This is a genomic window from Pseudomonas sp. HP_01, from assembly GCF_055284355.1.
Genome location: NZ_JBTOPV010000013.1, coordinates 57,672 through 103,009, shown reverse-complemented (window position 1 = coordinate 103,009; position 45,338 = coordinate 57,672). Strand labels below are relative to the sequence as shown.

The window sequence follows — 45,338 nt, the reverse complement described above, 5'->3', positions numbered from 1 at the left end:
CCCCTCCCGCCCCCCGGGCGCCGGGCGGTGGGTCGCCCGCGCCCCCCCCACCCCCCCCCCCCCCCCCCCCCCCCCCCCCCCCCCCCCCCCCCCCCCCCCCGCTCCTACAGGTGATCGGTGCTGAATCCGGAAGCCGCGTCAGGTCAGGACCTGTAGGAGCCGGCTTGCTGGCGAATGCGTCGGGGCAGCGCGAGCAATAGTGGATGACACTCCGCCCTCGCCAGCAAGCCGGCTCCCACAGGATGACCGCCCATTGCCAGGTCTTACGCCTGGCAGAAAGACCAACAAAAACGCCCCGAACCAGTCGGGGCGTTTCTTTTTGCTTCGCGGTTCAGCTTGCGGCTTGCGGCGTACCGCTTGCCGCTGCTTTCAACCTACTTCGGGAAGGCTGGCGGGTTGACACCGGTCATTTCTTCCATCACGCGAACCACCTGGCAGCTGTAACCGAATTCGTTGTCGTACCAGACGTACAACACAACGCGGTTGTCCATGGCGATGGTCGCTTCGGCATCCACCACGCCGGCGTAACGCGAGCCAACGAAGTCGGTGGAGACTACTTCCAGAGAGTTCACGAAGTCGATCTGTTTGTGCAGATCCGAATACAGCGCAGTGTGGCGCAGGTATTCGTTCATCTCTTCGCGGGTGGTCGCAGTACCCAGATTCAGGTTGAGGATGGCCATGGACACGTTTGGCGTTGGAACGCGGATCGCGTTACCGGTCAGCTTGCCGGCCAGCTCGGGCAATGCCTTCGCCGCTGCAGTGGCCGCGCCGGTTTCGGTGATGACCATGTTCAGCGCGGCGCTGCGGCCACGGCGATCGCCCTTGTGGAAGTTGTCGATCAGGTTCTGGTCGTTGGTGTACGAGTGAACCGTTTCAACGTGACCATTGACGATGCCGAACTTGTCATTGACCGCCTTGAGCACCGGCACGATGGCGTTGGTGGTGCAGGACGCCGCCGAGATGATCTTGTCATCAGCGGTGATCTGCTGATGGTTGATGCCGTGAACGATGTTCTTCAGTTTGCCCTTGCCCGGCGCGGTCAGAACCACGCGGTCGATGCCTGGGCATTGCAGGTGCTGGCCCAGGCCCTCGGCATCACGCCACACACCGGTGTTGTCGACCAGCAGCGCGTCCTTGATACCGTACTGGGTGTAATCCACTTCGGCCGGGTTCTTGGCGTAGATCACCTGAATCAGGTTGCCGTTGGCGCAAATGGTGTTGTTGGCTTCATCGATGGTGATGGTGCCGTCGAAAGGACCGTGGACCGAGTCACGGCGCAACAGGCTCGCGCGCTTGACCAGATCGTTTTCAGCGCCTTTGCGGACCACGATGGCGCGCAGACGCAGGCCGTCGCCGCCACCGGTTTTTTCGATCAGGATGCGCGCCAGCAGACGACCGATGCGACCGAAGCCATACAGTACGACGTCAGTGCCCTTGCGCTCGCCGGAGTTCTGCTGGCCGATGACTTCGGCCATTTCTTCGCGGACGAACTCTTCGGCGGTGCGGCCATTGCCTTCGGCCTTGAACTTAACGGCCAGCTTGCCCAGGTCCACCGAAGCGGCGCCCAGTTTGAGCTCGCTCATGGCTTTGACGAGGGGGAACGTCTCGTGTACGGACAACTCGCTGGCGTCAGCCTGGCGGTGACGCGCAAAGCGGTGTGCTTTGAGAATCGCGATGACTGAACGGTTGATCAGGCTGCGGCCATAGATCGAACTCACCACATTATTATTGCGGTAGAGCTGACCGATAAGCGGGATCATCGCCTCGGCGAGGGCTTCACGATCGATCCATTCACCAAGACACTGGTCGGGCTTCTGAGTCACGGGAACCTTCCACATGTAGGGGCTGAAAAAAGGGACTACATTATGCACAGGCCTTTGTTTATGAGCAATCCAGACTTTTCACGACCTGGAGCACTACATAATTTCCGGCGCACAAAACTGACAGCGTCTCTGCGGATTAGTTACACTCCCCGGCTTTGCCGCAACGCCTGGAGCTTTAACTTCCGTGCCCGTTCTGCGCCTTCCGATTCTGCCTGCTGCAGCAGGCAAACAACATTGGGGTAACCTCCCCGGTGCCGCCCTGAGTCTCGCCATCGCCGAGGCTGCCAGCGCCGCGAAACGCTTCACCCTGCTGCTTACCGCAGACAGCCAGAGCGCCGAGCGACTGGAACAGGAACTGAAGTTTTTTGCCCCTGATCTCCCGGTCTTGCATTTCCCCGATTGGGAAACCCTGCCCTACGATCTGTTCTCGCCCCATCAGGACATTATCTCCCAGCGCATTGCCAGCCTTTACCGGCTGCCGGAGCTGGTGCACGGCGTGCTGGTGGTGCCGATCACCACCGCCCTGCACCGTCTGGCGCCGACCAGTTTCCTGCTGGGCAGCAGCCTGGTCCTCGACGTCGGCCAGAAGCTCGACGTCGACGCCATGCGCACCCGCCTTGAAGCCAGCGGCTATCGCTATGTCGACACGGTGTATGAGCATGGCGAGTTCACCGTACGTGGCGCGCTGATCGACCTGTTCCCGATGGGCAGCAAACTGCCTTACCGCATCGACCTGTTCGATGACGAGATCGAAACCCTGCGCACCTTCGAGCCGGAAACCCAGCGCTCCATCGACAAGGTCGATTCGGTGCGTCTGTTGCCGGCGAAGGAATTCCCGCTGCAGAAGGAAGCGGTGACGCGCTTCAAGGCGCGCTTCCGCGAACGCTTCGATGTCGACTTCCGCCGCAGCCCGATTTTCCAGGACTTGAACAGCGGCATCACGCCGGCCGGGATCGAGTACTACATTCCGTTGTTCTTCGAAGAAACCTCGACGCTGTTCGACTACCTGCCCCAGGACACCCAGGTGTTCTCGATGCCAGGGATCGAAGCGGCGGCCGAGACATTCTGGAAGGACGTGCGCAATCGCTACGAAGAACGCCGTGTCGACCCGGAGCGCCCGCTGCTGCCACCGGCCGAGCTGTTCCTGCCGGTCGACGACTGTTTCGCCCGCCTGAAGAACTGGCCCCGCGTGGTTGCCAGCCAGGACGACGTCGAAAGCGGCGTTGGCCGTGAGCGGTTCCCGGCTCAGGTGCTGCCGGATCTGGCCATCGAATCCAAAGCGAGCCAGCCGCTGGCGGCGCTGTCGAAGTTCCTCGGCAAGTTTCCCGGACGCGTGCTGTTTACTGCTGAGTCGGCCGGTCGCCGCGAAGTGCTGCTGGAACTGCTCGAACGCCTGAAGCTGCGCCCGAAAACCCTGGACAGCTGGCAAGAGTTCGTCGACAGCAAGGAGCGCCTGGCGATCACCATCGCGCCGCTGGATGAAGGCCTGGTGCTGGAAGATCCGACGTTGGCGCTGGTGGCGGAAAGCCCGCTGTTCGGTCAGCGGGTCATGCAGCGTCGTCGCCGCGACAAGCGCGCCGACAGCCACGCCAGCGACGCCGTGATCAAGAACCTGGCCGAGCTGCGTGAAGGCGCGCCGGTGGTGCACATCGACCACGGGGTCGGGCGTTATCTGGGGCTGGCGACGCTGGAGGTCGAGAATCAGGTCGCCGAGTTCCTCATGCTGGCCTACGCCGAAGAGGCCAAGCTCTACGTGCCAGTGGCCAACCTGCACCTGATCGCCCGCTACACTGGCAGCGATGACGAGCTCGCGCCTCTGCACCGTCTGGGTTCCGAAGCCTGGCAGAAAGCCAAGCGCAAGGCTGCCGAACAGGTGCGCGATGTGGCCGCCGAGCTGCTCGACATCTATGCCCGCCGCGCGGCCCGCGAAGGGTATGCCTTCGCCGATCCGAAACTGGACTACGACACCTTCAGCGCCGGCTTCCCGTTCGAAGAAACCCCGGACCAGCAGACCACCATCGAAGCCGTGCGCGCCGACATGCTCGCGCCCAAGCCCATGGACCGTCTGGTCTGTGGCGACGTCGGTTTCGGCAAGACCGAAGTGGCCATGCGCGCGGCATTCATCGCTGTACACGGCGGTCGCCAAGTGGCGATTCTGGTGCCGACCACCCTCCTCGCTCAGCAGCACTACAACAGTTTCCGCGACCGCTTCGCTGACTGGCCGGTGACGGTTGAGGTGATGAGCCGCTTCAAATCGGCAAAAGAGATCAACGCCGCCGTGGCCGATCTGGCCGAGGGCAAGATCGACATCGTCATCGGCACCCACAAGTTGCTGCAGGACGACGTCAAGATCAAAAACCTGGGGCTGGTGATCATCGACGAAGAGCACCGCTTCGGTGTGCGTCAGAAGGAACAGCTCAAGGCCCTGCGCAGCGAGGTCGACATCCTGACCCTCACCGCGACGCCGATCCCGCGGACCCTGAACATGGCCGTGGCGGGCATGCGTGACTTGTCGATCATCGCCACGCCGCCAGCCCGTCGTCTGTCGGTACGCACCTTCGTCATGGAGCAGAACAAGCCGACGGTCAAAGAGGCGTTGCTGCGTGAATTGCTGCGCGGCGGTCAGGTGTACTACCTGCACAACGATGTGAAGACCATCGAGAAATGCGCGGCGGACCTGGCCGAACTGGTGCCGGAAGCGCGCATCGGCATCGGCCACGGACAGATGCACGAACGTGATCTCGAACAGGTGATGAGCGACTTCTACCACAAGCGCTTCAACGTGCTGATCGCCTCGACCATCATCGAGACCGGCATCGACGTGCCGAGCGCCAACACCATCATCATCGAGCGCGCCGACAAATTCGGTCTGGCCCAGCTGCACCAGTTGCGCGGCCGGGTCGGGCGCAGTCACCACCAGGCCTACGCCTACCTGCTGACGCCGCCACGCAAGCAGATTACCCCCGATGCCGAGAAGCGTCTGGAGGCGATCGCCAACACCCAGGACCTCGGTGCGGGCTTCGTGCTCGCCACCAATGACCTCGAAATCCGTGGCGCCGGCGAGCTGCTCGGCGATGGCCAGAGCGGGCAGATCCAGGCGGTGGGTTTCACCCTGTACATGGAAATGCTCGAACGCGCGGTGAAGTCGATCCGCAAGGGCGAGCAGCCTAACCTCGACCAGCCGCTGGGTGGGGGTCCCGAGGTCAATCTGCGGGTGCCGGGATTGATTCCGGAAGCCTATCTGCCGGACGTTCATACGCGCCTGATTCTGTACAAGCGCATCGCCAACGCCGCCGACGAAGAGGGTCTGAAGGACCTGCAGGTCGAAATGATCGATCGCTTCGGTCTGTTGCCCGAGCCCACCAAGAATCTGGTGCGCCTGACTTCGCTGAAGCTGAAGGCCGAGCAACTGGGCATCAAGAAAGTCGACGCCGGCCCCCAGGGTGGACGCATCGAATTCGCGGCGGAGACCCCGGTTGACCCACTGACGCTGATCAAGCTGATCCAGAGCCAGCCCAAACGCTACAAGTTCGAAGGCGCCACGCTGTTCAAATTCATGGTGCCGATGGAGCGCCCCGAGGAACGCTTCGCCACGCTGGAGGCGCTGTTCGAGCGCTTGACCCCACCGCCTTCCAAAAAATCGGCTTAAGGATTCACCATGGGTTTGATCCGCTCCTTCACCTTGCTGCTGGTGCTGTTCGCGCCAGCGGCCTTCGCCGATGGCGCCTATCAGGTAGAACTGATCCTTTTCCGCCAGAACGGCGAGCCGGCGGCGACCAATCAACCCGCTCCGGAAGACTGGGCCGCCGGGGCGCAACAGCTGGGCGCGGACAGCCAGACGCCGACAGCGCTGGACGGTCTGGCGAACAAGCTCGAATCAAGCGACGGCTATAAAGTGCTGCTGCACAAAGCCTGGCAACAGGACCTCAGCGCCACACCGAGCAAGGTGGCGATCAGTGACGGCCAGGAGCAGTTCGGCCACTTCCCCATCGAGGGCACGGTGAGCCTGGGGCTGGCGCGCTTTACCGACATCGACGCGAACTTCTGGGTCAACCAGCTGGACAGCCACGGCGTGCTGGTGACCAGCGAGCGCATGCGTCAGGCGACCCGGGTCAGAAACGGAGAACTTACTTACATGGACAACGGAAGCCTCGCCATGCTGATCAAGGTTTCTCCCGTCCAGCCACCCCGTTGACGCAGGCCTAGACGTGGCGTCCAACCTGGAAAAAGCCCTCGCCCTGCCGTGGGAACCGCTATTTAAAACGCAATCCGTCGAGCGCGGTCTGGAGTACGCGCGGCAGCAGCGCGTGATGCTCGAACACTTGAGCGGAGATGTCGTGCGCACGGTTTGCCGGGGCTCAAGCCTGGAGATCTACACCCAGACGCTGTTGTTCAAGGACCCGGAGCGCACGCGCAACTTCATTGTCGGCAAATGCACCTGCCCGGTCAGAAACAACTGCAAGCACTGTGCGGCGGCGCTGTTCTTTTTGCAGGACCCGGACAACAGCCCCGGCATTCTCGCCGCGGTCGACGGCGAATCGGTTGCCCGCAGGCCGAAAGTCGTCGAGCAAAAACCCAAGTTGCCCGAGCGCCTGGAAAAGAACATCAAGCCCGAGCCACGGCTGATACTCGCCAGCTTCGAATACAGCGCCTACGAGCCGCGCAACGGCAAGATGCAGCGGCACATCCAGCACCGCGCGGCCCTGGCGTTTCGCTACCGCGAATCCTACGTGTCGGGCGTGCCCGCTCCCGGCCGTGGCGGCGACATCCTCTGGCACCTGCCGGACGAAATATTGCGCACGCGCCGCCATCCGGAGCGTGAAGGCGAGTACCGCAAGCAGCTGCAGGAACTGGGTTTTCGCATCGCCACCCGGCAGAGCAAGGCGCTGCCGGACAGTGCCGGCGAGATGTTCGAACTGGCCACCGACAAGGCCTGGCTGAGCTTCATTCTCGACGAGTTGCCCCGGCTGCGCGCCGAAGGCTGGCAGATCGAAATGAGCGAAGACTTTGGCTTCGACGTCACGCCGGTGGACGACTGGTATGCCGTGGTCGACGACGAGCCGGAGCGCGACTGGTTCGATCTGGAGTTGGGGATCATCGTCAACGGCGAGCGGCTGAGCCTGCTGCCGATCCTGATCAACCTGCTGCGTACGCACCCGGAGTTGATGACCGCCAGCGGCATCGCCAAGCGTCGGGACGACGAGCAGTTGCTGGTTCAGCTCAACCATTTCACCCAGCGCGGCGGCGTGCCGATTCAGGTGGCGCTGCCTTATGGGCGGCTGAAACCGGTGCTGGCGACCCTGGGCGATTTCTACTGGCGCGAGGACGGCAACAACGCCATTCGCCTGAACACCGCCGATGCTGCACGGCTGCGGCAGCTGGATGACCTGCCGCTGGTGTGGCAGGGCGGCGACCGGCTGCGGCAGTTCTCCGAACGACTGGTGAACATCAAGGATGTGCGCGGCGAGGTGCCGGTAGGCCTGAATGCGACGTTGCGGCCTTATCAGCTGGAAGGCCTGAGCTGGATGCAAGCGTTGCGCGAGCTGGAGGTCGGCGGCGTGCTCGCCGATGACATGGGCCTGGGCAAGACCCTGCAAACCCTGGCGCACCTGCTGCTGGAGAAACAGGCCGGGCGTCTCGACCGGCCGGCGCTGGTGGTGATGCCCACCAGCCTGATCCCCAACTGGGTGGATGAGGCGAAGCACTTCACGCCGCAACTGAAGGTGCTGGCGTTGTTTGGCACCCAGCGGCATCAGGATTTCAAGCGCCTGCAGGATTACGACCTGATCCTGACCACCTACGCCCTGCTGCCCCGTGATGTCGAGGTGCTCAGCCAGCAACTGCTGCATGTGCTGGTGCTCGATGAAGCGCAATACATCAAGAACCCCAACAGCAAAGCGGCGCAGGCCGCGCGTCAGTTGAATGCCCGCCAGCGTCTGTGCCTGAGCGGCACGCCACTGGAAAACCACCTGGGCGAGCTGTGGTCGCTGTTCCATTTCCTGATGCCCGGCTGGCTGGGGGATGCCAAGCAGTTCAACAGCAATTACCGCACGCCGATCGAGAAGTTCGGCAACGAGCAGCGCCTGGAGCACCTCAACGCGCGGATCAAGCCGTTCCTGCTGCGCCGGACCAAGGAACAGGTGGCCACCGAGCTGCCGCCGAAGACCGAGATCGTCCATTGGGTCGAACTCAACGACACTCAGCGCGATGTGTACGAGACCATGCGTCTGGCGATGGACAAGAAGGTGCGCGACGAGATCACCCGCAAAGGCGTGGGGCGCAGTCAGATCATCATTCTTGAAGCGTTGCTCAAGCTGCGTCAGGTTTGCTGTGATCTGCGGCTGGTGAACAGTGCGCCGGTCAATCCGCGGCAGTCGAGTTCGGCCAAGCTCGACAGTCTGATGGAGATGCTGGAGGAGTTGTTTGCGGAGAATCGCAAAATTCTGTTGTTCTCGCAGTTCACGTCGATGCTGGAGTTGATCGAGGCGGAGTTGAAGCAGCGCGGGATCGCGTATTCGCTGCTGACCGGGAAGACCAAGGATCGGCGGGTGCCGGTGCAGGATTTTCAGAGCGGCAAGCATTCGATTTTTCTGATCAGTCTGAAGGCCGGCGGCACGGGGTTGAATCTGACGGCGGCCGATACGGTGATTCACTACGATCCGTGGTGGAACCCGGCGGCGGAGAATCAGGCGACGGATCGGGCGTATCGGATTGGTCAGGATAAGCCGGTGTTCGTTTACAAGATGATTGCGCGGGGGACGGTGGAGGAGAAGATTCAGCATTTGCAGCAGGAGAAGGCGGCGCTGGCGGCGGGTGTGCTGGATGGGCGCAAGGCCGGGGACTGGAAGTTGCAGGATGAGGATATTGCGGCGTTGTTTGCGCCGTTGCCGATGGTGGCTAAGAAGGCCAAGCGATGAGGGGACTCACGATGAGGGGACTGATTTATTTACAGCGCTTCACCGTAAATTAATCTGTCCCCGGGGTATGAAGATCAAGAGCGTCGGCCTAACGGCCTCGATTTCGCCTTCGGCGAGTTACTTGGAAAAGCACCCCAAGTAACCAAGGGTGCTTGCTCCTGGTTGGGCCCTTCCTTCGTCAGGGTACCCTCACTCCGACGACGCTCCGTGGGCCCGCTGCCATCCGCCATCCATGGCGGGGGGCAGCTCTCGCCGCATCCATGCGGCTCGGCCCACTCCGCGAGACCTGCGTTCAGCCTGCACCCAAGTCGCGATTGGCGGCGTCTGAACTTTCTCGGTGGAAGATCAACATCAACAGCACAATCCTTATCCCTCAACCTGATCTTGATCGTTCCCACGCTCTGCGTGGGAATGCATCCCCTGACGCTCCGCGTCCATTCCGGCTGACGCCGGACCCCGGGGGTATACGCGATGCTTTTAGTGGGACCGGCTTTAGCCGGGAAGAGGCCAGTGTGGGCGCTGGCAATGTTGCGGATGTACGGGTCGGGGAAACCGGTGTCACCCCGTCGCCAACAGGTCTTGTTCCGCCCATTTCACGTAGCACACCACCACCGGCATTTCGTGTTCGGCGCAGAAGTCGATCCAGCGCAGTTGGTTGTCTTGCAGGCGATCGCCGGGGCCTTTGACTTCGATCATTCGGTAGCGGCGTTGTTCGGGGTAGAACTGGATGAGGTCGGGCATGCCGGTTCGGTTGGCTTTGATGTCTTGCAGCAGGCGTCGGAACCAGCGTTTGAGATGTTGCGCCGGCAGGCAGTGGAGCGCTTGATCCAGCAGTTCCGGGGTCAGGGTGCCCCAGAAAACGAAAGGCGATTGCAGGCCGAATTTGCTGGCGTAGGTGTCGCGAATCACCGCTTCGTAGCGCTGGTCGTCGAGTTGCGCCAGGCATTCGTCGAACAGGGTTGCGCGGCGCTGGTAGAAGTCCGGGCTGTAGAGGTCGCTCGGTGCGCTGTGGAAGGGGTGGAAAAACGCCCCCGGCAGCGGCGCAAAGATCGCCCGCCAGCACAGCAGGCCGAACAGCGAATTGACCAGGGCGTTTTCGACGTAATGCACCTCGCTGCCCTCTTCCGCCAGGTGCTGCTGAATCAGCCGTTCGACGCTGTGATCGGGCAGTGGCAGCACGCTCAGGTCGAGCCGGCTGACCGTCCGTTTCATCCTCTTCTGCACGCTGCCCTCGCCCAGCTTGCGCTTGAGACGCGGCTGGATGCGCACCAGGTGTTGGTTTTCTTCATCGTTTTCCGGCGCCGATTGCGCTTCCAGCAACAACGTCATGGCTTCGAGGAATTGCTCGCTACGTTCGAGCACGCGAATCCTGCGCACACGGGCGCCGGGGTAGCTGGACTGCGCGTAGACGCTCAATGCCAGCGGCCAGTCCTGTTCGCGTTCGGCCTGCTGACCGATCTTGAACAACAACTTGGCGCGACGCATGGCCAGCCAGGGATTATCGGTCTCGACGGCCAGCGCCTGCGGCGCCAGGTCGGCCAGTGCCATGCCGTCGTCCAGCGCCTGTCGGCAGGTGTGCAGGTGCAGGCAGATGTCGATGTCGGCGCGCTGGTTGATGCCACGGGATTCGACGGAAAATTCGACTTTTTCATAGCGATAGATGCCCAGGTCCGCCAGCACGAACTCCGACCACTCCTGGTACAGGTTGCCGAAGTACAACAAGCGAAGCCGGTCGCACAACGGCATCACCTGGAGGGCGAAGATCACTTCTTCGAACCCGGCAAACCAGTGTTCCAGCCGCTGGGGCGATTCGTATATCGGCAGCAGGCGCTGCAAGAGGTCGGATTTTTTCTCCGCACTTTTGACGCCGTGGGCCTTGAAACACTGGCCCAGCTCGTCCTTGCGCAGCAACGCGAACAGCGCGTGAAGGTCCAGATGGGGCTGGCCGTCCACCCAGCCTGATTCCAGCAGCGGCGCGGCGGCCAGTCGGACATCGCCGATTTCGGCGTAATCGAGCTTGCTGGCGCGAAACAGCGTGCCCTTGCGCATGACCATGCGCACCAGTAAGGCCTGTGCAGGTTGCGGCAGTTGGGCAAAGTCGTCGATAAAACGCCGCTCGTCTTCGTCGAGCAGGTCGTCGTAGCGCTGGGCGATCCAGTTCAGCACCTGGCGGAAGTTTTCCAGGTAATAAAACGGATTGTCGAGGGGGGAAAGGCTCACGGCGAGGTCACGTAAAGGCTGACGGGAGAGCGTGAGGATACTGGTTATCCGTACAGATTCCAGCCCTGACTGCTGTAGGATGGCGGCGGCCCGATCAACGGCGCGGACCAAAGGGCGCTGCGCACCCGCTACACTCCCTCTACGCACTTTCAAGGAGATCGCCATGCCTTCCGCCGGCAAACCCCTCGTTTATCTCGCGGGCTTCGACGTGTTTCGCGCCGACGCTATCGATCACGGCCGCGCGTTGAAAGCCCTTTGCGATCAGCACGGTCTCGAGGGGTTGTACCCTTTTGACAACGAAGTGCCGGAAGGACTGATGCCTGAAGAAGCCGCCGCCGTCATTTGCAACGCCAATATCGAGATGATCAAAGCCTGCGACGCGGTGCTGGCCAATCTCAATCCGTTTCGCGGCGCCGAGCCGGATTCAGGTACGGCCTTCGAAGTGGGCATGGCCATTGCGCTGGGCAAGCCCGTGTGGGCGTATTTCGCGGCGAATGGCTCGTTGCGCGAGCAGATCGCCCATGACGCGGCGGGCTTCGACGCGCAGGGGTTTCAGGTGGAAGATTTCGGCCTGCCGCGCAATTTGATGCTGGCGTGTACCTGGGCCAGCAGCAGCGAAACGGCCGAAGAAGCGATTGAGTCGCTGGCTGCGCATCTCGCTGACTGAACCCATAACCCGGTCGCCCCTGCAGGTTATCTGACGGCAGATCCATCTGCGGTGTCGTCATCAAGGTCAGCGATCGCCAACGCCCTCGCCTATTCCAGATTCGCCGAACTGATGTCCAGCTTGTCAGCGTCGGCAAACCCGTCCAGGTCCAGGTCGCTCAGATCAAGCTCCGCCTCCGGGTCGCGGTCCTCGTCGGAATCGGCATCGTTGAGGGGCGACTGATCGCCGCCAAAATGCTCGCCCTCATGGGCAAACCAGGCCATTGCATGGGTGTCCGGCTGGCTTGTCTGTACCTGCATCAGTACCTGCATCGTTGACGCTCCGTGGGTGAATGTCGTTATGCAGGCTAACCCACCCGGCGGGGTAAAGCACAGGTCAGGACAAATTGAGGAAAGACCCGCCGTCATCGCGCAGCATCTGCACCATGGCGTGGGCGGCGGGCGACAGATAGCCCTCGCGGCGCAGCATGACGCAAAGGGTCCGCGTCATCGTGGTCTGTTCCAGTTGCACCTCGCGCAGGTCCTGCATGTTTTTGCCGAACTCCAGCGTCTCCCGGGCGATGAAACTCAGCAGGCTGGTCTGGGCGATCAGTCGCGGCAGCAGGGAAATCGAGTTGGACTCGATCTGCACGTCCGGCAGCGGCAGGTCGTGGCGGGCGAAGGCGTCGTCGACCCAGATGCGCGAAGACACCCCGGACGGCGGCAGCACCCAGCGATAGCGACACAAATCGCGCATCTGGAATGGCGCTTTGAAAATCGGATGATTGCGGCTGGCGATCACCACCGCTTCGTCGGTGAGGATCGGGTAAAAGGTGAATTCTTCTTCGGCGCCGCGCTGGGCGCAAATGATCATGTCCAGGTGCCCGGAGCGCAGCTGCTCGCGCAGCATGTCGTCCTGACCGATCACCAGCTTGAGCGTCACCTGCGGCGAGCGTTTGAGCAGCGCGCTGGTCAGCTCCGGCAGCAGGTATTCGGCCATGGTCGCCGCACAGCCCAGACGGATATCCCCTACCGCGCCACTGGCAAAATCGCGCACCTCGCGTTGGGTCTGGGCGATGCTTTGCTGCAACACCTTGCCCCGCGCCTGGAGCAGCTCGCCGACGGGCGTGAGCTTGATTCTGCGACCGTCGCGCTGGAACAGCTTGGTGCCGAAGGATTCCTCCAGCCGCTGGATGCTTTTGGTCAGCGCCGGCTGGCTGCGATTGAGCTTTTCCGCCGCGCGCCCCAGATGACCGAGCTCGGCGATGGTTTCGAAGTAGGTCAGGTCACGCAGGTCCATATATCAACCAAAGTTATCAATTCATGATTATTAGAAAATAGACTTGATCGATTGCGCTGTCGATACTGGGCGTCATTGGAAGACACCTATCAGGAAAGCCGATGCTCTGGAGATCCGTGTTGCCCCGCCCCGCCTCGTTCGCCCTCGCCCACCAGCACCCGCTCACCCAATGGTTGCTGCTCATCCTCATGGCCGGTAGCGCCGGCCAACTGTTCAAATACTTCCATATCCCCGCCGCACTGTTTCTCGGGCCCATGCTGGTGGCAATCGGCTTCGGGGTCGCCGGGGCCAGCGTCCGTTTGAACAAGCAGGTGTTCCGCCTGGGTCAGGGCACCGTCGGGGTGCTGGTGGCCCACTCCATGACCGTCGGCGTGTTGCTCGCGGCGATGCAGTCGTGGCACGTGATGGTCTTCGCCACCCTGCTCACGGTCGCGTTGAGCGCGGTGGTCGGCATCGCCATGGCGCGCTGGGGTGGCATTCAGAGCAGCACGGCGGCGTGGGGGACCTCACCGGGGGCGGCCTCGGCGATGGTTGCGATGTCCGAAGATTACGGCGCCGACTCCCGGGTGGTTGCCACCATGCAATACGTGCGAGTGGTCTGCGTGGTGATGGTTGGTGCGCTGGTCAGTCGGCTGATCGGCGCCGATGCCGGGGGTTCCGATGCCCACAGTACCGACGCTCTGCTGCACGGGATGAATCTGCTCAATCTGGGGCTGAGCCTGCTGGTGATCGGGGTCGGCGTGATGCTCGGCAGTCGCTTGCCGGCCGGGGCGTTGCTGGTGCCTTTGCTCCTCGGCGGCGCGTTGCAATTGAGCGGCGTGCTGCAGATCACCCTGCCCACCTGGGTGCTGGCGATTGCCTACGGCGCGATCGGCAGTTACATCGGTTTGCGCTTCGACCGCGTGACCATCGCCTACGTCTGGCGGCGGCTGCCCGCGATGATTGCCGGGGCGCTGGTGCTGATTCTGCTCTGCGCGCTGTCGGCCTGGGGCATCGCTGAAATCATGGGCAAGGACTTTCTCTCGGTGTACCTGGCCACCAGCCCCGGCGGCCTTGATGCGATGGCGATCATTGCCATCGATACCCATTCGGACGTTGGCTTCGTGTTGGCGATGCAGACGCTGCGATTGTTCGCTGTGATTGTGACCGGCGCGTACATCGCCCGGCAGGTGATTCGCGTCTCGCACCGGTTTGCCTGAATCGGAGAAGCCGGCTGACCGTAGCAAAAGGCAGCGGCGCGCACGCCGATGGAATCTTCAGCGATCCGGCGACCTCCAACGCTTCACACTCACTGGAGGCGGACGCCATGGCCACGCTGAAAATCGCCACGTTCAACATCAACGGCATCCGCGCACGTTTGCCCATTCTGTTGCAGTGGCTGGAAAAGGAAGCACCCGACATCGTCTGCCTGCAGGAACTGAAGGCCGCCGACACGGCCTTCCCCGCCGATGACATCCGCAATGCCGGCTACGGGGTGATCTGGCAGGGCGAGCCCTCGTGGAACGGCGTGGCGATTCTGTCCCGGGACAGTGAGCCGCTGGAGATTCGCCGGGGTCTGCCGGGTAACGAAAAAGACAGCCACAGCCGCTATCTGGAGGCGGCCGTTCAGGGCGTGATCGTCGGCTGCCTGTACCTGCCCAACGGCAACCCCCAGCCTGGACCGAAGTTCGAGTACAAGCTGGACTGGTTCGAGCATTTCATCAAACACGCCGACTCGCTGTTCAAGAGCGAGCATCCGGTGGTGCTGGCCGGGGACTACAACGTCATCCCCACCGATGACGACATCTACAACACCCGCTCATGGCTGAAGGATGCCTTGCTGCAACCGGAAAGCCGCGCGTGCTTTGAGCGCCTGCTGGACCAGGGCTGGACCGACGCCTTGCGCGCGAAATTCCCGGACGAGCGCATTTACACGTTCTGGGATTATTTCCGCAATCACTGGAAGACCAACTCCGGCCTGCGCATTGACCACTTGCTGTTGAGCAAAGACCTGGCGCACAAGCTGAAAAACGCGGGGGTGGATCGCTGGGTCAGGGACCTTCCCCACGCCAGCGATCATGCACCGACATGGATTGAGTTGAAGGTTTGATGGAACAGTCTTCACCCGCCACCGAGCTGCCATTCATCAGGCATGGCGAGATTGCCGGCCACCTGCTTGCAACGGGACGGTGGGCTGATTCGGATGTCGGCCGGTTCGATGAATCTGTGGAACGACAGCGCCGGTAAAAATTGGATAGCCGCAAGCGTCCCGCGGCAGCCCAAAAAAAAACCCACCAAAGGGTGGGCTTTTTTTCAACGTTACCGCATGCCGTTAAACGTTAAATACCGTAACCAACTTGGTATTCAGGTACGCCTCGATCGCTTCGGTGCCGCCTTCGGACCCGTAGCCGGAGTCCTTGATGCCGCCAAACGGCACTTCAACCAGACCGATGCCCTGATGGTTGATCGACAGCATGCCGGCTTCGATGCGGGTGCTGAGGATGTGGGTGGTTTTCATCGATGAGGTGAACGCGTAGGACGCCAGGCCGAACGGCACCCGGTTGGACTCCTTCACCGCATCTTCCACCGTGTCGAACGGCACCAGCAGCGCCACCGGGCCGAACGGTTCTTCGTTCATGATGCGCATCTCAGTGGTCAGACCGCTGATGACGGTGGGCTGGAAGAAGTAGCCTAGCCCTTCGATGGCTTTACCGCCGACGTGGACCTTGGCGCCCTTGTCGCTGGCGTCCTTGATCAACGCGCTCAACGCCGGAATGCGTCGCTCGTTGGCCAACGGGCCCATGGTCACGCCCTGCTCCAGCCCGTTGCCGACTTTCAGCTCGTGGGTGTGGCCGACGAACTTCTCGACGAATGCATCGAACACACCACGCTGGACCAGAATGCGCGTCGGTGACACGCAGACCTGCCCGGCGTTGCGGAACTTGGTGCCGGCCAGCGTGCGTGCGGCCAGGTCGATATCCGCGTCGTCGAATACCAGCGCCGGGGCATGGCCGCCGAGTTCCATGGTCGCGCGCTTCATGTGCTGCCCGGCCAGCGCGGCGAGCTGTTTACCGACCGGGGTCGAGCCGGTGAAGGTGACTTTCTTGATGGTCGGGTGCGCGATCAGGTAGCTGGAGATCTGCGCCGGATCGCCGAAAACGAGGCCGATGACGCCCGCCGGAACGCCGGCATCGACGAAGGCACGCACCAGTTCGGCTGGCGACGCCGGGGTCTCTTCCGGGGCCTTGACGATGATCGAGCAGCCGGCCGCCAGCGCCGAGGACAGCTTGCGCACCACTTGGTTGATCGGGAAGTTCCACGGCGTGAAGGCCGCCACCGGACCGACCGGTTCCTTGATGACTTTCTGTTCGACCGAGACGTTGCGCGATGGCACGAGGCGGCCATAGGCACGGCGGCCTTCTTCGGCCAGCCAGTCGATGATGTCGGCAGCGGACAGGGTTTCCATGCGCGCTTCGGCCAGGGGTTTGCCCTGCTCGCGGGTCATGATGTTGGCAATGTGATCGACGCGGTCGCGCAGCAGGTTGGCGGCTTTCTGCATGATTTTGTAGCGGTCGTAGGCCGGGGTGCTGCGCCAGGTTTCGAAGCCGCGCTCGGCCGCTGCCAGCGCCTGGTCCAGGTCGGTGATGTCGGCGTGGGCCACGGTGCCGAGGGTTTCGCCATTGGCCGGGTTGATGACGTTGAGGGTGCGGCCGTCTGCGCTGGCACGCCATTGACCGTCGATGAACAGTTGAACGTCTGGGTACATGGGGAACTCCGGGTGCGCCTCGCGGGGAGGCGGAGGGAAGAAAGGCGCGCCGGCCCCTCAGGGATGCGCGCGGCTCGCGATCGGAATCGGATCGGTTGCGGACATCCAGAGAGATAGGGGCGGCCAGGGTGGTTTTCAATGGCGCTGTACGAGATCAAAACAGATCAAGGGCGTCTGCCTGGGGGCAGACTGTTTCGCCTTCGGCGACTTACTTTTGAAAAGCACCAAAAGTAAGCAAAAGTGCCTGCTCCTGGTTTGGCCCTTCCTTCGTCAGGGTTCCTTCACTCCGGTCTCGCTCCGTGGGCCCGCGCCGAACGGACATCCATGTCCTGACGGCGCTCTCGCCGCATCCATGCGGCTCGGCCCACTCCACGAGACCTTCGTTCAGCCTGCACCCAAGTCGCGATTGGCGGTGACTGAGCTTTCTGCGCATGAAGATCAAAAGCAGATCAGAAGCGAAGCAAAAGCTTCCCGGCTGAAGCCGGTCCCACTGACGGCATGCGGTGCTGTTAGTGGGACCGGCTTTAGCCGGGAAGGGGCCGGTTTGGTTACCCCAGATGTTGATTGTTCCCACGCTCCGCGCAGTAACACGGACCCGGGTGCTTTGTTGATTGTTCCCACGCTCCGCGTGGTAACAGCGCCCCGGACGCTCCGCGTCCTTCAGGCCACGCGGAGCGCGCTAGATCTGCATCAACTGCCGGGCGTAGGCGTGGAGCACCTCGCGCTGGATCATGAAGCTGGCGTATTTGCCTTCGCGCAGGGTGGCAATCAGGCCAGCGCGTTCGAGCTCTTTGGTGTGGTGGGAAACGGTGGCGGCGCTGACCGGATGGACCTTCAGCACCTCGGCGCAGGGCAGCGCCTTTTCGCTTTCGCCGATCTGAACCAGAATCCGGAAGCGGCGGCTGTCCGCCAGCGCCCGGGCTATCAATGCGATTTGTGACTCACTCAACGGAAACTGCTGTGCCGTGCTCATGATCATCGTGAAGCCTCAGTAAAAACCTCCTTGTCCAGAGATACTGCAGAACCAACTCGACAGGCTAATGACGGTCACTGCGTGTGGCGGCCATCACTATGGAGGCTCTTCGCAGAGGATGGTTCAGCGCCGGCAGAATTTGCCTGCGAACCACCCGAGGTTGCCCGCTGACCTGAGTAGTGTTTTCTGGCATCCTGCGCGCACTTTTTCCCAAGACCGACTGCCATGCCAGCACCCACTGACCTCATTTACGGGCTCGATGACCGGCCGCATTTCACCGCCGCGATCTTCGCGGCGTTGCAGCACGTTCTGGCCAGTTTCGTCGGCATCATCACCCCTACCCTCATCGTCGGCAGCGTGCTCGGGCTCGACAGTGAAGTGCCGTACCTGATCAGCATGGCGCTGTTCGTCTCCGGACTGGGCACCTTCGTTCAGGCCAAACGCTTCGGCCCGATCGGCTCGGGCCTGCTGTGTCTGCAGGGCACCAGTTTCTCGTTTCTCAGCGTGATTCTCAGCGCGGGGTTTCTGGTGAAGAGTCGCGGCGGCGGCACGGACGAAATCCTTTCGACGATCTTCGGCGTGTGCTTCTGCGCAGCGTTCGTCGAGGTCGTCCTCAGCCAGTTCATCGGCAGATTGCGCAAGCTGATCACCCCGGTGGTTACCGGCACGATCATTACCCTGATGGGCCTGTCGCTGTTGAAAGTGGCGATGACCGACATGGCCGGCGGCTTCGGCGCCAGCGACCTGGGTTCGGCGGCGAACATGGGCCTGGCGGGTCTGGTGCTGATCACCATCGTGGTGCTCAACCGATTCAATATTCCGCTATTGCGCCTGAGCGCGATCATCATCGGCCTGACCCTGGGCTTCGCCGTCGCCTGGTTCATGGGGCGGGTGGATTTCGCGCAGATGCCCCAAGTGCCAATGATGAGCCTGCCGGTGCCCTTCAAATACGGCTTTTCCTTCGATCTGCTGGCATTCATCCCGATCGCGGTGATCTTTCTCGTGTCGCCGCTGGAGGCCGCCGGGGACCTTACCGCCAACTCGATGATCTCCCAGCAGCCGGTAAGCGGGCCGGTGTACATCCGCCGGATCAAGTCGGGGCTGCTGGCCGATGGGCTGAACTCGGCACTGGCCGCGACGTTCAACAGCCTGCCCATGGTGACGTTCGCGCAGAACAACGGGGTCATTCAGCTGACCGGTGTGGCCAGCCGCTACGTAGCGTTTTTCATCGCCGGGATTCTGGTCCTGCTGGGCCTGTTCCCGATCATCGGCGCCGTGCTGCAACTGATGCCCAAGCCAGTGCTGGGCGGCGCGACGCTGATCATGTTCGGCACCGTCGCGGTGGCCGGCATCAAGATCCTCTCGGAGGCCGGCCTGCATCGCCGCAACATGCTGATCGTGGCGATTTCCCTGGGCATGGGCCTGGGCGTCGCGGCCGTGCCGGAGGTCCTGCGCGAGCTGCCCAAGGCGCTGCACAACATTTTCGAATCGCCCATCACCGTCGGCGCGTTCTGCGCGATCATCCTCAATATCTTCCTGCCGGAGGAATATCAGGAGCCCGAGCTCACCGAATTCGACCCGGAAGCCGCGACGTTGAAGGTGCTGCAAGACCCGCCCCTCCAGCCCTGAAGCAGAACCTCTTCGGGCGCGCGAGGTCGCACACTTGAATCGTCAGGACGTTTGAAGGGGCGTGTTGCGCCCCAGCCGCCTGCCACGGGAGTCACCGATGCCGCTACGCCTGATCCGCACCCTCCTCGCCGGCCTGACCATGGTGCTCGCACTGAGCGCCTGCGCGCTGTTCCCCAACCGCGATCCGCTGAACATCAACGTGGTCGGCATCGATCCTCTGCCCGGTCAGGATCTGGAAATCCGCTTCGCCGTGAAGCTGCGCTTGCAGAATCCCAACGACACCGACATCCAGTACGACGGCGTGGCGCTGAACCTGGACGTCAACGGCCGGTTGCTGGCCGCAGGCGTCAGTGATCAGAAAGGCACGATCGGACGGTTTTCCGAGGGCGTACTGACGGTGCCGGTCACCGTTTCTGCCTTTGCCGCCCTGCGCCAGGCGGTGGGCCTCGCTGATCAGCAGCGCTTGGACAACCTACCCTACGAACTGCACGGCAAGCTGGCCGGCGGACTGTTCGGCACCATGCGCTTTGAGGACAGCGGCACACTGAGCCTGCCAAAACCGGCTAGCGGCACTTGGTGATGGCGGCTCAGCACAACGTCGCTAGGTGCTTTCCCGGCCGATCAACCGGCACTCCAGCAAATTGAGACGCTGAAATACTTCGTTGGCATCGATCACGCCCAGGCGTTGTAGCACCCGCTCGGCAGCAAGCACGCCAATCTGCAACGCGGGCGGCTTGATTGTGCTGAGGCTGGGCATGAGCATTTCGGCGAAGGGGTAATCGCCGAAACCCAGCATTGCGCAATCACCCGAAATGCTCACCCCTGCACGCTGCGCCGCGAGCAACCCGCCGGCGGCCAGGTTGTCGTTGGCGAAGAAGATCGCATCGGGAGGCGTGGCGTGCTGCATCAGCTCAGTGAACGCCTGCTTGCCGGCTTCGAACGGCGCAAGATCGCCCGCCGGCGTGAAAATCTGCGGGCTGACCCCGGCCGCTTCCAGCGCCTGCACATACCCGGCGCAGCGTTCTTGAGCGCTGAAGTCCCCCGCCGCGCTGTTGAGCACGAACGCCACGCGCCGATAACCGCGCTCCAGCAGATAACGCGCACCGGTAACGCCCACTTCATGGTGGGAAAAGCCGATCTGGATCGGCGCGCGATCGGGCTGGTAGTCCCAGGTTTCGATCAGCGGGATGTGCGCCGCCGCGAGCATCTTCTCCGTGGCCTCGCTGTGAAAGTGGCTGGTGACCACCAGCGCAGCGGGTGACCAACCGAGAAACGCGCGGATCGCCCGCTCTTCCTGCTCGGTGGAGAAATAGCTCGACGCCAGCAGCAGCTGATAACCGTGCTGCGCCAGGGTGTCGCTGAAGCCCTGAATAGTGTCGGCGAAGATCGGCCCGGAGATGTTCGGCACCACCATCGCCACAATCCTGCCCTTCGCCGACGCCAGCCCTCCGGCCACCAGATTGGGCACGTAACCCAGTTCGGCAACGGCCGCTGCGATGCGCTGACGATGCTCGTCGGACACCTGATCGGGCTGATTGAAGTAACGCGACACCGTCATCGTCGACACGCCGACATGGCGGGCCACGGTGTCCTGGGTCACGCGCCCGGCCCCGCGTCGCTTGCGTGGGGGATCTGCTGTGTCGGTCAAAGCGCTCGCTCCCGCCGAAAGACTGGTTATAACCTGAGATTATTTAAAGCTGATTTTTCAGTATTGGACGGTCTATTCAACGATTACAGATACTGGCGATGTTAGCGCTAACCGACAGTATCAGCTACTCGCTTGAGCGAATGCCCACTTCTCTGCCGCGCAGCACACTCAGTGGCCGCAGAGCCACCTTCCGACAGGCATTCATCAGCGAGCAACGATCATGCGACACACAGGGGCGTTCCCTTCACCGAGTTACCTCAGTCACGCCATTGCAGCAGCACTGACGCTGTGCGCACTGCCGGCCTTCGCGGCGGACCTGTCGACCCCGCCCTCAGGCGCGGAGCAGTCACCGGAAACCGCCACCCTGCAGGCCGTCACAGTCACCGCCACCCGCCGGGAAGAACCGCTACAGCAGGTGCCGGTCGCCGTCACGGTGCTGGATGGCGAACAGCTGGAGCGCGACAACCGCAACGGCGTCGCCAGCATCGCGCAACAGGTGCCTGCGCTGAATTTCCGCACCGGTGCCTCGAACAAGGACACCTCATTGTTCATGCGCGGCGTTGGCACGATTTCCACATCCCCGGGCGTCGAGCCCACGGTTGCGACGGTGGTGGACGGGGTGGTCTACGCGCGGCCCGGTCAAGCGACCCTGGACCTGCTGGACCTTGAGCGCATCGAAGTCCTGCGCGGCCCCCAAGGCACGCTGTTTGGGAAGAACGCCTCGGCCGGTGTGCTGAACATCGTCAGCAAGGCGCCCACCGCCGAGACCCACGGTTACATCGATCAGTCCTACTACAGCGGCAACGAAAGCCGCACCCGTTTCGGCATTGGCGGCAGCCTGATGCCCGACACCCTGAAGGCCTCGGTCACGACGTTGTTCGGCACCTACGACGGCAACGTGCACAACAAGGCCAACGGCCAGGAGGTCAACGGCTACAACCACAAAGGCGCGCGCGGCAAGCTGGAATTCACCCCCAACGAGGACGTCAAACTGACCGTCATCGGCGACTACATGCAGTCTCACGACGACACCCCCAACGGCGTCATCAGCCAGTCGCTGACACCGGCCTTTGCCAACGCACTGTCGCCGGTGCGCGCCAGCCACGACAACCGCGATCTGGTCAGCGATGACCGCAGCCATGTCGATGACATCAACAAAGGCCTGTCGGCGCAACTGGACTGGAACCTGGGCGATTACACGCTGACCTCGATCACCGCGTGGCGCGGCTGGAACAATACGCAGTGGCAGGATGGTGACCGACTGGCCAACGTCAGCGCCGCCTTCCCCGCCACCGCAGACAAGGGCGATCTGAATTTCAATCAATACTCCCAGGAGCTGCGACTGGCCTCACCCAAAGGGCAGTTTCTTGAGTACGTCGGCGGCCTGTATTACATGCACGGCAAGGATGACGAAACCTACCGCCGTGGGCTGATCACGCCCACCGCGACCAACACCGGCGTCGCCGACTACAGCACCACCAGTGACAGCTACGCGGTGTTCGGCGAAAGCACGCTGAATTTCACATCGGCGTTTCGAGGCATCGCCGGTCTGCGCTGGACCCACGACGACCTCGAATACGATCACCGCCGCGTCTCGACTTCCGCCACCACGGTCAGTGGCATTCAACCCGGCACCAGCAGCTCCGGGTCAGTGGACGAAGACGGCTGGTCCGGACGACTGGGCGTGCAATATGACCTGAGCGATTCAGTCATGGCCTATCTGACCTACTCGCGCGGCTACAAAGGCCCGGCCTACAACGTGTTTTTCAACATGCAGCCCCGGGACACCGGCGCCCTCAAGCCCGAGACCTCGAACAACTGGGAACTGGGCATCAAGGCCACGAGCTGGAACCACCGCCTGACCACCAACGTCGCGGTATTTCATAGCGAGTACAGCAACTATCAGGCGAACTTCTTCGACAGCGTGGCCGGCCAAGTGGTGACCCGGCTGATTAACGCCGGCAGCGTCAGCACCGAAGGGGTCGAGGCCGATTACGCCTTGCAGGCCACACGCAATCTGAAATTCTCCGGCGCCATTGCCTACACCAAAGCGCGCATCGACCAGTTCAGCTGCCCGGCGGGCGCGGCGGCGTCCTGTGACGTGAACGGCAAGACGCTGCCCTACGCGCCAGACTGGAAAAGCTACGTGCGCGCCGACTACACCATCCCGCTGGACAACGGTCTGGACATCGAACTGGGCACTGACTACAGCTGGCAGAGCGAAGTGCAGTACGACATCAGCCAGAACCCGGACACCCGACAGGGCGCCTACGGCCTGTGGAACGCCAGCGCAGCCGTGGCCGATTACAGCAATGGCTGGCGCGTCGCGGTGCTGGCGAAAAACCTCGCCGACACATCCTACTCCCCCCTGCTTGCCAGCGGCTCGGGCTACATCTACCGCGCCGTGCCACGGGACGACGAGCGCTACTTCGGCGTGCAAGTGCGCAAGGATTTCTGAGCATGGGCGAACCTTCACAAGGACACTTCATGAAAGGCAGCGGCAATGAGCACTGAACCCCCGCAGACAAGCGCTGACTCGCGGCAAACACGCACTGAGCCCCGGCAGATGAAACTGGGCGCGTTCCTGATGGCCACCGGGCACCACGTCGCGGCGTGGCGCCACCCGGACGTACCAGCCGACGCGGGCCTGGACTTCACGCATTACAAACACCTGGCGCAGGTGGCCGAGGCGGCGAAGTTCGACACGCTGTTCATCGCTGACAGCGTGGCCGCCGCGACCGGGGACGCTGCTCGCCACATGGCCCGCTCGGACCACTTCGAACCCCTGACGCTGGTCTCGGCGCTGAGCGCGGTGACCGAGCGCATCGGCCTGATTGTCACCGCCACCACCAGTTACAACGAGCCCTTCCACATCGCCCGTAAATTCGCCTCCCTGGATCACCTGTCCGGAGGACGTGCGGGCTGGAACCTGGTGACATCGGATGCCGCCGCCGAAGCCCTGAATTTCGGCCGCGACGAGCACATCGACCATGCCGAGCGCTACAGCCGCGCCCGGGAGTTTCATCAGGTCGTGACCGGATTGTGGGACAGCTGGGACGACGACGCTTTCGTGCGGGACAAGGCCAGTGGCGCGTATTACCGCCCGGACGGCCTGCACGTGCTGGATCACCAGGGTGAGCACTTCAGAGTCAAAGGCCCGCTCAATGTGGCCCGCTCGCCCCAGGGTCAGCCGGTGGTGGTGCAGGCCGGCTCGTCGGAGGCCGGTCGCACGCTGGCGGCGCAGACTGCCGAAGTTGTATTCACCGCTCAGCCTTCGCTGGCCGCTGCCCAGGCGTTCTATCAGGACCTGAAGTCTCGCGCCGTCGGCTTCGGCCGAGACCCCGACACGCTCAAGATCATGCCCGGCATGTTCGTGGTGGTCGGCGACAGCGAGGCTCAGGCCCGGGACAAGTTCGAAGCGTTCCAGGCGTTGGTGGAGCCCCGCGTCGGCGTCGCGTTACTGGGGAGAATGCTGGGCAACTTCGACCTGTCGGGTTACCCGCTGGATGAACCCTTGCCCGCGCTGCCATTGACCCGGAGCGGCCAGCAAAGCCGCCAGGTCCTGCTCTCGCAGCTGGCGCAGGACGAACACCTGACCCTGGCGCAGCTCGGACGACGAATCGCTGGCGGCCGAGGCCATTTCAGCGTGATCGGCACCGCCAGCGAGATTGCCGATCACTGGCAGGCCTGGTTCGAGCAAGGCGCCGCGGACGGTTTCAATGTGCTCGTGCCGCACTTGCCGGGCGGGCTGGAAGACGTGGCGCACAAGGTGATTCCCGAGCTGCAGCGGCGCGGTTTGTTCCGCCGGGAATACGCCGGCAGCACCTTGCGCGAGCACTTGGGTTTGCCGCGTCCGGCCAACCGGTTCAGCGCCACACCAGGGCATCGCCCTGCACACAGAAACGAAGAGGGTTTGAACGTATGAAAATAGTGCGCACATTGGGCAGCGCATTGCTGGCGGTGATCGGGATCAACCTGGCCTGCGGGAACGTCGCCGCCGCGGCCGATTCATCCGATCCGGCCGAGCTGCGCATCGGTTATCAGAAGGGCTCGATTGCGTTGGTGTTGGCCAAGGAACAGGGCCTGCTGGAGAAGCGCTTTCCCGGCACCCATGTGCAGTGGATTGAATTCCCGGCGGGGCCGCAGATGCTGGAGGCCTTGAACATCGGCGCGCTGGATGTGGGCTCCACCGGCGACATTCCGCCGCTGTTCGCACAGGCCGCCGGTGCCGACCTGCTCTACATCGGCGCCGAGCCCGCCAAGCCGCAGGCGGAAACCCTGGTGGTCGCGGCCGACAGCCCGCTGCAGCAACTGGCGGACTTGAAGGGCAAGAAGGTGGCGTTCCAGAAAGGCTCCAGCTCCCACAACCTGATCCTCCGCGCCCTGAACCATGCCGGGCTGCAGTACACCGACATCCAGCCGGTTTACCTCAGCCCGGCCGATGCCCGCGCGGCGTTCGAACAAGGCAGCGTCGATGCCTGGGCGATCTGGGAACCGTTCTCGTCGCTGGCACTGAGCAGCGGTGGAGCTCGGTTGCTGGCGGATGGCTCAGGCCTGGGACTGTCCGGGCCGATCTACACCGCCAGACGTTCGTACGCCGCTGGGCACGGGGCCTTGATCAACGCATTGCTCGAACAGCTGACACAAGCCGAAGCGCTGACCCGCAGCCAGCGGCAGCTGAGCCTGGACGTGCTGACCCGTTCAATGGGCCTGCCCCAGGTGGTGATTGCCCGCTACATGGACAACCGCCCTGCCTCGCCGATTCTGCCGATCACCCCGCAGATCATTGCGGCGCAGCAGCAGACGGCCGATCTGTTTTTTGAAAACCATTTGCTGCCCAAACGCATCGACATCAGCGCAGTGGCCAAGCCGTTGTAGGAAGCTTTTAGTGGGGCTGGCCGGAGCTGGACCTGTGGGGCTGGCTTTACGTTTTTGGCGGGACCGGCTTTAGCCGGGAAGGCGGCTGCCGCCACACCACAAAAATCCGCACAAATGATGTCGCAAGGGCTGGCCTCTTCCCGGCTGAAGCCGGTCCCACTAAAACGTGCGCGGTGGGACCGGTCTAGCCGGGAAGGCATCAAAAGCGCCGTATTGAATCCCTCAGCCCCGCGCAGCCGCCACCAGACGATTGACTTCGGCGCGGACCATGTTGGCGTACTCCGGCGGCGACATGGCGTCGAGTTCGCCGCGCACCCACTCCGACCATTTGCCCTTGCGCTTGGCCCGTTCGCCCATCAGCCGGGCGGCGTCAGCCTTGGCCTTGCCCAGATTGCTCTGCCACAGATCGAACAGGCGAGACTTTTCGTCCTCGATGGCAGCGCGTTCCGGAAGGGTTTTATTGGCCAGGTTGTAGCTCATGATATGTACCTCGATGTGCAAAACGAAACGCATAAACGGAGCCGGTGACTGGCTCGAAAAGCGTCAGCATCTTACACCTGCCGACGATGAATCCCGACCCCATTCGTTGTACTTTTTGGCCCCCGGCGCAATTGGGCTGCAACTTTTCAGGCGCTCAAAACTCCATTGCACACTGCCATAACCACTGAAAGGAAATTAGCCATGGCTCGTAAAACTGCTGCCCAAAACGCCGCTGTAGAACAGATCAAGGATCAAGCGTTCAGCGAACTGGCCGCCCTCATCGAAGAGTCCGACAAGCTGCTCAAGGACAGCGCCTCACTGGTAGGCGAAGAAGCCGACACCATGCGTGCTCAACTGAGCCAGAAGCTCAAGCAGGCACTGGAATCCGTGGGCAGCGTGCGCGAACGCGCCAAGCCAGCCGTTGATGCCACCGAAAACTACATCGGCGGCCACCCATGGCAGACCGTAGCGGTCTCTGCGGGCTTCGGTCTAGTGGTAGGTTTGTTGCTGGGCCGTCGTTGATTAAACGTTTGACGCCGTAGCAAGATTGGATTTGGCCGGGAGATTTCGCGCGTTAGACCCTGACATTGTGAGTCGACGCGCTGGCCTCTTCCCGGCTGAAGCCGGTCCTACTTGAACGGTGGAACCGCCTTCAGCGCGGATCACCTTGGAAATTATTGTGACCGCGGCGCGATCACTTCCAACTGCGACAAGCGATGCCCCTTGACCATCGCGGCGTCGATATCCGTTTTGGCCTTCTCGGCGTCTGCCCGGGATTCGAACGGCCCGATCATCACCACTTCCCTGCCATCGACCTTCACCACGTAAGACGGGTAATGGTGCTCGACCAGCCAATAGGTCATGTCGCTCAGCGCTTCTTTCAAATGGACACGAATGGTCCATTTCTGCGAAGCGGGCGTCGGCGCTTCTGCGGTCGAATCAGTGCTCGGAACCTGGGCGGGCGTTGCGGGCTTGCCGCCATCACAACCCGCCAGCATCAACACCGCCACCATCATTGCCATCTTGCGCACGTCTGTCGCTCCTCGTTTGAAGTGGCGGGAGTCTACCACCGCAGGCGAGTGCGAGTTGAGCGTCCAGCCGGTACACTGCTCGGCGACAGCCATGAACGCGTTTTCACCCCTCGCCAGTGACAGAGCCCCTCGAAGATTGCTGCCGGGCCTGAAAAATAACCGAACGCGATGATGGCACTGTGGTCAATCTCTCAAGTCTTTTCGCAGGCGCACCGTCATGACGTTCACTTCAGCCAATGCCGCCCTGCGCTTCACTGACAGGGTATCGCTACCCGCCCGCCACACGGGCGCGCAGTCGAACACACCCGATCAATCCCGACCACGCCCATGAATTCCGCGACGCCCACGCCGATGACTGACATTCCTCACCGCCAGGCTCATGCAAGCGAGCAGCCGCCAGCGGTCGCCGAAACGCAGAGCCGCGCTGATCAATGGATCATCTGCGAGCATTGCGACTCGGTCTATGAGTCCATCCCTCTGAATAAAGGCGAAGCTGCCTACTGCCTGCGCTGCGCCGCGATCCTCCGTCGCAGCCATCGGCTCACCGTCGAACAGTTGCTCGCCCTGAGTATCGCGGCTTGCATCTTGTTCATTTTCGCCAACGTGTTCCCGGTCATCAGCATCAGCATGCAGGGCCTGCACAACGAGGTGACGCTGTGGGGGTCGGTTCAAGCGCTGGCCCAGGGTCAGATCACGCTGATCGCCCTGGTCGCAGGGCTGGCCATCATTCTTGCGCCGGCGCTCCAGATTGCCCTGCTGTTCTGGGTGCTGGCCCACGCCCATCGCGGCCAGATCGCCCCCGGTTTCAAAATGTGCATGCGCACCCTCGAACACCTGCGCCCCTGGAGCATGCTGGAGGTGTGCCTGCTGGGCATTCTGGTGGCGATCGTCAAGCTGGCAGGCATGCTGGACGTACACCCGGGCGCAGGCCTGTGGGCCATGGCAATGCTGATGGTGCTGATCCTGTTGATCGCCGGCAAAGACATCCGCCGCCTGTGGGACGAACTGGGAGTCAGACCCGAATGAACGGCATTCCGTACGCCCGCGAGTACAAAGTCACCCTGTGCCACGTCTGCAGTTACGTCTGCCCGGAAGACGCCCATGAATGCCCGCGCTGCGATTCGCCCGTGCATCGGCGCAAGCCCAACAGTCTGACGCGCACCTGGGCCTTTCTGATCGCCGGGCTGATCTTCTACATTCCAGCCAACCTGTTGCCGGTGATGTACACGACGATGCTCGGCAGCAGCAGCGAGAACACCATCATGAGCGGGGTGATCGAGTTTGCCGAAGGCGGCTCGTGGGACATCGCCATTCTGATTTTCATCGCCAGCGTGGTTGTGCCCTGCATAAAGTTTCTGGTGCTGGGCCTGATGCTGGTGACATGCCAGCGCCGCAGCACCTGGGCGATGCGCGAACGTTCGCGGCTGTATCGCTTCATCGAATTGATCGGCTACTGGTCCATGCTCGATGTGCTGGTGGTCGCGCTGGTCGCAGCGCTGGTGCAGTTTCGCGGGCTCAGCACCATCGAGCCGCGCCTTGGCATTCTGTTTTTTGGTTTGGTGGTGGTGATGACCATGCTTGCCGCCATGACGTTCGATCCCCGGCTAATCTGGGACGCAGAGGTTGAAGATGTCCGATAACACCCTACCCCCCTCCCCGCCGACCCGCCCCCAGGTCAAGGCCCGCAAGGTGCGCGTTTCACTGGTCTGGCTGGTGCCGATCGTCGCGGCCCTGATCGGCCTGTCGATGGTGGTTCATGACTTCCTCAACGTCGGCCCCAAGGTGGTGGTGAGCTTCCTGACGGCCGAAGGTCTGGAGGCCAAGAAAACCCAGGTCAAGTACAAGAACGTGGTCATCGGCATCGTCACCGACATCGAATTAAGCGATGACCGCACCCACGTGCTGGCGAGCATCGACCTGAACCAGTCGGCCGTGCCCTTCACCCGTGCGGACACGCAGTACTGGGTGGTGCGTCCGCGCATCGGCGCCCACGGCGTCACCGGCGTCGACACCCTCTTGTCGGGCGCCTTCATTGGCGCCGATGCCGGCAGCTCTGAAGAAACCAAAAAAGACTTCACCGGTCTGGAAACCCCGCCAGCCGTCACGTTCGGGGAGAAAGGCAAGCGTTTCATCCTGCACACCGACGACCTCGGCTCGCTGGACATCGGATCGCCGGTGTACTTCCGCCGTATTCAGGTGGGTCAGGTCGTGGCCTACGAACTGGCCAAGGACGGCAAGGGCGTCGATGTCGAGATTTTCGTTGGCGCGCCCAATGATCAATATGTGCTTACTGACTCGCGCTTCTGGAACGCCAGCGGCGTGGACGTGACCCTTGGCGCCTCGGGCCTGAAAGTGTCGACCCAGTCCATGGCGTCGATCCTGTCCGGCGGTATCGCCTTCCGCGAACCCAAATACAGCCCGGACGCCAAGATCGCCGACGGCAATGCTGAATTCAAACTGTTCGAAGACCAGGCCACGGCACTGGCGCCGCCCGATGGCGAGCCCAAATACATCCGCATGCGCTTCAACCAGTCGCTGCGGGGCCTGGTGGTCAATGCCCCGGTGGACTTCCTCGGCGTGAATATAGGCCGAGTGGTCTCGGTGGATCTCGACTACGACGCCGCCACGGGCACGTTCCCCGGCATCGTCGGTGCAGTCATTTATCCGCAGCGACTGGGTGCGGCCAATGACAAGCTGCAGCAGCAGGCAGGCGCAGGCGACGATGAAGAAAAAACATCGAGGGTTCTCGGGCAATTCATTGAACGTGGCCTGCGTGCTCAAGTGCGTACCGGCAACCTGCTGACAGGGCAACTTTACGTTGCCATGGATTTCGACCCCAAGGCGGCAAAAGTCTCATACAACGCCAAAGCCCGGCCGCTGGAGATTCCGACGGTGCCCGGCAGCTTCGACAAACTGCAAGAGCAGTTGCAGGCGTTCGTCGACAAGCTCGGTAAAATCCCCCTCGACGACCTGGCGAAGAACCTCAACGGCAGCCTGATCGAACTTCAGAAAACCATGAAGCAGGTCAACAGCGACGTGTTGCCTCAGATGCGCGGCGCGTTGCAACAAGCGCAGAAAACCCTGGGCACGGCCAACGAAACGTTGTCGGATGACTCCCCGGCGCGTCAGCAATTGGGTCAGGCCATGGAAGAAGTGCAGCGCACGGCACGCTCGGTGCGGGTATTGACCGACTTCCTCAGTCGTCATCCTGAGTCGCTGATTCGTGGCCGGTCGGGTGATGCTGCGCCAGGCTCTTACAAAGGATCGTCCTCTTCCCGCGAAATCGCTCCGGAGCCTGCTCAATGACCTTACGTAGCTCTACTTTCCGAAACTCTTTCCTCGCGCTGGCCTGTGTGCTCGGTGTAACGGCCTGCGCCTCTACGCCGACCCACTATTACACATTGATCGCGCCGGCCACTCCGGCGCCGGCCAGTGTGAGCCAGGCGCCGTTCCAGTTTGAAATGCAGGCGGTGCTCATGCCGGTGCAGGTCGATCAGCCGCCGCTGGTCATCCGCCAGGGCAACGGCAGCCTGGCGATTCTGGAGAACGAGCGCTGGGGCGCGCCATTGGGCGATGAGTTCCACGACGCACTGACCGGGCAGCTGGAGCGGCGCTTTGGCTCCCGGGATCTCGCGGGCTTGCCCAAACAAAGTGACCAGCCGGCGCTCTCGGTGCGCGCTGACGTCCGTCGCTTTGAATCGGTACTGGATCAATACGCGCTGATCGACGTGGTCTGGAATTTGAGCCTGCGTGGTGGCGGTGCCGGGCCCGGCAGCAAACGGCAGACCCTCACCTGCAGCAGCGTCATTCGCCAACCGGCCGGTATCGGTATGGAAAATCTCGTAGTCGCGCACCAGAAAGCCGTTTCGACGCTGGCCGATACAATCGCCCGCACCGCCACGCAATGGGCGCGTCAACCTGATGCCCGCTGCCCTTCCTGATCGCATCGACACCGGGCACCTCCCGTGCCCGGTTGCCCACCTGCTTCGCCCCCGCCATTCAAAGCGCTGCACCATCCCTTAAAAACCCTTCATACGAATAGTTGTCATACAACTGCTTGAGAAAACTCCTACAACACGCTAAGTTCGGATCCACAATCGAAACAGATAACGTTATTGTTTCGCCGGTTCTGAATAGTTGAAGCCTCAGAAACTGCATCCGTTTGCGTTGATCTGCTCATTCGCGAAGCCGAGTCGATCCATGGGTACGCAATCAGCTGCTAACGTCAGGGATGGTCAAATGGAGTTGAATATATGAAAGGCATTGGCCTGCGACTCAGGCAGGAACGCAACAGGTTGAAGCTGTCGCAGAGTGCATTGGGCGCAATTGGCGGCGTCGAAACCAACGCACAGGGCAATTACGAAAACGGCACCCGGTCACCGAAAGCCGATTATCTGCTTCGCATCGCGGAAGCCGGCGTTGACCTGAACTATGTCATGAGCGGCAACAGGTCCTCTGCCGACGCGGTGAATACGGCACTGGTGATTGATCCTGAAGATAACCCGGACGTATACCCCCACCTGACTAAGGTCACCCATCAGCTGCACCGCAATCTTTACGGCCTCATCGACGCTTCGCTGCAGTTGACGCAGCTTATTGAAGTCCGTAACCACGACCCCCGGTTCACCGAGGCCACAGTGCAGCTGGAGACGATACGCATTGAAGCTCAGTCGCTGGCTCAGGCGACGATGCGGCTGATCTTCGAGACCTCGAAACTCGTGTAATGCGGGTTGTTGCCAGAGCGAAGGGTGCCAGAGCGAAGGGTGTCCAGGGATTGGGATCTGTGGGGTTGAACGTGCTCGGACAAATGAGCGGGGACTGACGAGGGGGGTCACCCTAACGCAGCGCTGCGTGGGGAAGTACCAGCCCCACGCAGCGGACGTTCATCGACGCTTGATCAGCGACGCTTCAACCGGTCGATGATCACCGCCAGCAGCAGGATCGTGCCGCGAATCACATATTGGTAGAACGTGTCGATGTTCTTCAGGTTCATGGCATTTTCGATGATCGCCAGAATCAACACCCCGGCGATGACATGGCGAATCATGCCGATGCCGCCGCTCAGGGAAACGCCGCCCAGCACGCATGCAGAAATCACCGTCAGCTCGAAACCCTGGCCGATCATTGGCTGACCCGAGGTCATGCGCGAGGCCAGCACCACACCGGCCAGCGCGCCAATCAGGCCGTGCACGGCGAAGATGATGATCTTGGTACGGTCGACGTGGACACCTGCCAGCAACGCCGCTTCCTGGTTGCCGCCGATGGCCAGCGTGTTGCGCCCATAAGTGGTGTAGTTCAGCAGCCAGCCGAAGAATATAAAGCAGACGATGGTGATCAGAATCGGCACCGGCACGCCAAACAGCTGACCGTTACCGAACACGAAGAAGGCCTCGTCGCCGACGCCCACGGCTTTACCGTTGGAGAATATGTAAGCCAGCCCCCGGACAATCTGCATGGTCGCCAGGGTGGTGATCAGCGCGTTGATGCGCAGCTTGGCGATGACGATGCCGTTGATCAGCCCGACCAGCAAGCCCATGGCCAGCGCCGCCGATACGCCCAGAAACACGCTGTCGGTGTCGCGAATCACGATCCCGGCAATCACGCCTGAACACGCCAGCACCGAACCGACCGACAGGTCGAAATGCCCGGATGCCAGGCAGTAGAGCATGGTGCAGGCGGCAATGCCGACCGTGGAAATGGCCAGGCCCAGGCCACGCATGTTCAGCGGCGACATGAAGTTGTCGATCAGCAGCGCACAGAGCACAAAAATGCCCAGTGCAGCCATGAGCATCGCCCAGTCGTCGACGAATCGACGCAGGTTCATGCCTTGGCGGGGAGCCGTCAGGCTGGATTCGGTAGACATACGCACCTCGTTCTTATTTTTCATAGCCGTTTTCATAACCAGGTTCTTGGTCGGGTTCAGCCACGGGTACGCGGCAATGCCAGTTGCAATAACCGCTGCTCATTGGCTTCTTCCCGGGACAGCTCGCCGGTGATAGCGCCTTCACTCATGACCAGAATGCGATCGGAAATGCCCATGACCTCCATCAGGTCGCTGGACACTACGATGACCGCGATGCCGTCAGCGGCGAGGTTATGGATGATCTGATATATCTCGGATTTCGCGCCGATGTCGATGCCACGGGTGGGCTCGTCCAGCAGCAGTACTTTCATCGGCATCGACAGCCAGCGGCCGAGAATGGCCTTCTGCTGATTGCCGCCCGACAGGAACAGCATCTGCTGCTCGGGCGAAGGCGTCTTGACGTTCATCGATTTGATCTGGTGCCTGGCGTTGTCACGCTCCCAGCGTCCCTGAATCAGGCAACCCAGGCTGACGTGCCGAGGCCGCGCGCCGATGTTGATGTTCTCGGCGACGCTGGACAGCGGCACGATGCCTTCTTTCTTGCGGTCCTCCGGGCACAGGAGAATGCCGGCGTCGATGGCGTCGCGCGGTGAACGCAGGTTCAGCGGCTTGCCCTCCAGTTGCAAAGTACCGGCCTGACTGCGCGTCAGCCCCGAGAGCATGCGAAACATCTCGGTCCGGCCGGCGCCGACCAGGCCGAAGAAGCCGAGGATCTCGCCCTTCTCCACCGCAAACGTCGCGGGCTCCTGCAAACCGGGGCCCATCAGCCCGGTCACGCGCAGGCTTGGCCCCTGGTGCTGACGCGGCCGATAGTTATAAATGTCCTGGATGTCGCGCCCGACCATGCAGGTCACCAGGCGATCATGGTCCAGATCGGCCATGTCCTCGAAGGTGCGCACGAAGCGTCCGTCCTTGAACACGGTCACGGCGTCACACACGCGGAAGATTTCTTCCATGCGGTGGGAAACGTAGAGAATGACCCGGCCCTCGTCACGCAGCCGGGTGATGATTGCCATCAAACGATCGATCTCGCGCGCCGACAGACTGCTGGTGGGTTCGTCGAACGCGATGACGTGGGCATTGCGCGACATGGCCTTGGCAATTTCCACCAGCTGCCGCTGCCCCAGGGAAAGATCACCCAGACGCGTATTCGGGTCGATCTCGTCGGCCAAGCCTTTGAGCAGCTCCCGCGCGCGCCGGACCATGGCCCGGCGGTTGATCATGCCCCAGCGATTGGGCATGTGACCGAGCAGCAGGTTTTCCGCCACCGACATTTCCGGGACCAGGTGCAGTTCCTGGTGAATCACGGCCACGCCGGCCGCGATGCTGTCGGCGGTGGATTTGAACGCCAGATGCTGGTCGCCGATCTGCAGATCACCACCGTTGGGCTGGTACGAACCGCCGAGAATCTTCAGCAGCGTCGATTTACCCGCGCCGTTCTCGCCCATCAGCGCGTGAACGCTGCCTGGCCGAGCTTCAAAATTGATGTCCGACAGCGCCTTCACCCCGGGAAAAGTCTTGCCGATCCCGTTGAAGCGCAGGCTGCCGCCAGGCTGAACCTGTTGTTGAACCGATGCCTGTTGCATGAACCACCTCCACCCCGCCCCACCCTTTGCGGATGGAACGGGGCCTTGCAGATATCCGCCTGAGAGCCAGGCGTCCCGACTCGACTGCCGCGCTTACTTGTACAGACCGATCTTGGTCAGCACTTCCTTGAAGTTGGCACGGGTGATCAGCGTCACGTCGTCCATCGCGGTGTATTTCGCAGGCTCTTTGCCGGTGGTGACCCACTCGTACATCTGCAGGGCGGTGTTGTAGCCCTCTTTGTCAGGGCTGGGCAGCATCGACCCGAAGAAGCCGCTTTCCTTCTTCTTCAGCTCGTCGATGGCGTCAGTACCATTGATGCCGATGCCGATCACGTTGGCCGCTGTGAAGCCGGCGCCAGCCGTCGCACGTACGCCGCCCAGCACCGTGTTGTCGTTCATGCCGCCGATGATGAGATTCTTGGCGCCGCTTGGCAGTTTGGGCAGGGCCGCACCGGTGGAGTCCATGCTGCCAGGCACGTCGAGGGTTTTCTGCGGAGCGAAGAGGATATGGTCTTCAGGCATACCGGCTTTCTTCAACGCATCCACCGAACCGTCGGTGCGCTTCTTGCCAGTGTCCAGTTCGTTGTAGGTGTTGATGATCGCGTAGGTTTCTTTCCAGTCCCACTTGCGATTCTTCGCTTCGTCGGCCATGGCCGCGCCCTGTTTCTGGCCGACTTCGAACGCCGCCATGCCCAGATACGGTACGTCCTCCATGAACTTGCCTTTGGCGTCGACAAAGCGGTCATCGACAGCCATGACTTTCAAACCATTCGCTTTGGCTTTGGCGACGATGGACGGGCCGAGGGATACATCAGGCGGGCAGATGACAAACCCTTTGGCGCCGTTGGCGGCAAGGCTGTCGATGGCGGAGAGGGTTTTTTCACCGTCGGGAACGGCGATTTTGATCACTTCGAAACCGTGGTCTTTACCGGCTTTCTCGGCAAACTGCCACTCGGTCTGGAACCAGGGCTCTTCAGCCTGCTTGACCAGAAAGCCGATCTTGACCTTCTCAGCGTCGGCGGCGGATACACCGGCGCTCATGCCCAGAATGGCGGTGGCAACAGCAGCACAGCACAGGGAACGAATCCCGTGGCGACTCAACATAGCTAACTCCTTATTTTTATTGACTAGCTACAGCGTTCAGCAGTGAGTGTCGGGGCGGTATGCAGGTGAAAACAGCGCAGGCCGCTCGACTGAAAACAGTCATATCATATTATCAATGAAGCCTATGTAACCGAGTGTCACACCTCATTGGCGGAGGGTTTGGGTCACCCCGCAAAGCGGTGCGAGGCCATTCCCTTGATGCCGATTTCCATCTGAATCACAGACCCGTCCAGCTCCAGCGCATCCTCTGCAGGTCGCGCGCTGGTCACAAATAAAGTGGTCATCTCAGGCCCGCCAAACACACAACTGGTGGGGTGACTGACCGGCAATTCGACGACCCGATCAACGCTGCCATCAGGGGCAAAGCGGATCAGGCAACCGCCTCCCCAGCGGGCGTTCCAGACGAAACCGTCTTCGTCCATCGCCGAGCCATCAGGTGCGCCGCGGGCATGCTCATGGGCCCAGACTTCGCGATCGCCCAGGGAGTCATCATCGTTGATCGGGTAACGATAGATCACACCGTCCAGGGTGTCGGCGGTCAGCACAGCGGAACCGTTTGCCGGCCAGACCAGGGTGTTGACGATGCCCTGCCCATCCAGCAAGGGCGCAACTGAGGCATCGCTGTCAACGAGGAAAAGTCCGCCCGACCGGCGCTCGATCGGCAAGTCGCCGCCCTGCTCGTCCAGATTGTTCTGCATCGTCCCCAGCCACAGCCGACCCTGCCGGTCGCAACGGGCTTCATTGGCACGGTTGCCCGGCACGGGGTCGGCGGCAATCAGCAGAGAAAGGACAGGTTGACTGGTCGGGGAATCGAGGTCGAGACGATGGACGCCACTGGCGAGGGTGACCAGTGCGTCGCCCTGGGTGGTGGGTATGAAGGCAGAAACAGGTTCGCGGAACTGCCAGTGGGACAGCTGGCCTTCGCGCAAGCGCAACGCGCGGAAGCTGGCGATATCGACCCAGTACAGCGCCTGGTGGGTAGGGTCCCAGAATGGCCCTTCGGCCAGTTTGAAACGCTGGTCGCAGACCGGCAGCCATTTCATGGAAAATTTCCTGCTTATTATTATAGGTCCGTGAGCCACTCAAAAAGCTCACCTGTAAAACGTCTCACTCGGCCGGTCATGAGCTGCGCGACAGGGGTTGTTCCCGACAACGCGCAATCACTTCACCGGCGTTTTCAATCAGGCTCATGCAGGCCCACACACCCCTCGCCGAATCCCGGTTGGCGATGGCATCTGCCAGATTCTTGTGCAACGGCAAGGTTCTGCCCAGTTCTCCAGGCACCGCCGATGACACTTCGAACGAGATCGCCAGCAAAGCGCCCAGTGCCGGCAACATCTGCTCGATGAACTGGTTATGGCTCGCCGCTAACACCGCTTCATGGAAGTGTTGATCCGCAGCGTTGTAATCACTCGAGTCCGCCACACTGGCCGCAAGCCGCATATAAGCTGCCTGAATCCCGGCAATCTGCTCCGGTGTCGCCCTTTCACATGCCCAACGCACGGCCATCGGTTCTATGGCGCGCCTCAAATCCAGCAGGTCCAGCACAAAACTTTCCGGCAGCCCCTTCGCCGCCAGCCACCCCACCACTTGCGGGTCAAACAGATTCCAGCTGCGCACCGGCAATACCCGCGTGCCCACCTTGGGTCCGACTTCCAGCAATCCTTTAGCCACCAGTGTTTTGATGGCCTCGCGAATCACGGTACGACTGACACCGAATTCTTCACCCAACGCCGCCTCAACCTTTAGCGACTGCCCCGGCATCACATGGCCTTGAGCAATCCAGGCCCCCAGGCGGTCTACCGTAGACGCGTGAAAACTGCTGCTCATTGATCCGCCCCTGTCTGCGGTGTGTTCCGCAAATCGAGGCTAATGATCATACGATTAGGAGTCAAACGCCTGTACAGGCGAGCAATCCTGGGCTAGACCTTCCCGGGTCAGTACGGACACCGCCTTTCGCCAAATAGTATTACAATTTATTTTTAAAGCGAGTGCTTTTGATCTATAACTCGAAATATCAGCGCCAGACGGCTCAAATAGTATGACCAATCACCGGATACTGCGCCGCCGAGCCGTCGCGACAGACGCCGCGATCAGAGCAACAAGGGTGCTGCCCTCGGGCAACGCCCGTGACAACGCCGATAGCAACACGCTGGTAAAACATGCCCATAAAAACAAAAGGATCGACGCAATGAGAAAGACGCTTATACCTGCCATAGGCTTGTCGCTGATGGCCGCCGCCCTGCAAGTGCACGCCGCCGGACTGTCCACCGAACACGGCGCTTTTGGCAAACTTGCCGATGGCACCCCGGTCGAGAAATACACCCTGCGCAACAGCCAGGGCATGCAGGCTACCGTGATCACTTACGGCGGCACGCTCCAGTCACTGCTGGTACCGGATAAGCACGGCAAGGCCGAGGACGTGGTCCTGGGCTTCGATGATGTGGATGGCTATGTCAATGGCACCGCGTTTTTCGGCGCTACCATCGGCCGCTTCGGCAATCGCCTGGCCGGCGGCAAGTTCACTCTGGATGGCAAGAGCTATCAAGTTCCGCTGAACGACAAGACCAACTCACTGCATGGCGGCCCGAAAGGCTTCGACAAGCAGATCTGGAAGGCTCAAGAGGTCAAGGACAAAGGCTCGGTCGGGGTCAAGCTGACGTACGTTTCGGTGGATGGCGAGATGGGTTTCCCCGGGACGCTGAAAACCGAAGTCACCTACAGCCTGAACGACAAGAACGAGTTGCGCATTCAGTACCACGCGACGACAGACAAACCGACCGTGCTCAACCTCACCAACCACAGCTACTTCAACCTGGCCGGCGCGGGTAACGGCGACATCCTTGATCAGGTGGCGGTGGTGCATGCTGGGCATTACACGCCGGTCAACGAGACGCTGATCCCGACCGGCGAGCTCCCGTCAGTGGCCGGCACACCGTTTGACTTCCTCAAGCCTGTCGCCTTCGGCAAGCGCATTCGTGAAGACAACCAGCAGCTCAAGTTTGCTGAAGCGACCCAAGGCGGCTACGACCACAACTGGGTGCTCGACACCAAGGGCAAACTGTCGAATCTGGCAGCGGACGTAGTCGATCCGAAGTCCGGGCGCCGCCTGCAGCTGTTCACCACCGAGCCTGGGGTCCAGCTGTACACGGGCAATTTCCTCGACGGCACCGTCAAAGGCAAGGGCGGCAAGATCTACCCGCACTGGGGCGCATTCACGCTGGAAACCCAGCACTACCCGGACTCGCCGAACCAACCTGCCTTTCCTTCCACCCGCCTGGACCCGGGCAAGGCCTACACCCAGACCACTGTGTTCAAATTCCTGAACAAGTAACCGTTTGAGTGTAAAAAACGGCGCGGCAGGATGACAAAAACGTCGTCGCTGCCGCATCGGACAACGCTGCATGCAGCCAAGCCACCACTAAACCCCATTGAAACCGGGGCTATGCCATTCATTTGTAAGGGTGGACCACTGTTTGCCAATCGTTCTGTACTAAAGCTAACCGTTTGGCTTAGAAGGGAGATTTCGAGTGAATTTTCCCGGCGGTGACGACTCAGTTACAAAGTGAGTGACTGATAGGGAGGTTTGCAAGCGTGGGACAGTACAAGCATTTCAGAATCGATTATCTGCTGCACGGCAGCTACAAAAGCTTCTACATCAGCGCAGAAGGCATGGACAACGCATCAGCCTGGCACTGGGCTTCGGTGGATGCCGGGTTCGGTCAGATTCCCAAATACCGGTCGGACAGGGTCCCGAAAGTGACCAAGCCGAAAGCCGAGCAACTGGGTCTGACCGACGTTGAGTGGGCAGAGTCCTGATCATCCGATCAGGGCTTTTCACCCACGGACCCCTTCGCTGAACCGCATGAGTTATACCTTCGGAAACTTGCCTTGTCAGCGCGTCGAGATCGACGCGCTGACTGGCATCTGAAAGCCTGATCCCTCCCTCGATTGCTCCCCGCCCATTCCTGGCCTGTTCTGAATAGAATTCTGACGATTAACCTGCTGCGTCGGCGCCAGTGGCAAACCTGATCATTAAACGACCATTGCAGCTAAAGCCTTGCAACTACAGGCTTACAGAAACTTATCCACAGAGATATTCACCCTTTCCGTGGACAACTTTTTCAACGAAATGACGTTGACTTTATCGCCCTCCCCGGCCTAGCCAGCGCTCCAGAAAAGCCCCGGCCAGCCCGACGATTTCCTGCTTCAAGCAGCACTGAGCACCCTTGCCAGGGTTGCCTTGACCTTGCCGATTCCGTCGTGCAAAGCCTGCTCGATTTCCGCCATCGTGATGAGCGCTGCCGACTTGCCCGCGGCCGGATTCACCACCAGCGCCAGGCAGGCATATTCCAGTTCAAGCTCACGTGCCAGGGCCGCTTCAGGCATGCCGGTCATGCCGACGATGTCGCAACCGTCGCGCTCCAGCCGTGCAATCTCGGCCACGGATTCCAGGCGCGGGCCTTGGGTGCAGGCGTACACGCCGAAGTCGCTGTGGGCGCACCCTTCAGCCGCCAGCGCGGCGATCAGTCGAGCCCGCAATGGCGCGCTGTAGGGAAAGCTGAAATCGATGTGGGTCACGTGCTCAAGATCATCGGCAAAGTAGGTGTGCTCGCGGCCACTGGTGTAATCCACCAGATCATGGGGCACGCAGAAATGGCCGGTGCCCATGTCGGGATGAATTCCGCCGACGGCGTTGACCGCCAGAATCGCTTCGGCCCCGGCCTGCTTCAGAGCCCAGATGTTGGCGCGGTAGTTGACCTTATGCGGCGGAAAGCGGTGCGGGTGCCCGTGACGGGCCAGAAACATCACCTCGCGGCCGGCGTATTCGCCGAGCTGAATATCGCCGGACGGCGCGCCGAAAGGGGTATTCACGGCCAGAGACTGACGGATCGTCAGGCCTTCCAGTTGGGTCAGGCCGGTGCCGCCGATAATCGCGTAAACAGTCATGGGGAATCCTTATTCGATCAATTGAGCAGCGCGCAAGGCGGTCAGCGCCGCCAGCCAGCGGGGGTGCTGCCGGTATTCGGTTGACACCATGCCCTGGCCACGCATTCTGTGAAGTCGCGCCGCAGGAGGCGAAACCTGCAAGCGCTGCGCCGCGCTCAATGCCAACTCGGCCGCAGCGCGGTCGTTGCAGACCAATCCCATGTCGCAACCTGCGGTGAGGGCCGCCTCGATGCGGCTGGCGGCATCACCCACCACATGGGCGCCGGCCATCGACAGGTCATCGCTGAAGATCACGCCATCGAAGCCCAGCTCGCCGCGCAGGATGTCCTGCAGCCAGCGACGGGAGAAGCCCGCCGGCTGTGAGTCGATCTGGGGATAGATGACGTGGGCAGGCATGACCGCTGCCAGGTGTTTGCTCAAGCGCTGAAAAGGCACCAGGTCGTTGGCCCGGATTGTTTCCAGACTGCGCTCGTCATGGGGGATCGCCACATGGGAGTCAGCCTCGGCCCAGCCATGCCCGGGAAAGTGCTTGCCCGTGGCGGCCATGCCGGCCGCATTCATGCCCCGGATAAAAGCGCCCGCCAGTACCGCCGCCCGCTCGGGGTCGCCTTCGAACGACCGGGTGCCAACGACTGCACTGCGTTGATAGTCCAGATCCAGCACCGGCGCAAAGCTGAGGTCCAGCCCTACCGCCAGCACTTCGATTGCCATCAGCCAGCCGCAATGCTCGGCGAGACTTTCTGCGTTTGGATGACCGGCAATGGCGCGCATCGGCGGCAGCCGCACAAAACCCTGGCGCAGGCGCTGTACCCGGCCGCCCTCTTGATCGACAGCGAGCAGCAGCTCGGGACGAATGGCGCGAATGGACGCGCAGAGCTCACGAACTTGCCGCGGGCTCTCGATGTTACGCGCGAAAATGATCAAGCCGCCCACTTCGGGCTGACGCAGAAACTGACGGTCTTCGGAGGTCAGCCAGGTACCGGCGACATCCACCATCAGGGAGCCTTGCAGGCCAGAACTCATAGGAAGATCCTTCAACAACCAATGCTCAGGCCGGCATGGTGAGGGATCGCAGGATGTGATGCAAATTCCGCCACCGCCGGCCGGTGGCGCGCCTCAGGCCTTGGCAGGCACCGGCGCCGAACTTTTGGTCCGGGGCCGAAGTTGCGCGGTGAGCATGGCGTTGTCGGTAACTCCGGTTTCCGCACGCATACCGGCCGCCAGAAACGGCACCATCAGGCGCATGACCTGCTCGATGGACGTGTTGACACCGAAATCGGTCTCCGCGATAGCGCGCAACGCCTTGATGCCGGACATGCTGAAAGCCGCAGCGCCCAGCATGAAGTGGACCCGCCAGAACAGCTCGATGGGTGGAATGCGCGGCGCCGCCTCGTTGACCAGCAGCATGTAACGACGGAACACCTTGCCGTACATGTCCTCGAGATAGCGCCGCAGGTGGCCTTGGCTCTGGCTGAACGCAAGGCCCAGCAGGCGCATGAAAATGGACAGGTCATTACCGCTGCGCGGCTGAACGACCATCGCCTGCTCGACAAGGATCTCAAGCAGCTCTTCAAGGGTGGGTTTGTTTTCAGGCTTGGCCTGGCGGCGTTCAAGCTCGCGGTCAAGACTGATGCAGAACGGCCCGAGGAATCGGGAGAACACCGCCTGGATCAGGGCCTTCTTTGAACCGAAGTGATAGTTCACCGCCGCCAGATTGACCGACGCCTTGCTGGTTATCAGCCGCAACGAGGTTTCGGCAAAACCTTTCTCGGCAAACAGCTGCTCCGCTGCATCGAGAATTCGTTCAACTGTTTCCGACTGAGCCATGGTTCAACGCCTGACGAACAAGTGTTTGAAACATACGTTTCATACACCGCACTGTCAACCCTGAGCGTCCGCTTTGCGGCCATGCAGTCACGGGCATTTAACCATACAAACCGGGGCCTGTAGCCATTCATGGCATTGGCTGAGTGCAGGCGCGACGAAAAGGACCATTGCCAAGACCCAAGCACTGTATATAATCCCAGTCACTGTATAAAAAGCCAGAGCGATGCACATGATCAAACTGACGTCACGCCAAGCCGAGATTCTGGACTTCATCAAGCGCTGCCTCGAAGACAACGGCTATCCGCCGACCCGCGCCGAGATCGCTCAGGAGCTGGGCTTCAAATCGCCCAATGCTGCCGAAGAACACCTGAAAGCGCTGGCCCGTAAAGGCGCCATCGAAATGACCCCGGGCGCCTCCCGCGGCATTCGTATCCCCGGCTTCGAAGCCAAACCCGATGACAGTGGCCTGCCGATCATTGGCCGCGTCGCAGCGGGCGCGCCGATCCTGGCCCAGCAGCACATCGAAGAATCCCTCGCCATCAACCCCGCCTTCTTTCACCCGAGTGCAGACTACCTGCTGCGGGTTCACGGGATGAGCATGAAAGACGTCGGTATTCTCGATGGCGACCTGCTGGCCGTCCACACCACCCGCGAAGCACGCAACGGCCAGATCGTTGTGGCGCGGATCGGTGACGAGGTCACAGTGAAACGCTTCAAGCGTGAGGGCAACAAGGTCTGGCTGCTGGCCGAAAACGCCGACTTCGCACCGATCGAAGTGAATCTCAAAGATCAGGATCTCGTCATTGAAGGCTTGAGCGTCGGCGTGATACGTCGATAAGGAGAACATAGATGCAGCTCCCACAGACACCGCAACAACATGCACAACTGCCACTGTTCGAAGCATTCATGGCGCCCGGCATGCCAATGCTCGACGTCCCGCTGTTGCAGGTCCCGACCCTGGCAGAGATTGCCGAGTCGCCCTGGAGCAACGAACCGGAAGCCTTTAGTGAATTGTCATTGCGCGGCGCTGCCGGGAACTGCCTCAACCTGCTGGCTCCGATCCTGCGTGAGTTGAGTGAAGACACCAACGACCGCTGGCTGACGCTGGTAGCACCGCCTGCCAGTGTGACTCAGGCGTGGCTGCGTGACGCCGGTCTGAACCGGGAACGTATTATTCTGATGCACCCGCGCGGAACACAAAGCGCGCTGGAACTGACCCGTGAAGTCTTGCGCCTGGGCCGCAGCCATACGGTGGTCAGCTGGATCAATCCAATCTCAGGCAGTGCGCGCCAGCAACTGGCAAGCGCTGCACGTAGCGGCGATGCACAGAGCCTCAACATTCGGCTGGGCTGAGCACGTCGGCAGAGCTGTTCGGGGTATTCAGAGCGTGTAGGCGCTTCTTGCGAATCGAGAAGCGGGACAGCGTTTGAGCGAGTTGCAAATTGAGAAGATCAATGCAACACGCGCGGCCCTTCTTCATCCTTGGTCAACTCACCTTCGGCCAGACGGCCTGCCATTTGCACACCGACACTGAGCATCGCCTTGGCGACTTCGACGTGTTGACCCTGCAAGAACGCCTTGGCGTCTTCCGAAAAATTCAGGGTGACGAGCGATCCTTCATCTTCAGCGCGGCGCAGTTCGATGCGGCCGTCAGGCAGTTCAACAATTTCCAGAAACGAAGTTGGCATCAGGACAGTTCTCCACGAAAGGCCGGCATTGTAACAGCCAGATGACTCAGTCCCTAGCCCATCGATCATTCCGTATCAGCACTCGCTAAGACCTTCTCTGAACCGAATGGCCAGCCCTTTGAGCTGCTGACGCCAGTTTTCCATCTCTTCGCGCGTCAGTGCCTGCTCGGGCTCTTCCTCCGCCCCCACGGCGATGATCAGTGGCTGAGTGACGTCACCCTTGGGTTTGCGCGGCGCACGCGGTGGCATGAACAACGCGTGATAGGACGCCAGCAGCTGTGCCAACCAGGTTTCGCGGTGCTGAGCGAGTTCCACCAATTCGCCCATTTCCGGAATGGCGATAGCTTCCAGTACTTTTGGCGAGAGCAGGTCCTCGGCGCGCGGAGTGCTGGCCTGTGGCAGCCGGTAGTAGCCGGCGATTTCATGACACAACCCCAGCAAGGCGCCGTAGAGATGAAAGATCGCTGATTCACGTTCAGCCTGCTCAAGCCCCTGGGCGTTCATCGCGCTGCTGTCCCTGGCCTTCGCCATCGCCTCCAGCGCGAGGCCTGCAAAGAAAATCTTCTGATTGGTGCGGGTATAGAGTTCGTGAGCCATGACAGCGGCCTCTGTAGAGATGGGTGGATCGAAGCGTGAATACAGCCAGTCGATCGCAGACAAAAAAATCCCTCGGGGCGCGCGAGCACACCGAGGGATTCTTTTAACGCAAAGCGCCGGAGCTGACCAGCCGGATCGAGATCAAACGATCAACGCTTGTCCTCGACCTTCCACTTGCCGCCGTCGTAGAACGCACGCCAGCCTGTAGGCTTGCCCTCCACTTCGGTCTGCACGTACTGCTCCTTGGACTTGCGGCTGTAGCGGATCACCGAGGGACGGCCGTCGGGGTCTTTCTTCGGCGCGTCACACAGGAAGTGATACTTCGGATCGATCTCGTCCTTGTGCGGCGCGATCTCCATCACCAGCGGTGCACGGGTTTCGCGGTTTTTCGGGAACTGGCTGGCTGCCAAGAACAACCCCGACGCACCATCGCG

40 protein-coding genes and 2 pseudogenes (1 of these 42 only partly in view) are annotated in these 45,338 nt (G+C 61.6%); 22 read left to right on the top strand and 20 right to left on the bottom strand.

What is annotated here, in order from left to right; genetic code table 11:
• Positions 1 to 374: 374 nt before the first annotated feature.
• Complete coding sequence (locus ACYAR8_RS10575; protein WP_463579831.1) at positions 375 to 1,838, bottom strand: glyceraldehyde-3-phosphate dehydrogenase; 1,464 nt, start codon at positions 1,836 to 1,838, stop codon at positions 375 to 377.
• Positions 1,839 to 2,007: 169 nt separating this feature from the next.
• Between ACYAR8_RS10575 and mfd the strand changes: the two genes are divergently transcribed.
• The 4 genes and pseudogenes from mfd to ACYAR8_RS10555 form a co-directional block, all read left to right on the top strand.
• The gene (gene mfd / locus ACYAR8_RS10570) at positions 2,008 to 5,472 is read left to right on the top strand and encodes a transcription-repair coupling factor (protein WP_463579830.1); all 3,465 of its coding nucleotides are present in this window, start codon (positions 2,008 to 2,010) and stop codon (positions 5,470 to 5,472) included.
• Between the two features lie 9 nt (positions 5,473 to 5,481).
• The gene (locus ACYAR8_RS10565; RefSeq protein ID WP_463579829.1) at positions 5,482 to 6,018 is read left to right on the top strand and encodes a peptidoglycan binding protein CsiV; all 537 of its coding nucleotides are present in this window, start codon (positions 5,482 to 5,484) and stop codon (positions 6,016 to 6,018) included.
• A gap of 13 nt (positions 6,019 to 6,031) precedes the next feature.
• Positions 6,032 to 6,545: pseudogene (locus ACYAR8_RS10560) on the top strand (SWIM zinc finger family protein); the annotation flags it as partial.
• Positions 6,546 to 6,607: 62 nt separating this feature from the next.
• Positions 6,608 to 8,740, top strand: a pseudogene (locus ACYAR8_RS10555) (DEAD/DEAH box helicase); the annotation flags it as partial.
• A gap of 558 nt (positions 8,741 to 9,298) precedes the next feature.
• On the opposite strand, the gene ACYAR8_RS10550 reads toward ACYAR8_RS10555, so the two are convergent.
• Positions 9,299 to 10,960, bottom strand: a complete 1,662-nt coding sequence (locus ACYAR8_RS10550) for a VRR-NUC domain-containing protein (protein WP_463579828.1) — start codon at positions 10,958 to 10,960, stop codon at positions 9,299 to 9,301.
• 163 nt (positions 10,961 to 11,123) lie between these two features.
• Between ACYAR8_RS10550 and ACYAR8_RS10545 the strand changes: the two genes are divergently transcribed.
• On the top strand, positions 11,124 to 11,627 hold the full coding sequence (locus ACYAR8_RS10545) for a nucleoside 2-deoxyribosyltransferase (RefSeq protein ID WP_463579827.1): 504 nt from the start codon (positions 11,124 to 11,126) through the stop codon (positions 11,625 to 11,627).
• Between the two features lie 89 nt (positions 11,628 to 11,716).
• Here ACYAR8_RS10545 and ACYAR8_RS10540 read toward each other — a convergent pair whose 3' ends face one another.
• Together ACYAR8_RS10540 and ACYAR8_RS10535 are read right to left on the bottom strand one after the other, a co-directional pair.
• Positions 11,717 to 11,938: a hypothetical protein gene (locus ACYAR8_RS10540; RefSeq protein ID WP_463579826.1), complete on the bottom strand. Its 222-nt coding sequence runs from the start codon at positions 11,936 to 11,938 to the stop codon at positions 11,717 to 11,719.
• A gap of 64 nt (positions 11,939 to 12,002) precedes the next feature.
• On the bottom strand, positions 12,003 to 12,905 hold the full coding sequence (locus ACYAR8_RS10535; RefSeq protein ID WP_074885221.1) for a LysR substrate-binding domain-containing protein: 903 nt from the start codon (positions 12,903 to 12,905) through the stop codon (positions 12,003 to 12,005).
• A 101-nt stretch (positions 12,906 to 13,006) separates the two neighbouring features.
• Here ACYAR8_RS10535 and ACYAR8_RS10530 point away from each other — a divergent pair, with 101 nt between their 5' ends.
• Together ACYAR8_RS10530 and ACYAR8_RS10525 are read left to right on the top strand one after the other, a co-directional pair.
• The gene (locus ACYAR8_RS10530) at positions 13,007 to 14,104 is read left to right on the top strand and encodes an AbrB family transcriptional regulator (protein ID WP_463579825.1); all 1,098 of its coding nucleotides are present in this window, start codon (positions 13,007 to 13,009) and stop codon (positions 14,102 to 14,104) included.
• A 107-nt stretch (positions 14,105 to 14,211) separates the two neighbouring features.
• Positions 14,212 to 14,994 (top strand): exodeoxyribonuclease III, encoded by a 783-nt coding sequence (locus tag ACYAR8_RS10525; protein WP_074885228.1) that lies wholly within the window; start codon positions 14,212 to 14,214, stop codon positions 14,992 to 14,994.
• A 222-nt stretch (positions 14,995 to 15,216) separates the two neighbouring features.
• Here ACYAR8_RS10525 and ACYAR8_RS10520 read toward each other — a convergent pair whose 3' ends face one another.
• Positions 15,217 to 16,650 carry an NAD-dependent succinate-semialdehyde dehydrogenase gene (locus tag ACYAR8_RS10520; protein ID WP_463579824.1) on the bottom strand — a complete coding sequence of 478 codons (1,434 nt, stop codon included), beginning with the start codon at positions 16,648 to 16,650 and terminating at the stop codon, positions 15,217 to 15,219.
• A gap of 679 nt (positions 16,651 to 17,329) precedes the next feature.
• Positions 17,330 to 17,623, bottom strand: coding sequence for a winged helix-turn-helix domain-containing protein (locus ACYAR8_RS10515; RefSeq protein WP_108119821.1), 294 nt, complete (start codon positions 17,621 to 17,623; stop codon positions 17,330 to 17,332).
• 225 nt (positions 17,624 to 17,848) lie between these two features.
• Here ACYAR8_RS10515 and ACYAR8_RS10510 point away from each other — a divergent pair, with 225 nt between their 5' ends.
• Positions 17,849 to 19,252: a nucleobase:cation symporter-2 family protein gene (locus ACYAR8_RS10510; RefSeq protein ID WP_463579823.1), complete on the top strand. Its 1,404-nt coding sequence runs from the start codon at positions 17,849 to 17,851 to the stop codon at positions 19,250 to 19,252.
• A 97-nt stretch (positions 19,253 to 19,349) separates the two neighbouring features.
• Positions 19,350 to 19,832 (top strand): LEA/WHy family protein, encoded by a 483-nt coding sequence (locus ACYAR8_RS10505; protein ID WP_463579822.1) that lies wholly within the window; start codon positions 19,350 to 19,352, stop codon positions 19,830 to 19,832.
• 21 nt (positions 19,833 to 19,853) lie between these two features.
• On the opposite strand, the gene ACYAR8_RS10500 is transcribed toward ACYAR8_RS10505, so the two are convergent.
• Positions 19,854 to 20,900 (bottom strand): LacI family DNA-binding transcriptional regulator, encoded by a 1,047-nt coding sequence (locus tag ACYAR8_RS10500; protein WP_463579821.1) that lies wholly within the window; start codon positions 20,898 to 20,900, stop codon positions 19,854 to 19,856.
• Positions 20,901 to 21,120: 220 nt separating this feature from the next.
• Between ACYAR8_RS10500 and ACYAR8_RS10495 the strand changes: the two genes are divergently transcribed.
• The 3 genes from ACYAR8_RS10495 to ACYAR8_RS10485 are packed head-to-tail and all read left to right on the top strand — an operon-like array spanning position 21,121 to position 25,778.
• Positions 21,121 to 23,358 carry a TonB-dependent receptor gene (locus tag ACYAR8_RS10495; protein ID WP_463579820.1) on the top strand — a complete coding sequence of 746 codons (2,238 nt, stop codon included), beginning with the start codon at positions 21,121 to 21,123 and terminating at the stop codon, positions 23,356 to 23,358.
• A 45-nt stretch (positions 23,359 to 23,403) separates the two neighbouring features.
• Positions 23,404 to 24,825 carry an LLM class flavin-dependent oxidoreductase gene (locus tag ACYAR8_RS10490; RefSeq protein WP_463579819.1) on the top strand — a complete coding sequence of 474 codons (1,422 nt, stop codon included), beginning with the start codon at positions 23,404 to 23,406 and terminating at the stop codon, positions 24,823 to 24,825.
• Complete coding sequence (locus tag ACYAR8_RS10485; RefSeq protein WP_463579818.1) at positions 24,822 to 25,778, top strand: aliphatic sulfonate ABC transporter substrate-binding protein; 957 nt, start codon at positions 24,822 to 24,824, stop codon at positions 25,776 to 25,778. The genes ACYAR8_RS10490 and ACYAR8_RS10485 overlap by 4 nt, the downstream gene beginning before the upstream one ends.
• 222 nt (positions 25,779 to 26,000) lie before the next feature.
• Here ACYAR8_RS10485 and ACYAR8_RS10480 read toward each other — a convergent pair whose 3' ends face one another.
• On the bottom strand, positions 26,001 to 26,258 hold the full coding sequence (locus ACYAR8_RS10480; RefSeq protein WP_074885371.1) for a hypothetical protein: 258 nt from the start codon (positions 26,256 to 26,258) through the stop codon (positions 26,001 to 26,003).
• A 201-nt stretch (positions 26,259 to 26,459) separates the two neighbouring features.
• Between ACYAR8_RS10480 and ACYAR8_RS10475 the strand changes: the two genes are divergently transcribed.
• Complete coding sequence (locus tag ACYAR8_RS10475; protein ID WP_074885241.1) at positions 26,460 to 26,780, top strand: ElaB/YgaM/YqjD family protein; 321 nt, start codon at positions 26,460 to 26,462, stop codon at positions 26,778 to 26,780.
• A 152-nt stretch (positions 26,781 to 26,932) separates the two neighbouring features.
• Here ACYAR8_RS10475 and ACYAR8_RS10470 read toward each other — a convergent pair whose 3' ends face one another.
• Positions 26,933 to 27,289, bottom strand: coding sequence for an SPOR domain-containing protein (locus ACYAR8_RS10470; protein ID WP_463579817.1), 357 nt, complete (start codon positions 27,287 to 27,289; stop codon positions 26,933 to 26,935).
• A 327-nt stretch (positions 27,290 to 27,616) separates the two neighbouring features.
• Here ACYAR8_RS10470 and ACYAR8_RS10465 point away from each other — a divergent pair, with 327 nt between their 5' ends.
• The 5 genes from ACYAR8_RS10465 to ACYAR8_RS10445 all read left to right on the top strand — a co-directional run bounded on the left by ACYAR8_RS10465 (position 27,617) and on the right by ACYAR8_RS10445 (position 32,013).
• On the top strand, positions 27,617 to 28,315 hold the full coding sequence (locus ACYAR8_RS10465) for a paraquat-inducible protein A (protein WP_463579816.1): 699 nt from the start codon (positions 27,617 to 27,619) through the stop codon (positions 28,313 to 28,315).
• On the top strand, positions 28,312 to 28,929 hold the full coding sequence (locus ACYAR8_RS10460) for a paraquat-inducible protein A (protein WP_463579815.1): 618 nt from the start codon (positions 28,312 to 28,314) through the stop codon (positions 28,927 to 28,929). Before ACYAR8_RS10465 ends, ACYAR8_RS10460 begins: the two co-directional genes overlap by 4 nt.
• On the top strand, positions 28,919 to 30,595 hold the full coding sequence (locus ACYAR8_RS10455; protein ID WP_463579814.1) for a PqiB family protein: 1,677 nt from the start codon (positions 28,919 to 28,921) through the stop codon (positions 30,593 to 30,595). Before ACYAR8_RS10460 ends, ACYAR8_RS10455 begins: the two co-directional genes overlap by 11 nt.
• Positions 30,592 to 31,230 (top strand): PqiC family protein, encoded by a 639-nt coding sequence (locus tag ACYAR8_RS10450; protein ID WP_108119658.1) that lies wholly within the window; start codon positions 30,592 to 30,594, stop codon positions 31,228 to 31,230. Before ACYAR8_RS10455 ends, ACYAR8_RS10450 begins: the two co-directional genes overlap by 4 nt.
• Positions 31,231 to 31,542: 312 nt before the next feature.
• Positions 31,543 to 32,013 carry a helix-turn-helix domain-containing protein gene (locus tag ACYAR8_RS10445; protein WP_463579813.1) on the top strand — a complete coding sequence of 157 codons (471 nt, stop codon included), beginning with the start codon at positions 31,543 to 31,545 and terminating at the stop codon, positions 32,011 to 32,013.
• Between the two features lie 173 nt (positions 32,014 to 32,186).
• Here ACYAR8_RS10445 and araH read toward each other — a convergent pair whose 3' ends face one another.
• The 5 genes from araH to ACYAR8_RS10420 form a co-directional block, all read right to left on the bottom strand.
• Positions 32,187 to 33,152: an L-arabinose ABC transporter permease AraH gene (araH, locus tag ACYAR8_RS10440; RefSeq protein WP_065988753.1), complete on the bottom strand. Its 966-nt coding sequence runs from the start codon at positions 33,150 to 33,152 to the stop codon at positions 32,187 to 32,189.
• 56 nt (positions 33,153 to 33,208) lie between these two features.
• Positions 33,209 to 34,738, bottom strand: coding sequence for an L-arabinose ABC transporter ATP-binding protein AraG (gene araG, locus ACYAR8_RS10435; RefSeq protein WP_463579812.1), 1,530 nt, complete (start codon positions 34,736 to 34,738; stop codon positions 33,209 to 33,211).
• 93 nt (positions 34,739 to 34,831) lie between these two features.
• A complete protein-coding gene (locus tag ACYAR8_RS10430) occupies positions 34,832 to 35,842 on the bottom strand; it encodes a substrate-binding domain-containing protein (protein WP_108119655.1) in 1,011 nt (336 codons plus the stop codon).
• Positions 35,843 to 36,006: 164 nt separating this feature from the next.
• Complete coding sequence (locus tag ACYAR8_RS10425) at positions 36,007 to 36,885, bottom strand: SMP-30/gluconolactonase/LRE family protein (RefSeq protein ID WP_463579811.1); 879 nt, start codon at positions 36,883 to 36,885, stop codon at positions 36,007 to 36,009.
• Positions 36,886 to 36,961: 76 nt separating this feature from the next.
• Positions 36,962 to 37,672 (bottom strand): FadR/GntR family transcriptional regulator, encoded by a 711-nt coding sequence (locus tag ACYAR8_RS10420; RefSeq protein WP_074885266.1) that lies wholly within the window; start codon positions 37,670 to 37,672, stop codon positions 36,962 to 36,964.
• A 361-nt stretch (positions 37,673 to 38,033) separates the two neighbouring features.
• Between ACYAR8_RS10420 and ACYAR8_RS10415 the strand changes: the two genes are divergently transcribed.
• A complete protein-coding gene (locus ACYAR8_RS10415; RefSeq protein ID WP_074885269.1) occupies positions 38,034 to 39,176 on the top strand; it encodes an aldose epimerase family protein in 1,143 nt (380 codons plus the stop codon).
• A 260-nt stretch (positions 39,177 to 39,436) separates the two neighbouring features.
• Positions 39,437 to 39,661, top strand: a complete 225-nt coding sequence (locus ACYAR8_RS10410) for a DUF6555 family protein (RefSeq protein ID WP_074885272.1) — start codon at positions 39,437 to 39,439, stop codon at positions 39,659 to 39,661.
• A 390-nt stretch (positions 39,662 to 40,051) separates the two neighbouring features.
• Here the strand turns inward: ACYAR8_RS10410 and ACYAR8_RS10405 are convergent, their stop codons facing one another.
• From ACYAR8_RS10405 to ACYAR8_RS10395, 3 genes are all read right to left on the bottom strand, one after another.
• Positions 40,052 to 40,792: an S-methyl-5'-thioinosine phosphorylase gene (locus ACYAR8_RS10405; RefSeq protein ID WP_463579810.1), complete on the bottom strand. Its 741-nt coding sequence runs from the start codon at positions 40,790 to 40,792 to the stop codon at positions 40,052 to 40,054.
• A 9-nt stretch (positions 40,793 to 40,801) separates the two neighbouring features.
• Complete coding sequence (gene nagZ, locus ACYAR8_RS10400; RefSeq protein WP_463579832.1) at positions 40,802 to 41,803, bottom strand: beta-N-acetylhexosaminidase; 1,002 nt, start codon at positions 41,801 to 41,803, stop codon at positions 40,802 to 40,804.
• Between the two features lie 105 nt (positions 41,804 to 41,908).
• On the bottom strand, positions 41,909 to 42,619 hold the full coding sequence (locus ACYAR8_RS10395) for a TetR/AcrR family transcriptional regulator (protein ID WP_074885281.1): 711 nt from the start codon (positions 42,617 to 42,619) through the stop codon (positions 41,909 to 41,911).
• Positions 42,620 to 42,848: 229 nt separating this feature from the next.
• Here ACYAR8_RS10395 and lexA point away from each other — a divergent pair, with 229 nt between their 5' ends.
• A complete protein-coding gene (gene lexA, locus ACYAR8_RS10390; RefSeq protein WP_065988571.1) occupies positions 42,849 to 43,457 on the top strand; it encodes a transcriptional repressor LexA in 609 nt (202 codons plus the stop codon).
• Positions 43,458 to 43,468: 11 nt separating this feature from the next.
• Entirely contained in the window at positions 43,469 to 43,972 is a 504-nt protein-coding gene (gene sulA, locus ACYAR8_RS10385) for an SOS-induced cell division inhibitor SulA (protein ID WP_074885284.1), read from the top strand.
• Positions 43,973 to 44,070: 98 nt separating this feature from the next.
• Here sulA and ACYAR8_RS10380 read toward each other — a convergent pair whose 3' ends face one another.
• The 3 genes from ACYAR8_RS10380 to topA all read right to left on the bottom strand — a co-directional run.
• On the bottom strand, positions 44,071 to 44,307 hold the full coding sequence (locus ACYAR8_RS10380; RefSeq protein ID WP_037011193.1) for a hypothetical protein: 237 nt from the start codon (positions 44,305 to 44,307) through the stop codon (positions 44,071 to 44,073).
• 75 nt (positions 44,308 to 44,382) lie between these two features.
• Positions 44,383 to 44,904: a DUF6586 family protein gene (locus ACYAR8_RS10375; protein ID WP_463579809.1), complete on the bottom strand. Its 522-nt coding sequence runs from the start codon at positions 44,902 to 44,904 to the stop codon at positions 44,383 to 44,385.
• A 149-nt stretch (positions 44,905 to 45,053) separates the two neighbouring features.
• Positions 45,054 to 45,338, bottom strand: partial view of a type I DNA topoisomerase gene (gene topA / locus ACYAR8_RS10370; RefSeq protein ID WP_108119650.1) — the 3' portion only. It continues 2,319 nt past the right edge of the window; 285 of the gene's 2,604 nt are visible here — the last part of the coding sequence; its start codon lies beyond the right edge, outside the window — the gene reads right to left on this strand; the stop codon is at positions 45,054 to 45,056.

What these genes read in the sequence shown, in the direction of transcription:
- ACYAR8_RS10545 (WP_463579827.1), top strand. Translation starts at nt 11,124, where the DNA reads ATGCCTTCCGCCGGCAAACCCCTCGTTTATCTCGCGGGCTTCGACGTG.
- ACYAR8_RS10445 (WP_463579813.1), top strand. Translation starts at nt 31,543, where the DNA reads ATGAAAGGCATTGGCCTGCGACTCAGGCAGGAACGCAACAGGTTGAAG.
- ACYAR8_RS10430 (WP_108119655.1), bottom strand. Translation starts at nt 35,842, where the DNA reads ATGTTGAGTCGCCACGGGATTCGTTCCCTGTGCTGTGCTGCTGTTGCC.
- ACYAR8_RS10505 (WP_463579822.1), top strand. Translation starts at nt 19,350, where the DNA reads ATGCCGCTACGCCTGATCCGCACCCTCCTCGCCGGCCTGACCATGGTG.
- ACYAR8_RS10535 (WP_074885221.1), bottom strand. Translation starts at nt 12,905, where the DNA reads ATGGACCTGCGTGACCTGACCTACTTCGAAACCATCGCCGAGCTCGGT.
- ACYAR8_RS10525 (WP_074885228.1), top strand. Translation starts at nt 14,212, where the DNA reads ATGGCCACGCTGAAAATCGCCACGTTCAACATCAACGGCATCCGCGCA.
- ACYAR8_RS10575 (WP_463579831.1), bottom strand. Translation starts at nt 1,838, where the DNA reads ATGTGGAAGGTTCCCGTGACTCAGAAGCCCGACCAGTGTCTTGGTGAA.
- ACYAR8_RS10420 (WP_074885266.1), bottom strand. Translation starts at nt 37,672, where the DNA reads ATGAGCAGCAGTTTTCACGCGTCTACGGTAGACCGCCTGGGGGCCTGG.
- ACYAR8_RS10520 (WP_463579824.1), bottom strand. Translation starts at nt 16,650, where the DNA reads ATGTACCCAGACGTTCAACTGTTCATCGACGGTCAATGGCGTGCCAGC.
- ACYAR8_RS10465 (WP_463579816.1), top strand. Translation starts at nt 27,617, where the DNA reads ATGAATTCCGCGACGCCCACGCCGATGACTGACATTCCTCACCGCCAG.
- ACYAR8_RS10480 (WP_074885371.1), bottom strand. Translation starts at nt 26,258, where the DNA reads ATGAGCTACAACCTGGCCAATAAAACCCTTCCGGAACGCGCTGCCATC.
- ACYAR8_RS10565 (WP_463579829.1), top strand. Translation starts at nt 5,482, where the DNA reads ATGGGTTTGATCCGCTCCTTCACCTTGCTGCTGGTGCTGTTCGCGCCA.
- ACYAR8_RS10460 (WP_463579815.1), top strand. Translation starts at nt 28,312, where the DNA reads ATGAACGGCATTCCGTACGCCCGCGAGTACAAAGTCACCCTGTGCCAC.
- ACYAR8_RS10510 (WP_463579823.1), top strand. Translation starts at nt 17,849, where the DNA reads ATGCCAGCACCCACTGACCTCATTTACGGGCTCGATGACCGGCCGCAT.
- ACYAR8_RS10450 (WP_108119658.1), top strand. Translation starts at nt 30,592, where the DNA reads ATGACCTTACGTAGCTCTACTTTCCGAAACTCTTTCCTCGCGCTGGCC.
- ACYAR8_RS10485 (WP_463579818.1), top strand. Translation starts at nt 24,822, where the DNA reads ATGAAAATAGTGCGCACATTGGGCAGCGCATTGCTGGCGGTGATCGGG.
- araH (WP_065988753.1), bottom strand. Translation starts at nt 33,152, where the DNA reads ATGTCTACCGAATCCAGCCTGACGGCTCCCCGCCAAGGCATGAACCTG.
- sulA (WP_074885284.1), top strand. Translation starts at nt 43,469, where the DNA reads ATGCAGCTCCCACAGACACCGCAACAACATGCACAACTGCCACTGTTC.
- ACYAR8_RS10395 (WP_074885281.1), bottom strand. Translation starts at nt 42,619, where the DNA reads ATGGCTCAGTCGGAAACAGTTGAACGAATTCTCGATGCAGCGGAGCAG.
- ACYAR8_RS10515 (WP_108119821.1), bottom strand. Translation starts at nt 17,623, where the DNA reads ATGAGCACGGCACAGCAGTTTCCGTTGAGTGAGTCACAAATCGCATTG.
- ACYAR8_RS10475 (WP_074885241.1), top strand. Translation starts at nt 26,460, where the DNA reads ATGGCTCGTAAAACTGCTGCCCAAAACGCCGCTGTAGAACAGATCAAG.
- ACYAR8_RS10490 (WP_463579819.1), top strand. Translation starts at nt 23,404, where the DNA reads ATGAGCACTGAACCCCCGCAGACAAGCGCTGACTCGCGGCAAACACGC.
- ACYAR8_RS10540 (WP_463579826.1), bottom strand. Translation starts at nt 11,938, where the DNA reads ATGCAGGTACTGATGCAGGTACAGACAAGCCAGCCGGACACCCATGCA.
- ACYAR8_RS10425 (WP_463579811.1), bottom strand. Translation starts at nt 36,885, where the DNA reads ATGAAATGGCTGCCGGTCTGCGACCAGCGTTTCAAACTGGCCGAAGGG.
- araG (WP_463579812.1), bottom strand. Translation starts at nt 34,738, where the DNA reads ATGCAACAGGCATCGGTTCAACAACAGGTTCAGCCTGGCGGCAGCCTG.
- ACYAR8_RS10380 (WP_037011193.1), bottom strand. Translation starts at nt 44,307, where the DNA reads ATGCCAACTTCGTTTCTGGAAATTGTTGAACTGCCTGACGGCCGCATC.
- ACYAR8_RS10405 (WP_463579810.1), bottom strand. Translation starts at nt 40,792, where the DNA reads ATGACTGTTTACGCGATTATCGGCGGCACCGGCCTGACCCAACTGGAA.
- ACYAR8_RS10455 (WP_463579814.1), top strand. Translation starts at nt 28,919, where the DNA reads ATGTCCGATAACACCCTACCCCCCTCCCCGCCGACCCGCCCCCAGGTC.
- lexA (WP_065988571.1), top strand. Translation starts at nt 42,849, where the DNA reads ATGATCAAACTGACGTCACGCCAAGCCGAGATTCTGGACTTCATCAAG.
- ACYAR8_RS10415 (WP_074885269.1), top strand. Translation starts at nt 38,034, where the DNA reads ATGAGAAAGACGCTTATACCTGCCATAGGCTTGTCGCTGATGGCCGCC.
- ACYAR8_RS10375 (WP_463579809.1), bottom strand. Translation starts at nt 44,904, where the DNA reads ATGGCTCACGAACTCTATACCCGCACCAATCAGAAGATTTTCTTTGCA.
- ACYAR8_RS10495 (WP_463579820.1), top strand. Translation starts at nt 21,121, where the DNA reads ATGCGACACACAGGGGCGTTCCCTTCACCGAGTTACCTCAGTCACGCC.
- ACYAR8_RS10530 (WP_463579825.1), top strand. Translation starts at nt 13,007, where the DNA reads ATGCTCTGGAGATCCGTGTTGCCCCGCCCCGCCTCGTTCGCCCTCGCC.